The organism is Arthrobacter sp. B2I5, from assembly GCF_030816735.1.
Lineage (GTDB): Bacteria > Actinomycetota > Actinomycetes > Actinomycetales > Micrococcaceae > Arthrobacter.
Genome location: NZ_JAUSYF010000001.1, coordinates 3,416,650 through 3,473,821, shown reverse-complemented (window position 1 = coordinate 3,473,821; position 57,172 = coordinate 3,416,650). Strand labels below are relative to the sequence as shown.

Below are 57,172 nucleotides of genomic sequence, written 5' to 3'. Positions count from 1 at the left end.
CTGACGCCGTGGCCAGCGCCGCTGCCACCCTGCAGAAACTGCAGGACACCCAACATCTGCTGGCCCGCCAGCAGGCGGAACTGGGCGGCCTGGTGCTGGACATCCAGGAGCAGCTGCGCTCCCAGCAGGAGGTGGCGGCCAAGCAGGCGGCCACGGCCGCGGAGCTGGGCAGGCTGCAGCGCAAGCTGCTGAAGGAACGCAAGGTCCAGGCGGCTGCCGCGCTGTACCTTGCAGGGCGCGGCAAGCACAGTGCTGCTGCACCGTCCGCTGCCGCTTCGATTGACGGAGCACAGCCCCAGGGCGCCGGTTCGGAACAGGGCCCCGCGCAGTAGCCTCTCCCTGCCGGAGCCGCCTGGCCCCAGCGAAGGCAATACCGAAGCCGCAGCCCCCACCGGGAAAACACTCCCGGTGCGGGCTGCGGCTTTTACCGCTGCTGCCGGCCCGGGACCCATCCGCGCAGGGGTTCCGTCCGGAAAAGTAGCATCCAAAGGGACCCAATGTCGGTGGGCGTCACTAGAGTTGGGTCCATGCTCCTCACCCTGATACGGCGCTACTCCAAACCGTATTTTCCCTACATCCTTGCTGTGGTCATTTTCCAGCTCGCATCCACCATCGCCGCCCTCTACCTGCCCAGCCTGAACGCGCAGATCATCGATGAAGGGGTGGCCCGCGGGGACACCGATTTCATCTGGCGCACCGGCGCTGTGATGCTCCTCGTGGCGTTCGCCCAGGTGGCTGCGGCCATCGCCGGCGTCTACTTCGGCTCCAGGACGGCCATGGCGGTGGGCCGCGACCTGCGCCGCGCTGTCTTCCGGAAAGTAACCAGCTTCTCCGCCAAGGATGTCAACGCCTTCGGAGCCCCCACGCTGATAACCCGTGGCACCAATGATGTCCAGCAGGTGCAGATGCTCCTGCTGATGGGGCTGAACTTCATGGTTGCCACCCCCATCATGTGCATCGGCGGCATCATCATGGCGCTCCGCGAGGACATCAATCTGTCCTGGCTGGTGTGGGTGTCCGTCCCGTTGCTGGCCGTGGTGGTGGGTTACCTGGTGGTCCGGCTCATGCCGCTGTTCCGTTCCATGCAGCGGAAGATCGACCGGATCAACGCCGTCCTGCGTGAACAGATCATCGGTATCCGCGTGGTCCGGGCCTTCGTCCGCGAACCCTATGAGACGGACCGGTTCGGCGGGGCCAACAAGGAACTCACGGACGTCTCGCTGCGCATCGGCGCCCTGTTCGTCCTGATGTTCCCGGCCATCAGCATGATCCTGCACCTGTCCACTGCCGCGGTGCTCTGGTTTGGCGGTCAGCGGGTGGACGCCGGTGCCATGCAGGTGGGGTCGCTGACCGCGTTCCTGCAATACCTGCTGCAGATCCTGATGGCCGTCATGATGGGCACGTTCATGGCCATGATGATTCCGCGCGCCTCGGTCTGCGCGGACCGCATCGGCGAGGTGCTCGGCGTCGAACCTTCCATCCACGATCCCCTGCGCCCGGTGGCGCCGGCCGCCCTGGAAGGCGTGGTCGAATACCGCAACGTCACCTTCGCCTACCCGGGCGCGGAGTCACCCGTGCTCAGCAACATCAGCTTCACTGCCCGCCCGGGCCAAACCATCGCGATCATCGGGTCCACGGGCGCCGGCAAAACCTCCCTGCTGTCCCTCCTGCCGCGGCTGTACGACCCCGCAGAAGGCCAGGTGCTGCTGGATGGTGTCCCGGTGGACAGGCTGGACCGGGCGGAGATCACCAAACGCGTCGCCCTGGTGCCGCAGCGTCCCTATCTGTTCTCTGGCACCATCGAGCACAACCTCCGGTTCGGCAAGACCGAGGCAACGGACCAGGAACTGTGGGATGCGCTCCGTGTAGCACAGGGGGAATCATTTGTCCGGGAAAAGAAGAACGGACTCGATTCCCGGATCTCCCAGGGCGGCACCAACGTCTCCGGCGGCCAGCGCCAGCGTCTGTGCATCGCCCGCGCGCTGGTGACCAAACCGCGCGTCTACCTGTTCGACGACTCCTTCTCCGCCCTGGACGTTGCCACCGACGCCCGGCTTCGTGCCGCCCTCAAGCGCACCACCTCGGACGCCACCGTGATCATCGTGGCCCAGCGGATCTCCACCATTACCGAGGCCGACCAGATCCTGGTGCTGGACAACGGGCGGATCGTGGACCGCGGCACGCATGAGGAACTCCTGGAAACCTCGCCCACCTACCAGGAAATCGTCGAATCCCAGCTGAGCGTGGAGGAAGTGGCATGAGCCCGCGGAAGAAAGACTCCACCCCCGTAGAAGGGACGCCCCAGGCACCTGCAGGGGAGGCGCAACCGGGTGCCGTGCAGCCGGAGGATGAGGACTTCTTCGAGGAGGAGTTCACGCCCTCCGAAGCGGACGGGGACATGTTCGGCGGCATGCCTGCCAAGAAAGCCGAGCATTTCTGGCCTTCCGCCAAACGGCTCATGGGCCTGCTGAAGCCGGAAGCGATGGGCATCTACGCCGTGGTGGGCCTGGTGGTCATTTCCGTGGTGCTGAATGTGATCGCCCCCAGGATCCTGGGCCAGGCCATGGACGTTATCTTCGCAGGAGTCGTGGGCCGGCAGTTGCCCGCGGGAGCAAGCAAGGAACAGTTCGTATCCGGCCTGCGCCAGCAGGGGCAGGACAATTTCGCGGACATGGTGTCCCGCATGGAACTGGTGCCAGGTACCGGCATCAACTTCGACAAGCTCAGCATGCTGATCGCCATCGTGCTGCTCATGTACTTCGTTTCGAACATCTTCATGTGGCTGCAGGGGTACGTGCTGAACCGGATCGTCATGAAGGTCATCCGGCGGCTGCGCGACGACACCGAAAGCAAACTGAACCGGCTGCCGCTGAACTACTTCGACACGCGGCAGCGCGGCGACGTGCTGTCCCGGGTGACCAACGACGTCGACAACATCCAGCAGGCGCTCCAGCAGGCCTTTGCCCAGCTGGTCAACTCTGTGCTGACAGTGGTGGGCATTGTGATCATGATGTTCATCGTCTCCTGGCAGCTGGCGCTGATCGCCCTGGTCGCCCTTCCGCTGTCCGGCGTGGCCGCTGGCCTGATCGGGGTCCGGAGCCAGAAGCTCTTCGCAGCCCAGTGGAAGAACACCGGCTCACTGAACGGCCAGATCGAGGAGTCCTTTTCCGGGCATGACCTGGTCCGCGTCTTCGGCCGCGATGCGGACATGCTGGCCCGGTTCGAGGAACGCAACGAGGCCCTGTACAAAGCAAGCTTCGGAGCGCAGTTCGTGTCCGGGATCATCTTCCCCGTCATGCAGTTCGTGTCCTACCTCAGCTACGTGGGCATCGCCGTGGTGGGCGGCCTGCGCGTGGCATCCGGTGCCATGTCCCTGGGCGATGCCACCGCCTTCATCCAGTACTCCCGCGAATTCACCCAGCCACTGGGCCAGATGGCGGGCATGGCCAACATGCTCCAGTCCGGCGTTGCGTCCTCCGAGCGCGTGTTCGAGTTCCTGGACGCCGACGAACAGAATGCCGAAACAGCCACCGAACACTTGCCGGCAAAGACCGACGGTCACGTGGACTTCAAGAACGTCACGTTCAGCTACACAGAGGACAGGAAGCTCATCGAGAACTTGTCCTTCACAGCCGAACCGGGAAACACCGTGGCGATCGTGGGCCCCACCGGCGCCGGCAAGACCACGCTGGTAAACCTCGTCATGCGGTTCTACGAGCTCAACTCCGGCTCCATCATGCTCGACGGGGTGGACATCACCCACCTCAGCCGTTCGGAGCTGCGATCCAAGGTGGGCATGGTCCTGCAGGACGCGTGGCTGTTTGGCGGCTCCATTTACGACAACATCCGTTACGGCAACCTCGACGCCACCCACGAACAGGTGATGGCCGCCGCGAAGGCCACCTTCGTGGACCGCTTCGTCCGGGCGCTGCCCGAGGGCTACAACAGCGTGATCGATGAAGAAGGCAACAACGTCAGTGCCGGGGAGAAACAGCTCATCACCATTGCCCGGGCGTTCGTGGCCAATCCCTCGCTGCTGATCCTGGACGAGGCCACCAGCTCCGTGGATACCCGCACCGAACTCCTGGTGCAGAAGGCCATGGCGGCGCTCCGCTCGGACCGGACAAGCTTCGTGATCGCGCACCGGCTGTCAACCATCCGCGATGCCGATACCATCCTGGTCATGGAGAACGGACAAATCGTGGAACAGGGCAACCACCAGGTGCTGCTTGAAGCCGGAGGCGCTTACCACCGCCTCTACATGTCGCAGTTCGCGGGTGCGGACGCCGGGGAAGTACCCGTGGACGATTCGACGGCGGTGCACAGCTGAGCGCGCAACAGGCCCAGGCAGCCCAGCGGCTGCAGGGCCAGGACCACGGACAGGAAGCCGCGGAGAGTTCCGGGGAGCACGGCGGCGGCCGGATTGAAGTCCTGGTGCCCATGCGCTGGGGTGACATGGACGCCTACGGCCATATCAACAATGTCCAGATCGTGAGGATGCTGGAGGAGGCGCGGATCGCCGCCTTCGGGCCGCCCCGGGGCGCAGGTCTTCCCGGAATCGAGCCTCCCGTATCGCTCTTCAACGACGTCCCGGACGGAACGCTGGCGCTGGTGGTGGACCACAAGATCCGCTACGTCAGGACGCTGGAGTACCGCAACATTCCGGCGGTGGTGCAGGTCTGGATTGGTGCGGTCAAGGGAGCCAGCTTCGACATCCACTACCTGCTCCAGGACCCGGTCACCCGTGAGGACTGTGTAAAGGCGAGCAGTCACCTGGCGTTCGTGGATGAAGCCACCGGCCGGGTGCAACGTCTCACCCAGGAACAGAAAGACCGGATGGCCCCCTATAGGCAGTAAGCCTCTGGACAGGGCTGCACTGGACGCACTGGACTGGAACAACCACGAACTGGAACAACCACGAACTGGAACCACCACCCACTCGAAAGGAAGCCCCGATGGCCAGGAACAAGATCAGTGCCGGCAGGAAGAAGAAGACCTGGAAGGAAATGTCCCCGTCCGGCAAGGCGGGAATCATCATCACGGCGGTCGTCCAGATGTCCCTGCTGGTTGCCGCCCAGCGGGACATCTCGCGCAGGCCTGCTGAGCTGATCAACGGGCCCAAGGCTGCGTGGCGGGCAGCATCCTTCATCAATTTCATCGGCCCCATGGGGTACTTCGTCTTCGGCAGGAAGCGGTCAGGCACAGGCATGTAGCCCATGCTTGGCGGAAGGGCGGCCGGGCTGCATGGAGCGGCCGCCCAGCTAAACCCTGTAAATTTGAGGGCATGACCCCCACTGCCACTGTTGCCATGACCCGCGCCCTCGGCATCTCCAGGGAGATAGAGGATGCGGCGTGGTTCGTGCTGGGACCGGGTCTCCAGGGGAAGGCTTCACCCCTGGACGGCCGCACCAGGACATGGTCGGTTCCGGCGGCCGCGGAGTTGCTCGACCGGCTGGACCGGGGCATCGCTGACTCCAAGGCCCCCATGATGACCAACCTCCGCGAAAACCTGGAGGGCGCCACCCGCGGGGCCAAGCAGTTGGCCGTGGAACTTCTTTTCCTGCAGTCACTTCCGCTGGCCCACGAGGTGAAGTCCCTGAAGGTCAAGCGCGCCCGCGTGGCCGAGGCAGCCGGGTGGCTGGAGCCGCCGCTGGAACTTCCCGACGAGCTGTATGCGGGCATGACGGACCACGGAGTGATCCGCGACCGGACCGCCGAATTCAACTGGACCATCTGGGACCACCTCAAGTGGCTGTGCCGGTTTGTGCAGAACGTGGCGCAGCGGCCTGCAGGCGTGGTGCAGGCCGCCATCAAGGATCCCCAGCAGTTCCACCTCCTCGCGGCCTCCACCCCGGACGACCAGCCCGCCATTCGCCGCAGCATCGAGTTCCTCGCCTGGCCCAGCTACTTCGAGCCGGTGGTGGCGGACGTGGAGCGGCAGGAAATCCGGGATGCGTTCGCCTCGCTGGTGGGCGGGGCCAAGGGCGACAGCGAAGAGGACATCACCGCGGACATCCACCGCATCCGGCTGCATCTGGACGAGCAGGCCGGCCAGCGCATCGACTGGTACTCCCGCCAGCTGGTCAGCCAGTGGCGCAAAGTGGGCGACCCCGGCCGCCGGGCCTGGCTGCTGAGGACGCACAGCGACCACGCCGAGCTCCTCACGGCCTGGCACGGCGAGGAAAAAGTGACCCTCGACGTCGAACATCTCCGCCACCTGGACCCCGGCGTCACCGCCGGCCTGGTCCAGCACGCCGTGGACGAGGACTATAAGCATCTTGGCTACGTGGAGCGCGAGGACACCAAGACGGCGGTGTTTGCCTTCCTGACCGTCATGAAGCCCGGCGACCTGGTGCTCTACCAGCACGCCGGCAGCGTCCGGCTGGGCGGCGTGCTGGGGGAGCCCGAGTACAACGATGACAACCGCCGGCTCCGGCGCAAGGTGCGCTGGTTCGACGACGGGCACACCACCACCAGCCTTCCGCGGCACGTCCAGCGCCAGCTCGCCACCCCCGGCATCGTGGTGGACGTGACCCGCGTGGTCCAGGCGCTGCAGGCGCTGCTGCCGGCCGAGGCGGAAACCGAGCCTGACGGCGACACTGACGCTGCCGCCGTCGTCATCCCTGTCCAGGAGGGCTTCCGCCCGCTGACGCAGGAGTTTGCGGCGTCGCTGCATATGGAGCTGGAACCGCTCCAGGAGATCGCCGACCTGCTGGAGGAGAACCGCCAGCTGGTCCTGTACGGGCCTCCGGGGACCGGCAAGACCTACCTGGCCAAGCACCTCGCCGCGGAACTGGCGGAGGACAGCACTGACGAGCGCGTCAAGCTGGTGCAGTTCCATCCGTCCTATGCCTATGAGGACTTTTTCGAGGGCTACCGGCCGGACAAGACGGACGAGGGCCAGGTGTCCTTCAAACTGGTGGCCGGCCCGCTGCGCCGCCTGGCGGAGGAGGCCGCCAAGCCGGGCAACGAAAAGAAGCCGTACTTCCTGATCATCGACGAGATGAACCGCGCCAACCTGGCCAAGGTGTTCGGCGAGCTGTACTTCCTGCTGGAATACCGCGACGACCGGATCTACCTGCAGTACAGCCCCAACGAACCGTTCACGCTGCCGGACAACCTTTACATCATCGGCACCATGAACACCGCGGACCGCTCCATCGCCATGATGGATGCCGCCATCCGCCGGCGTTTCTCCTTCATCGAGCTGCACCCGCAGACTGAGCCCGTGAAGGGCTCCCTGCTCCGGTTCCTGCAGGCCAGGGAGCTGGACACCACTCCGGCATTGCTGCTGGACGCGTTGAACGAGGCCATTGACGAGTGGGACCGCGACTTGATGATCGGGCCGTCCTACTTCATGAAGCCGGCGGCCCAGACCCCGGCCGGGCTGCGCCGGATCTGGAAGTACGAGCTGATGCCGCTGCTGGAGGAGCACTACCACGGCCAGCTCACGCGGGCGCAGCTGGAGGAGCGCTTCGGGTTGGACCAGCTGCTGGGACGCGTTGCAGCGCGCTGACCTCCGGGCGTCCGTGCGGCATCTGGTCCTGGACGAGCTCTCCGGCGGCCTGGTGGAGCGGCTGGACGCCCCGAGCGCTTCCTTCCTGAACTCCAGCGGCCTGGCCAAGGCGTCCCCCATGGGCCTGGGGCTGTACCGGATTGAACCGGTGGGCAAGGTTGGCTCCGTGCGGACACCGACGGTGCAGCTGGACGTCCGGCCCAAGGACCGGCTGGGGCTCAGCCGGCTCCTGTTCCTGCTCAGCTACGCGGGGGAGCAGGGCTTCCGGCCGGACCTGGTGGCAGCTGACGAGGACCGGGACCTGTGGAGCGCCCTGGCCGAATCGCTGGCGCAGCTGGCCGAGCGGGCGCTGGGCCGCGGCGTCCTGCAGGGCTACCTCACCGTGGATGAGTCATTGAGGACGGTCAAGGGCAGGATCCGGATTTCGGACCAGATCTCCCGCCGTCCCGGGATGCTTGTCCCCTTGGAGGTCTCCTACGACGAGTTCACCGAGGACATCGCGGAAAACCGGATCCTGCGCGCCGCGCTGGAGCGGATGGGGCAGGTGCCGGGGGTCAGGCCCCAGGTTCTGGGCCGGCTGCGGCAACTAAAGGGAAAGCTCGACGCCGTCACGCGCCTTCCGTCGGGCGCCCCGGTGCCGCCGTGGAAGCCCACCAGGATGAACCTGCGGTATCACGCCGTGCTCCGCCTGGCAGAGCTGATCCTGCGCAATGCATCGGCCGAAGCTGGGGAGGGCAAGCATCAGACCGCCTCGTTCGTGGTGGACATGGCCCAGGTGTTTGAGGACTTCGTGGGGACGGTCCTGCGCGCGGCGATGGCCGCCTATCCGGGAGAACTGCGCCTGCGGTACAACGCCCTCCTCAGTGAGGCGGTGCGTGATTCGGACCGCCTGTCAGTGCGGCCGGACGCGGTCCACATGCTCGGTGGCCGGCCGGTGGTGGCCTACAACGCCAAGTATCGCGCCGCCTCGGATGCCGGTGCTTCCCTCACCGCCGACCACTACCAGATGCTGGCGCACTGCACCGCGCTGGCGGTACCCACCGCCTGGCTCGTCTACGCGGGCAGGGGCGACATAAAACTCCGCCGCATCCTGAATACCGACATCGACATCGTGGAGTTCCCGCTGGATCTCAGCCAGCCGCCGTCGGGCATCCTGGCCTCCGTCCGGGAGCTCGCCCGCCAGTCCTGGGGCGAAGTGGTCCGTCAAGCCCGGAACGACTGACGCATCCGGCCGCCCGTCGCCGTCGTCCTTTCAGACCGGCCTTTCACACCGGCACCCGGAACGTAAACGTCGTTCCTTCGCCCAGGGTGCTGTCGACGCCGATGGTGCCGCCGTGTGCCTCAACGATTGCCTTGCTGATGGGCAGGCCCAGTCCCACGCCGGGGATGGCGGTGCGGCGGACGCTGCTGGTGCGGAAGAATTTGGCGAACACTTCGGAGGAGTCCTCCGGGCTCATGCCCATGCCGGTGTCGCTGACGCGGCAGGCCAGGTGCCCGTCCTCCTGGGCCAGCGACACCACCACCTCACCGCCGTCCGGTGAGTACTTGATGGCGTTGGACACCAGGTTGTCCAGGACCTGGGAGATGCGTGCGCCGTCCACGTGGGCCTCCAGGCGGTTGGGCGCTTCGGCCCGCAATTCAACCCCGGCGGCGGCTGCCCGGGGCATGGCCGAGGACACACTGCTGCGCACCAGTTCGGCCACATCCACGGCATGGGGCGTGACGATCAACTGGCCGTTCCGGCTGGACAGCAGGTCCGAGACCAAGGTCAGGAGCCGCTCGGAGTTCCGGCGGATGATCTCCAGCATGTCCCTCTGCGGCCCCTCCGGGTCCTCGGCCAGCAGGATCTCCACGTAACCAAGGATGGAGGTCAACGGTGTGCGGAATTCATGGGAGACGCTCGAGACGAAGTCGTCCTTGGCGGTGAGGGCGTTCACCAGGTCCGTCACGTCGCTGAAGACGATCACGGAACCGGCGAAGTTGCCCTCGGAATCCTTCATGGCACGCGCCGTGGTCACCATGGCCCGCTGGTCCTTCGCCTCACCCAGCCAGACCAGGTAATCGGTGAAGGTTTCGCCCAGGACAGCCCGGCGCACCGGCCGCTCCTGCACGGGAACCAGGGTCTTCCGGTCCGGGCCATAAACCAGCAGCTGTGACTCGTTGGGGTCGGCTATATCCTTGGGCCGGGCCAGTTCGTGGTTGGCGCGCTGCTTCCGGTTCATCAGGATGTCATGGCCGTCCGCGTCAACAGCCAGCACGCCAAGGTGCACGGTTTCCAGCACGGTGTTCAGCAGTGACTCCTGGCGTTTGCTCACGCGCAGGTTGGCCCGCAGCTGCTCGTCCTTTTCCTCCAGTTGGCTCTGCTGGCGCATCATGCTCAGGGTCAGGACGCTCACGGAGACGCCGATCCCCAGCATCATGACCGGCAGCAGGAGCGACCGGGCAAAGTCCTGCGGCGTGTAGGTCCCCTTCAGGAGCAGCGGCACCCAGATGATGGCCAGGGGACCCAGGAAGGAGAGCCACAACGCAGCCCGCGGGTAGTAACTGGATGCGCAGAGCCATATCACCGGGAACACGGCCAGCAGGCTGATGCCCGCGAGGCTTTCCTGGCCGCCTTCCCTTCCGGCTGCGATGGAGAAGAAGTCCAGCAGCGGGATGGCCAGGAAGCTGGTGTAGGGCAGCCGCTCCCATGGGATGAGGTAGCAAAGCGCCATGATGGCCAGCTGCGAGATGAGGAAGGTGACGAACAGGGGGTTGTCCATGGTGTCCGGGAAGAAACCCCACACCAGCAGGGCAGTCAGGATGGTGGTCACGAACAACGGCATTTGGCTCAAGGCCACCCGGTCCGTCAACCGGTATTCATGAAAGGGGCGCTTGAAAAACCGCAGCCGTCCGGAGGACCAGGCTGTGGGGTTGCTCATGGCGTGGAAGACGCGGATGTCGGGGTGTGCAAGGCCATAGCAGCAGGATATCGGCAGCCAGCTATACTTCTGACGTTGGCACTGAGGGGGCTCTATGAGTGAGGCACGTGTGGGTCTGGTCATCGAGGATGACCACGACATTCGGGAACTGGTACGCACTGTGCTGACCCAGGCTGGCTTTGACGTGAGTGTCGCCAGCGGCGGCGCGGAGGGCGTCCTGATGGCCAAGAGCCTGAATCCTGATGTCATCACCCTGGACCTGGGGCTGCCGGACATCGATGGTTTCGAGGTTTCGCGGCAGATCCGCGAGTTTTCCGATGCCTACATCGTGATGCTCACGGCGCGCGCCGAGGAACTGGACACGCTGATCGGGCTTGAATCGGGTGCGGATGACTACCTCACCAAGCCGTTCCGGCCGCGGGAACTGCGCGCCCGGGTCGCGGCCATGATGCGGCGGCCGCGCTCCGTTCCCGACCCCGGGGAGGTTGCGGTGGATGCTTCCCCGGACGGCACTGCCCACCCCGAGCGCGGAAACTTCAGCCACAACGGCCTGGAGCTCAGCTACGCTTCCCGCACCGTGGCCGTGGACGGCAAAGAGATGAACCTGACGCGCACGGAGTTCGAACTCCTGTACGCGCTGCTGGAAGCGGGCCGGACGGTCCGTACCAAGTCGGATCTGGTGCGGCGGCTCCGCGACGAGGATTACGACGTCGGCAGTTACATCAGCGAGGCAGACGAACGTTCCGTGGAGGTCCACATGGGAAACCTGCGCAAAAAGCTGGGTGACTCGCCGCAGCATCCGCGGTGGCTGCAGACTGTCCGTGGGGTGGGTTACCGCTTGGCGCCGGGGCAGCACTGAGCCTGCAGCCGGTGCGTGGTTTGCCTGCTGCACTGGGTGATGGGCCGCAGGTAGGTGGCTGCCAGCCTGGGCAGTGCCACCGACATGTCAGCGTGGCGCGCGTGGGCCCGGATCTCGTTCTCCAACTCCAGGGCAAGTCCGGCAAGCCGCTCTGCTCCCACCATTTGGCTTGAGGTTTTCAAGCTGAGGACGGCGTCCATGGACCCGTCCAGGTCACCCGTGGTCAGGGCCAGCCGCAACTTTCCCAGCCGTTGTGGCAGGAACTCGATGAAGTTCCCTACGAAGACCAGGGTGTACCCTTCTTCCTCCTCGAGTTCTTCCCGCAATCGGTCCAGGACGGACTGGTCAACCAGCGGCTTGGGCGCATCATCTGAAGTGCTCATGACACTCCTTTCTGCTGGAATTGCGGACCCGGGAAGCACGGCGGCTAGGTGGAGGTGCTTCGTCTTTTCAGGTTAGGACCGTTCCCCTGAGCCTGCAGAAGACCCGGCAAGAATTGTGGTTTTCTTGATGGGGCCAGCAGTTTCTGCCCATACAGCAGTTAGTGGCTTCCTCAGGAAGCGTGCGTCATCCGGCGGCTTCGAGGAAGTCCACCAACTGGGTTTCGAGGGCAGACCGGTCCTTAAGTTCGCACTCCCAGACTGTGAGTACTTCCCAGCCGGCGTCTTGGAGCTGGCGGCGCTGGCCTTCGTCGCGCTCGCGGGTCCTGGTGCGCTTGGCGGCCCAGAAGTCGGCGTTGGCTTTCGGGGCGTGCAGGCCAACCCTGCAGTCATGGAAATGCCAGAAGCAGCCATTCACAAAGATCACCTTGTGCCGGCCAGCGAAGACGAGGTCTGGATTGCCTGGCAGTTTGCTGCTGCCGGACTTGCCGTGCAGGCGGTAGCGATAGCCCTTGGCGTGCAGGAGGCGGCGGACCAACAACTCAGGTTTGGTGTTCTTGCCGCGGATCCGGGACATGTTCCAGCTGCGCTGCTCGGGGGTGAGCTTGTCTGCAGTGGGCCGGTCCGCCATCCTTCCAGTCTAGGAGGGCTTAGATCTCCCGTTCGGGCTGTTCGCCGAACACGAAGTGCCGGCCGCTGACGGACTTGGGTTCTATCTCCACGTAGAAGTCCTTGAGTGTAGGAACCCAGGTCTTCAATCCGAGTTGCTCAATGGCTGCGAGCTCATCCGAATTGCTGAGGACCCGTGCTGTCCCCCTGAGGACCACGGACCAGGCCTCCTGCGACAGGATGCCGTCCGTCTCGAACAGCACTTGGGCGTTGATGGTGAGTTGCGCGAGTTTGTTTCCCGGAGCCGTTCGAAGATAGAGCTTCCGGTTCGACGTCACATAGTTCACGGGGAAGATGTCCGGTTCCCCTGCGACAGAAACCACCAGCCGCCCATGCTGCGTTGCGGCCAGCAGACGCCAGGACTGCTCATCATCGAGTTCCAGGACGGGATTGCCGTCCGCGTGTTCAAACATCATGCGGTCATTCTTCTACTAAGGGTAGAAATACGCCAGAGGCTTTGTACCCCACCTCCCGCCTCTTTGTGACAGGTCCGTCAAGGCTTAACACTTCGGAAACAGGCTTGTGACCGTCCTGTCTTTCCTGCTGGATAGCGTCGCACGCAGGGCCGTGACGGCATCATGCAAACGAAAGCGAGGCACCCAATGGGCAGCGACTTGGATTCAACGCAATTACTGGAACCGGAGGCACCCGCTGGTGCCACCGTCGTCGGACGTTCTCCGGCAAGCACGACGGCGGGCAACACCGCCGCACTCAACGCCACCAAGGAAAGCCTTGAGGACTACACGCTGCGGTTCGCACCGCGCTCCTACCGCAAGTGGAGCGCCGGGGTGGTGGCCACCAGCGCGCTGGGCGGCATCGCCTACCTGGCGGACTTCTCGATTGGCGCGAATATTGGCATCTCGTACGGCACGGTCAACGCGATCCTGGGAATCCTGGTGGCCGCCGTCGTCATTTTCGCCACCGGGTTTCCCCTGGCCTATTACGCCGCCCGGTACAACATCGACCTGGACCTGATCACCCGCGGCTCCGGCTTCGGCTATTACGGGTCGGTGGTCACGAACGTTATTTTCGCAACCTTTACCTTCATCTTCTTTGCGCTGGAGGGTTCCATCATGGCGCAGGGGCTGGAGCTGGGGCTCGGCATCCCGCAGTGGCTGGGGTACGTCGCCTCCACCGTTATCATCATTCCGCTGGTGATTTACGGGATGAACACCCTGGCCAAGCTGCAGGTGTGGACCACCCCTCTGTGGCTGCTGCTCATGGTGGTTCCCGTGGGCTACCTGCTGGTCTCGCACCCGGAGAGCATCGACACCTTCTTCGCGTACACGGGTGCGTCCGGTAACGGTGGACCCAACCTGGCGTCCGTCATGCTGGCCGCTGGCGTGTGCCTGTCCCTCATGGCGCAGATCGCCGAGCAAATCGACTACCTCCGGTTCATGCCGCCCCGCACGGACGCCAATAAGGGTGCATGGTGGCGCGCAGTGATCCTCGCGGGTCCGGGCTGGGTGATTTTTGGGGCGATCAAGCAGATTGTGGGCCTGTTTATCGCCATCTACCTGATCGCCACGCTGGATCCTGCCGCCTCGGCTACCGCCAACGAGCCGGTGCACCAGTTCCTGGGCGTATACCAGGAGATGATGCCCGCCTGGCTGGCCATGACGCTGGCCGTGGTGCTGGTGGTCATCTCACAGATCAAGATCAACGTGACCAACGCCTACTCGGGCTCCCTGGCGTGGACAAATTCGTTCACGCGCATCACCAAGACGTACCCGGGCCGGATGGTGTTCGTCGTGGTGAACCTGCTGATCGCGCTGGTCCTGATGGAAGCGAACATGTTCGACTTCCTCAACACCATTCTCGGGTTTTACGCCAACTGCGCCATGGCATGGGTGGTCACGGTGGCGTCCGATATTGCCATCAACAAGTACCTGCTCAAGATCTCGCCGAAGGTGCCGGAGTTCCGCCGCGGCATGTTGTACGACGTGAACCCGGTTGGGTTCGTGTCCATGCTGGTGTCTGCCGGGGTTTCGATTGCGGTGTTCTTTGGGGCGTTCGGTGCCGCCATCCAGCCGTACTCGCCCATTTTCGCAGTGGGCCTGGCACTGGTGCTGCCTCCGGTGCTTGCCGTGGTGACCCGCGGCCGGTTCTACCTGCGGCGTTTTGACGATGGGATCGACCTGCCCATGTTCGACGCCGGCGGGAACCCCAGCGACGCTAAGCTCCTGTGCCACGTGACGGGGCTGGAATTCGAGCGGCCGGACATGGTGCGTTCCGGACAGGACGCTCCCGACGGCGGGATCCAGTACGTTTCTTCGCTCGCCTTGTCCACGGACAAGACGGGGGAGTTGGTGCTGCCGGCCCAGAAGTAGTTCGGGTTGAGCGTCTGACAAAGGAAGCCGGTGCCTTGTGCGCCGGCTTCCTTCATGACTTCTTCTGTTGCATTCCGGATGGTAGAACCGGGACGGGGTTGTGCCTGTGGATAAGTTTGATCGCCATAGTGTGACGTGGGCTACCCTTAACTCACTGTTCGGAGCAAGCCGTCTTGAAACTACTGGGGGAATAGCGGCCCATGACATCACAGAACTTCTTTTCGTCCCGCGCTGTGCGGTCTGGGGCAGCAGCCCTCATCGTTGGTTTTGCAGTGGTTTTGTCCGGCTGCAATTCCGGGGACTCTCCCGGGCCCGGCGCCACTTCGTCCCCTGTGGCGGCCGAGACGCCCACGGCCAGTGCCACACCAACCCCCACGCCCACACCCAGTGCGGTCTACAAGCCCGCCGACGCGTTCGGCCCCGCCCAGAACGTGCCTGTCCCCGTGCTGCCCGAGGTGGCCAAGACGGAGACGAAGGAAGGTGCAGAAGCTTTTACGAAGTATTGGTTCTCAGTTCTCAGTTATGCGTATGAGACGGGTGACACTGTTGCGTTATCGAAGCTTTCCAAGGCTGAATGTATTTTCTGTCAAGGACTCGTTGACGATATCGAAGCTGCTTGGGCTGAAGGCAAGTGGATTTCTGGTGGCCAAATAGACATCCCGGTTGCGACCGCAAAGCCTTCCACTAACGGCTCAATGCAGGTGATTCTTCAAGTGCTGCAGAAAGAATTGGTCATTCGTAACCAGGACGGAAGTCCGTATCAAGACAAGACTCCTGCAACGAATGCGGGCAGCGTCGCGATGGTGAAGTTTTCCGAAGCAGGATGGGTGGTCGACGACCTAGGGTTGATTCGGTAGCCATGGCTTACCCAGCCAAGGCTCTCGCAATTCTCGCCTGTTGTGCGGCGCTCTTGACGACATCGCCACTGGCCGTCCATGCCGAAGAGGAGGGGAAGCCACGGATCGGTGGTGGCTTCACCGATACCGGAGTCCACGTCGGCGCCGATAATTGGGTGCCCGATCCAAATACTGGCGAATTTAGTCGTGCTGAAACGGGCACCGCAAGCAGCGACCCCAACGAGTACAAGTACGAACTCCAATGCCACCTCGGCGGAGGGGATTTCGACACGCCTTGCCTTGCCCGCCAGCTCGACTGCAAGGACCGGGAGGACGGCGCCAAGGGCATTCCGGTCATGTGGCTGTCGCGGCCAAGAGGCGTACCAGGCGCGGTTTGGGCGCATCACTCGGGACCCACCTGCCTTTACGATCCGAAGCCCGAGGATCTCCTGCCCCGGATCGCCGCCGATATCCAGCGGCAGTTCCAGAACCTCCCGGTCAGTGCGGGGAAGGTCGTGGCGCAGCCCAGCCCCAATACCCTTCGAGGCGCCGAGACCAACTTCTACGCGGAAGCGGCTGAACAGCAGTTCGACATCACTATGTTCGGCCAACAGGTCCACGTGGTGGCAACGCCGGTCCAGTACACCTGGAACTACGGGGACGGCACCGTCTTCGGCCCGCAACCGTCCATGGGTGGAGCTTTGCCGCAGGACCGGTGGGGCGAGAAGACCCGGACCAGTCACGCTTACGCCTCCACCGGAGACTTCCAAGTGGTGCTGACGGCGTCGTTCCAAGGCACCTATTCGGTGAACTCCGGGCCGCCCCTTCCGATCCCCGGCCAGGGCCAGTTCAGCGCCCCGCCGCAGGGGATCAGCGTCTGGCGGTCGCTCACCCGCAACTACGCCGACGACTGCAACGCCAATCCCCAGGGGCAGGGCTGTCCGGGGGCCGGAGCAGCGCGCTAGGCGGGGAGGGCGGGAGCAAAAGGATAGTGACGTGTGATCCGCCTCGCACCAGCGAAAGTCCGGAATAGTTGCACGCGCCCCACAGTTGGCATAGGCAGTACGTCTTCAGCCTTCGAAAGGAACTGCGCATGCTGTTTTCCCCACTCACCCTCGGCGAACTGGAACTTCCCAACCGGCTGGTGATGGCACCCCTCACCCGCCTCCGCGCAGGTGAGAAGGGCGTCCCGGGCCCGCTCGTCGTCGAGCACTACCGCCAGCGCGCCTCCCTTGGCCTCATCGTCAGCGAGGGCATCTACCCCACCCCCGCGGGCCAGGCTTACCCCGGACAGCCCGGGATCGTCACCCAGGAGCAGGTTTCCGGGTGGAAGAAGGTCACTGACGCAGTCCACGCCGAAGGCGGCCGCATGTTCGCCCAGATCATGCACGGCGGCCGGGTTTCCCACCCGGACATCACCGGTGGGCTTCCCGTCGTCGGTCCGAGCGCCGTAGCAATTGACGGCGTCGTCCGGACCCCGGCCGGAAAGCAGCAGTACCCGGTGCCGCATGCACTCACCACGGACGAACTCCCCATGGTCATCCAGGAAATCGTCAACGCCTCCCTGAATGCCATCGAGGCAGGGTTCGACGGCGTGGAGCTGCACTCGGCCAACGGCTACCTGCTGCACGAATTCCTGGCACCGAACTCCAACGTCCGGACGGACAGCTACGGCGGATCGCCCCAGAACCGTGCCCGCTTTGTCATCGAAACCATCAATGCCGTGGTCGCAGCCCTCGGCGCCAACCGGGTGGGCCTGCGCATTTCCCCAGAGCACAACGTCCAGGGCATCGCCGAGACGGATGCCGCGGATGTTCGTGCCACTTACGAGGTCCTCGTGGACAGCATCGCGGCGCTCAACCTGGCATACCTGAGCATCCTGCACCACGAACCTGCCGGTGAACTCGTCCAGGACCTTCGCGCACGCTTCGGCGGCACCTTCCTGGTCAACACCGGCTTCGGCGTGATCACCACAAGGGAAGAAGCCGTGAGCCTGGTGGCCGAGGGCCACGCGGACGCTGTGGTGGTTGGCCGCCCCGCAATCGCCAACCCGGACCTCGCCCGCCGTTGGAAGGAAAGCCTTCCGCTGAACGAGCCCGACGCCTCCACGTTCTACGCAGAGGGCGCCACCGGTTACACGGATTACCCGGTGTACCAGGGCTAAGAGGCTGATCAGCCACGTTGAACAAAACGACGACGGCGGCACCCATCATGGGTGCCGCCGTCGTTGGCTGTCTGGGGTGCTGGTCCCGGGCAGCGGCGCCGTGGGGCCATCCGACGGCCTCCCGGCTGAAGACTTATGTGGCCCGCCGGACTCCATTGGATGCCGGCGGTGATCAGATGCTACTCCATCGAATGGACTCTTACCAGAGCCATTTTTGCCGGTCGGAAATCGGGCTAAAGTACTGCTTCGCGGCCAGTGCCTTCCTTCATCACCAAGCGTCCGTCCTCGATGGACACCAGCACGCTTTTGGGCCTGCCGCTGACCTTGGTGATGGCTTTCAGGCCACGGTTGGTGACCTCGACTCCAACCTGTGCACCCTTGGCCGGCAGCTCTACGGAGACCTCTGATGCGATGCCGAGAAGCGGATTCGTCGAGACTCCCAAATCTCTCCGCACTGCCTTCCCGTTCACGGTAACGGTGATGTTCGCCTCGTCGAACCCGTCCTGGAACACAACCAGCAATTCCCGCATGGTGGCCTCTTCCTCGAGCATGGGTGCCAGTGATGGCAAGTCCACTACAGCACTTTGCACGCCCCAGGGGAATACCTTTTGTTCCCGGCGGCGCCTCCGCGGGCATGGTGGCGGTGGAGCCCCGCAGGCCGGTAGGGCAAGATGTTCTGGTGACTCAACTGCCTGCACCTTCCCCCGCGTCCGCTCGCTCCAGCGCATCAGAGCCGGACGGGATCTTTGCCCAGATCGCTGCCGAGCTGGGGGTCAAAGCCTGGCAGGTGAAGGCCGCCGTTGAATTGCTCGACGGCGGGTCCACGGTTCCATTCATCGCCCGGTACCGCAAGGAAGCCACCGGGACAATGGATGACACCCAACTCCGCGACCTCGACGAGCGGCTCCGCTACCTCCGTGAGCTGGCGGACCGCCGTCGTGCAGTCCTCGAAGCGATCGAGGCGCAGGGCCAGCTGACATCGGAACTGCGCTCGGCAATCCTGGCAGCGGACACCAAGTCGCGGCTGGAGGACATTTACCTGCCGTTCAAGTCGAAGCGGCGCACCAAGGCTCAGATTGCCCGGGAAGCAGGCCTGGAGCCGCTCGCCGACACGCTCGTGAAGCGGCCGGATCTGGATCCCGAACGGGAAGCCGCGAAGTACCTCAACAGCGGGCATGCCATCGATGATGCAGCCGCCGCGCTCGCAGGTGCCAGGGCGATCCTGGTGGAGCGGGTGGCGCAGGATCCCGACCTCGCCGCGAATCTGCGGGACCGGCTGTGGAGCCAGGGCCGGATGGTGTCCCGCGTCAAGAAGGGCAAAGAGGCGGAGGGCCAGAAATTCGCGGACTACTTCGAGTTCGCCCAGGCGCCCGACAGGATGCCGTCCCACCGGATCCTTGCGCTGTTCCGCGGGGAGAAGGACGGCATCCTTGAGCTGGACCTCGCCGAAGCCGACCCCTCGGACGACGCCGCCCTCACCGCCGCCCGCGCCCGCTACGAGTCCGCGGTGGCCAGGTTTCTCGGTGTCGCCGACCGTGGCCGGCCCGCCGACGCCTGGCTGATGCAGACCGCACAGGTGGCCTGGCGCTCCCGCGTGCTGTCGCGCCTGACCTCCGACCTTCGCGCAAGGTTGTTCTCCGCGGCGGAAGACGATGCCGTCCGGGTCTTCGCCGCCAACCTCCGCGATGTCCTGCTGGCCGCCCCCGCCGGGAACCGCGCCACGCTGGGGCTCGATCCCGGACTGCGGACCGGGGTCAAAGTCGCCGTGGTGGACGGAACCGGCAAGGTGGTGGCCACTGACACCGTCTATCCCCACGCCCCCGCGCGGAAGTGGGACGACGCCCTGGCCACCCTGGTGGGTTTGGCGCGGCAGCACGCTGTCGAACTCATCGCTATCGGCAACGGAACGGCGTCGCGTGAAACGGACAAACTGGCAGCAGAACTGATCAAGCTCCTTCCCGGCGTCGACCGCAAACCGCAGAAACTCGTGGTGTCCGAGGCCGGTGCGTCCGTCTACTCTGCCTCCGCCCTCGCCGCGGCGGAACTGCCGGGAATGGACGTCTCACTCCGGGGCGCCGTCTCCATTGCCCGCCGACTGCAGGACCCGCTCGCAGAACTCGTCAAGATCGACCCCAAATCCATCGGTGTGGGCCAGTACCAGCACGACGTGACGGCATCGAAGCTGGACCGCAGCCTCGATGCGGTGGTGGAAGACTGCGTGAACGCCGTGGGCGTCGACGTCAACACGGCGTCGCCCGCGCTGCTGAGCCGGGTTGCCGGCGTCGGGCCTTTGCTGAGTGAAAACATCGTGGCCTACCGAAACGAACACGGGCCCTTCAACAAACGGTCGGACCTCAAGAAGGTACCGCGGCTGGGTGCCAAGGCGTTTGAGCAGTGCGCCGGCTTCCTGAGGATCACCGGGGGAGCGGAGCCGCTGGACGCGTCGAGCGTGCACCCGGAGGCGTACGCCGTGGCGCGGAAGATCCTGGTGGCCGCCGGTTCCGCACCCGCGTCCTCTCTGGACCCGCAAAAGTTCGTTGACGATACCTTCGGTCTGCCGACGGTCAGGGACATCCTGGCCGAGCTGGACAAACCCGGGCGCGACCCCCGGCCCGCCTTTGCCGCCGCCACCTTCTCGGAGGGGATCGTAAAGATCGCCGACCTGGTGCCGGGCATGATTCTCGAGGGAACCGTGACCAACGTTGCGGCATTTGGTGCGTTCGTGGACGTCGGGGTCCACCAGGACGGCCTGGTCCACGTCTCCGCCCTGGCCAACCGCTTTGTATCTGATCCGCGTGAAGTGGTGAAGTCCGGCCAGGTGGTCCGGGTGAAGGTCCTGGAGGCTGATCCGGAGCGGAAGCGGATTTCGCTGACGCTAAGGCTCGACGACGAACCGACCGGCGGCGGTGCAGGTTCCGGGCGGCGCGATTCAGCGCAGCCGCGGCCCGGGAAGCCGGGCGGGAAGGACAACCGCGGGGGAGCAGGCGGAGGAAAAGACGAGCGCAGAGGGCGCCCGGAACGGCAACAGCCGGGGAAGCAGCCATCGGGCAGGACCGGCGGCAGTGGCCGTCCCAAGCCGCCATCCGACCCTGTCAACACGGCTATGGCGGAGCCGCTCAGGAAGGCAGGGCTGGGCAAGTAGCCCTCCGGGTCCTTTGGCAGCGGCCGATTTTCTGCAAGGGTGGAGTATGACCTACTTCCTGGAATACACCGTTCCTACTGCCCCCGGTGATACCGAATTCGAGTTCCCGCATGACGAGATCAACTCAGGCACCACGGTCCCGCTGACCCAGACAGGCGCCGACGTGGTGCACACTCCCGACCTCCCGGCCCGCACCGGAATTATTGGGGCCACCGTTCCGGAGGCCAAGCTTGAGGCTGAGCAGCTGATTACCCACAGCCGCGCCTCGGAAGCATCCCTGTACTTTGACCCGTCGAACTCCCTGCAGGCGGGTGTGGGCACGCTGGTGAGCACTTTCAGTGAAGGCCGCGGCTGGCAGGACGTCTAGCCTCAGGCGTTCAGCCTGGATTTTGGCGTTCAGGCAGTGCCGCTGATCAGGCGTGGCCGCCCGAATCGCGTGCGTACTCCCGGCGAATAGAGGACTGATTCTGGCGGACCGCTAACGGTGACGCCTGCCGCCTTGATCAACCCGTCCTTGAGCTCGTGGACCTCCGCTCCGAAGAGCGGCCATGCCTGATGGCTGTTTGGTATGTAGGCGCTCCTGCCACAGAAGCGGCCGTGCATGCCGAACCTGGCAGTCAGAAAGACGGACAGGGGATCACTTGCGGCCGTACGAAGCCTGGGAACTACCGTGAAGTCGCTTCGTGCCCCCGCGGAACCAAACCGGCGCACGGAATAGCCCACAGGGAATTCGTCCGTGATGGAAGCAGCTTCCGCCCCGCCGTTCTCATGCTGCCGGCCGCTACCGCCGGGAAAGGGCGGCCATTGCCGGATGTGCGACCATACGTAGGGGATTCCCACCGCCCGCGTAGCCAGAACGACCGGCAGCCGGTCCGCATCCAGGCTCAGGAACACCACGCCGCGGGTGCCGTTTGGTTCCCGTGAGTAAAGCCGAACGTTGACCTCATTGAAGCTTCCCAGGTAGGGAATGCCCGGGCCACGTCCAATTCCGGCCTGCTCCATGCGAAAGCCGATCAGGCCCACCCATGAACTGCCGTCAAACACATCCGGCTGTACCCCGCCAGGCATGAAAGCGGCGGCCTCTTCCGCCGGGATGCGCCAGTGGAGGAAAACGGCGTCAAGCCACCGCTGGTCCGAGAACACCGGCGCGGGAAGTTCCGGCGGCCGCGGCCACGCTGCTGCGGCACTCAAATGTTCGGTCAAGGTCCCTCCGCTCCTTCGCTCGGCCCACCAAGCCTAGCGGGCGTTGCCACCATCAAAGACGGGGGAGCGGCACCTCCTCCTTCGACGCGGCCTTCTGTCCCTGTCCGGGGCCCATCTGGCGCTCTGGAAGTCCGCCTGCGTTGCATGGGTTCATTCGTTTCCGGGGGTGGTGGGGGTGGTTTGAAGTAGTGGTTTTGTTGTGGTGTTTGGGTGGGGTCGATGTGGGGTGGGGGTATGAACGTGGGTGTGCCGCGGGTGGTGGTGATTTTCCATTGTTCTTTGTGGATGAGGTGGTGGTGGTGGCTGCAGAGCAGGACGCCGTTTCCGGTGGTGGTGGGTCCGCGGTGTGACCAGTAGGTGATGTGGTGGGCTTCGCACCAGGGGGCGGGGATGGTGCAGTTGGGGAAGGCGCAGCCTTGGTCGCGGGCGGTGAGGGCGGTTCGTTGGGCTGGGGTGAAGAGGCGGGTTTTGCGGCCGAGGTCGAGGATTTCGCCGTGGGTGCCCAGGAGTGCGGGGATGATGTCGGCGTCGCAGGCGATTTTGCGCAGGGTGGCTGCGGCGACGGGGCCGGTGAACGCGAAGGTCCCGGTCCCTGCTGGTGTTCCTGTCCCGGTTCTCCGGTGTGCCCCTGTCCCAGTGTCTGCGTTGGTGCCGGTCCGGATGCCTGGGTGCGTGCGGGGTGTTCCCAGCCCCGGTCCCGGTGTTCTCGCTGTTCGCGGTGTTGTGCCGTTGGATGGAGTGGGGTGGGGGAAGAGGTCCTGGTAGTGGATGGTGGCGATGATCTGGGGGCGGTTGCCGCCGGTGGTGGGCAGGGTGTTGGTGGCGAGGGCGGTTTTGGCGGCGGTGATGATGCCGTCGAGTTGTTTTTGGGCGCGGGTGGGCCGGTCCAGGTCAATCGAGGCGCTGGGTTCGGTTGCGTTGTTCGCCGTGGGGCTGTCCCCGGCACCTGTACCTGCGCCTGTGCCTGTGGTGTTGTCGTTTCCGGTGCTGGTGTCGGGGGTGGTGGTGCGGGGGTTGGTGGCGGTGTTCATGACGGTGAGGAGGTGTTCGTATTGGTCGGTGGTGGCGAAGATTTCGACGTGGTGCAGGCCGTGGCGGGGTTTGCGGATGAAGGCGCCTTGGGTGTGGCGGAGGGCTTCTTCGGTGGGTTCGGTGCCGTCGGCGTCGATGGTGTCGGTCCAGCGTTGGGCCAGGCGGGTGAGGAAGTCGGGGTCGGTGGTGGTGGCGGCGTGGGTGAGGTGGTGTTCGATCCGGTCCAGGGTTTCTTCGGTGGTGTGGTGCTGGAGCCGGTCCAGGGTGGCGGTGATGATGGTCGCGGCGTGCGAGGACACTGCCGGTGCCTGGGGGTTGGGGTCCGATCGCGGGCCCGGGGTGAGGGCGGCGGCGAGGTGTGGCCGGGCTGGCGGGAGTGGTTCGCCGGTGAGGGTGGTGCCGGGGAGGACCTGCCGGGCGAGGGTGAGGCGGCGGCGGGCTTCGCGGATGGGGATCCGCAGGCGCAGGCGGAGGAACTCTGCGGTGTTCCGGCACCCGTCATCAGCCGGAGACGCCGCGGGGTGGCCGGGTGCAGCGGCTGCCCCGGGCTGGGAGGGCAAACCGGGCCAGGCGGTGTCGGTTTCGCGCACGGCTGTTGGGCTGGTGTCCAGGGTTTCGGCACCGTTGGCGTCCCACCCGGTGATCCAGCCCCGGGCCCGGCTGATGCGGGTCCTGGCCGCGGCGGTGTCGTTGATGGCCTGCGTGCGGGTCCGGTCCACAGCGCCGGCCGAGAGGATCTGCAGGTACTCCGCGGTGCGGACCAGTTCCTCAACCGCGTCGGCGAAGTCTGCGGCCTCGACATAGGAGACGGTTGCCAGCAGGTCCGGGGCGGCCAGGGCAGCGGCCGCAAGCTGCGCACCCAGTCCGTCCAATAAATTACGTCCAACAGGTGCCACGTCCCGTCCAACAGGTGCCGCGGAACTCGGGAGACCATGGGATGGCCGTGCGGGCTCTTCGTCGGTGGCTGCACCCTGCCGGGGGACTGCCTGAAGGTGGGCCGGGCGCGGCAGCCAACTGCCGGCGTCGTCCGCCTGCCCAAGATCTTCCCCAATGGCCTCCATAACCCAACTCTGCCAGCCACCACTGACAAAGAGGACACCCCAAAACCCCTATGTGGAAAACCCGGACAGCTGCGCTTATGCCTCTGGAACGGTGGCACCGGAACGGGCCGGCGCGGCTTCCTTTTGCCAGGGCCAGCGCCCCGTGATTTCCAGTTCCAGCGAGAAGCTGAGGAACGTCCTGATGAGCACGATGATGGCCAGCACCCCCACACTGGTGAACGTGGGCGTTACGGCAACGGTGCGGATAATGTCGGCGGCGACGAGCAGTTCGAGGCCCAGCAGGATGGACCGGCCCAGCAACTGCCGGTAGGACCGGTAAAAGCTTAGCTTTTCGGCGCCTTGTGGGAGCTGCCGCGGCTGATGTCCACGGATGGCCAGCGGGAGGGAAACCACGGCTCCAATCACCATCACTGCTACTCCAGCGAAGTCGACCAGTTGCCCAACCGTCTCAATGACCTGCCGAAAATCCATGCCCCGCCTTACCTCGGGCCAGGCGTCCCGCCGCCAACCTGGCTGTGACCATTTGGACGGCGGCACCCGTTATGGATGGCGGATGCCGTTCCCCGCCATGACGTCCTTGTACCCTTCCCTGAACGTGGGAAACGTGAAGGTAAACCCCGTGCTTCGCAGCAGGTCGTTGCGGCAGCGCTTGTTGCCTCCGCGGGCGGGACCAGCATCACCCACCGGGGGTTCGGGCTGGCGAAGGTCGGCGGCAAGGAAGCGCAATACGGATCCCAGATCGGCGGGCTCATTGTCCACTCCGACATAAGCAGGCGCGGGTGAATCTGCCATTGTGGCGAGGTGCACGATGGCGGCCGCGGCATCGTCACGATGGATCCGGTTGGTGTAGTGCACGTCTTCAGGGACGACTGCAGTGCCTGTTTTCACCTGATCGATCAACCGCGTCCGGCCCGGCCCGTAAATTCCGCCGAGCCTGAGTGCGGTGGCGGCAGTGCCCGTTCCTGCAAGCCTGGCATGGAGCAAGTCCTCGGCTTCCACCAGCACCCTCCCCGAGAAGCCGCCCGGATCCGGCTGCGTCGATTCATCCACCCAGCCTCCACCCGCGTCGCCGTAGATGGCCGTCGAGGAAACAAAGATGACCCGGTCGGGCCGCACGCCGTCACGCTCAAGCGCGTCCAGGACGTTTTCCACTCCGCGTACATACGCTGCGCGGTATGCCTCCTCGGAGGGGGAATCGGCAGCGACGGCAATGACGACGGCGGTGGTGTCCGCAGGAACCGGCGGCAGGTCAGGCGAGCCCAAGTCCGCCGCGGCACCTTCGATCGCTGCCGGCAGTTTTGCGGGGGACCGGCGCCATCCCACCACCCGGTGCCCCAACCCGGCGAACCTGAGCCCCGCCTCCGTGCCCAGGTCCCCGCAGCCCGCCATAAGAATCGTCATGGCCTACGGTGCCTCCACCGGGAAGAAGACGCGGGGGTCCTGCAAGAGTGCGGGGTAGGCGAATGCGGAACGGTCGATGATCTCCGTGACCTCGAAATTCCTGCCGAAGCGGCCGTCGTCGAGGGTAATGGGACGCCCCACCACCTGCCCCACCGCGAACCTGGCCCCGTTCTCGAACGGAACCGCAACCGGCGTCTTCCCCGGGAGGGTCCGGAAGGCCTCCTCCTGCGCCTGGCGCTTGCGCGTGGGCTTCTTCTGCTGCGGCTTGGGCGGCGCCTTCTTCGGCGCCCGGGACGGCCGGCGGGAGCCGTCGTCCACATAGACGGGGGAGTAGCCGTCATCTCCGGCGGACATGGCGGCCGCGGCAGCAGCGCTCCTGTTCACCGGCGGAAGCGCCACTGTGCTGAGCCGCTGCGGGTCGACGTCGTCATGCGGGTCCCTAAGGATCCACAGAATGTCTCCTTCCGGCTCCTGCGGCAGGAATTCGTGCCGGGGCTCGGGCCAGACGTAGTCCATCTCCGGAACGGCGTCGGGGAAGAGGGAGGCGTAGAACTTCGGTTCCTTGTGCACCAGCTTGGAACGGTGGCTCAGGTGGAAGTCGGGGTCCCCGAGCCATGGCGGCAGGATTATCCTGTCCGCGTAGTCCGGATGGGCCGCCTGGGGTGCGAACTCGGCGATGTTGGCGCGGGTGTTGTCAGGGTGGCCACGCTCGATCCACTCGTCCGCCATGGCCAGTCCATACATGGTGAGGGCCGGCACGTGGCCCATCCACATGCGGATCGCGGGGTGGCTCTGCCAGCCGTAGTCCGGAATCACCAGCGCCCGGAGTGTTTGCAGTGCTTCGACCCGCTGCTTACCCAGCCGTGCGGTGTCAAGGGCTTTGGCGCTTTGGCGGAAGTCGGGGTAAGGGAGGAAGGTTTGCATTCATTCAGTCTGACGGTCCCCGGCGGAAGTGCCAATTGCTGTGCCGGCTGCCACAGCATTGGGTGCTTTCTGTCCAAATAGTGGACACATGCATACGGCGTCCAGGTTGAGCCACTAAGATCACCGCAACCCCAACCGCGTTTCGGAAGCTCTCTCATGACATCTACACCTGACAAAGCCGTCACCCACGCCCGCACCGCCCTGCCCCGTTACGGGCAGTTGCTGGGCCCGGAAGCCCAGGGAATCCTGGTCCTCGACGAGTTCACCATCGATCCCGCCGCCGCGCGCAAGGACCAGCACCGGTTCCGCGACGGCATGGCCGCCGTCGCCAGGACGGTCCGGCGGATTGCCGCGCTTCGAGTGGTTATTGCGCTCGTGGCCATCGGCAACCTGCCGCTGTTCCTGCTGTCCAGTGGCTGGTGGATCTATGGAGTTTCGCTCACCCTTGTTGTTGCGGTCCACGCGGCCGTGACGCTGCTCAACCGGCACGAGCCGCGTCTCAAGCAGCGTTCTGCCCTGGAACTGCACATGCACCGCGAACGCAGCGCCAACTACCGCAAGGTGCGCGACGCCGTGAAGTACATGATCGACACCCCCACCCGCATGAACGAACACCTCTACCTGGAGTTGCTCGCCGTCAAACGGGTCGCCCTGAACCTGGCGCACGGCACGGTTGCCCTGCTGGATACCAGCGACGACTCCGCCTGGAAGGTGCGGATCGTCCGGGAACTGCCGGCCAGCTGAGCGCCTCTTCACTGCTGCTGCGGCAGCGGGCTGAGCATTAAAGAACGACGCCGGCACATCCCTTGTGGGGTGTGCCGGCGTCGTTTTTGGTCAACGGAATTTGTCTATCGCCGACCTGTCTGTGTTGCCTTCAAAGAGGCGGGGCGGCCAGGGCCGCCGGTGATGCTGCCGAGGCTGTTACGCGGGAAGCTGGATGACCTGTCCCTCGAACACGAGGTTCGGGTCCGCGATGGTGTCCAGGTTGGCGTCGGCAAGGTGCTGCCAGCCGCCCTGGATGCCCAGCTTCTGGGCAACAATGCTCAAGGTGTCCCCGGCCTGCAGGGTGTAGGTCTCACCGCTCAGGGCAACGGAGGTTGCGTGCCGCGGTGCCTGCTGGACCGGAGCGCTTTGGACGGGTGCGCTCTGAACCTGGACGCTTTGCACCGGAGCAGCCTGGACCGGGGCGGCCTGGACTGGCGCACTCTGGACCGGAGCGCCGCCGCCGCCGCTCAGGCCGAGCTGTGAGGAGCAGGACGGCCAGGCGCCCCAGCCCTGGGAGGCCTGCACCCGCTCGGCCACCGCGATCTGCTGTTCACGGCTGGCGTTCTCCGGCGAACCGGTTCCGCCGTAGGCGGCCCAGGTGCTGGGGGTGAACTGCAGGCCGCCGGAGAAGCCGTTGCCGGTGTTGATCGACCAGTTGCCGCCGCTCTCGCACTGCGCGAGTGCGTCCCAGGTGGACGTGGGGGTGGCTGCGTTGGCCGCCGTGGCTGAAAGTGCCAAACCTGCCGCGGAGACGGCGGCCAGGGTGACTCCGCGGCGTGCGGCAGTACGGAATTTGGTGTTTTTCATGATGGTGATGCTCCTGAAGGCCACCAGCGCTGGTTCCGTCCCCGGAGATCGTCGCGCCACTGCCCGCCCCTGACGAATAGAGGTCACTGTCGGTGGCTGCCGCTGGGCAGTTCTGGTGGAGGCAGCACCGGGCAATCAAAGAGCCCGCTGAACGGGCATACATTTCACGCTAGGACATCGCTGGGGCGTTATCAAATCGAGATTCCAGCGGGTGTGTCGGGTTGTGGTCCTGGCATCCGCCGGGCCAAGCGCTGCTAAGGCCCTGAAATGCCGGGAAGGCGCGAAACCGGGCGGGGCACTATTCTGACCGAATGGACAACTTTGCCGGCGGCAGCATCATGCCCGAAACCGAAACGGACCTTGCGGAACCCGTAGCCCCTGCCAAGCCCCTCCCGGTGGCAGAACTGCACCTCCACATCGAAGGCACGCTGCAGCCCGAGCTCATCTTCGCCTTGGCCGAACGCAACGGCATTGAGCTGCCGTACTCGGGACTGGACGAACTCCGCGAAAAGTATGAGTTCACGGACCTGCAGTCCTTCCTGGACCTCTACTACGCCAATATGGCGGTGCTGCGTACCCAGCAGGACTTCGCTGACATGACCCGGGCCTACCTGGAGCGGGCTGCCGCCGCCGGGGTCCGGCACGCGGAAATCATGATGGACCCGCAGGCGCACCTCTCCCGCGGCATTCCCCTGGAAGCGTGCGTCAACGGTGTCGCTTCGGTGCTGGCAACGTCGGAGGAGGAGTACGGCATCTCCACCCTCCTGATTGCAGCCTTCCTGCGCGATCTGCCGGAAGACTCGGCGCTGGAAGTACTGGACCGGCTGCTGGCCATGGAAGCACCCATCGGTGCCATCGGCCTGGACTCGGCCGAAGTGGGGAACCCTCCATCCAAGTTCGAGCGGCTGTATGCGAAGGCGCGTGAAGCAGGCCTGCGGTTGACGGCGCACGCGGGGGAGGAGGGCCCGGCGTCGTACATCGTCGAAGCCCTGGACCTGCTGGGCGTGGAGCGGATTGACCATGGAATCCGCTGCATGGACGATCCCGACCTTGTGGAGCGCCTCGTGGACGCCCGCATTCCCCTGACGGTCTGCCCCCTGTCCAACGTTCGGCTCCGCGCGGTGGACACCCTGGCCGACCACCCGTTGCCGGCGATGCTGGCTGCGGGGCTGAATGTTTCGGTCAACTCGGACGATCCTGCCTACTTTGGCGGTTATGTGGACGACAACTTCGCGCAGCTTACGTCGGTGTTTGACCTCTCCGATTTCGACAAGGCCCGCCTGGCAGCGAACTCCATCCATTCCTCCTTCGCATCCGAGGAGCGGAAGGCGGAACTGCTGGCGGAATTGAACGGCAGGGAAGTGTCCGACTAGCCGCCGCTGTGTCGGGGGCAACAGCCGGGCTTTCGGCCCGGTAAACTAAGTGCCGCAGGCGTGTCTGGGGAGTGCAAGGCAGCACCCATGTCAGCGCTTGAGGGTTATGCAGACGGCCCTTACCCGAGACCTCCGCCTCACTTGCGGCGCTATCCGCTTCATAGTCGGTCACGACACGCAGAGTTAACCAATTAAAGTCGCGCGATTTAATGGGCTGTTGGCAAGATGCCTAAGACCGATCGCTTTTATATAAGGGGAATCATGGCCAAGTCCACCGCAGAAAACACCTACCTTCGACTCAAGACCGTGCTGGATGTCCTGACCGAAGGCGTGTGGTCCGGCGATGCACTGAACGCAGGCCAGGTCCTGGCGGAAGCAACGGCCCGCGTGCCGTTCAACGAGCACGAGTCCGAACTCCTCAGCGGCGGCATCCCGCGCGGGCACAAGACCCTCACCTCGGCCACTGCCAAGCTGGTCAAGGCAGGCTGGCTGGTCAAGGGCCGGTCCGGCTGGACCATCACCGAGGATGGCATGCGCGCCACGGGGGCCTTCCCGGACGTTGATTCCTTCGCAGCAGCGCTCGACGCCGGCACGCCCGTTCCTGCCGACACTCCCGTTCCCACGGCTCCCGAAGGTTTTGTCCGCCCGGTCTCTGCCGCAGCGGCAACCCTGGAGGTCCCGTCCAAGGAGGAGGCTCCGAAGAAGACCGCCAAGAAGGCGCCTGCGAAGAAGGCAGCGTCGGCTGTGGGCAAGGCAGCCAAGGCTATCGAAGACGCCGTCGAGCCTGTAGTGAAGGCGGTCCGCAAGGGCAAGGCCTCGGCCAAGGACAAGACTGAAGCGGTGCCCGCTGCGGCTGCCGCCGAAACCTCCGGTGCCACCGAGCCGTTCGAAGGCCCCGACGTCGAAACCCTTCCGCAGCCCGAAGCTGTGGCCGTGGCCGGTGACTTCAACACCATCCTGGGTGCGCCCGAGAACTGGGCACCGCAGTACGACGAAGCGCAGATGGAGTTCGACTTCCTGGACCAGCTGTGGAAGAAGAGTGCTGAGCTTCCCGCCGGCTTCTACACCTTCAAGATCGCCCTGAACCGGTCCTGGACGGAGAACTACGGCGCTTTCGGTGTGTTCGATGGCCCCAACCACGAACTCCACCACGGCGGTGGCACTGTGACCATCCGCTACAACCACGCCACCCGCGACATCACCATCAACTAACGGATTGCCCTCCCGCCCAACTGGGTAGCAGTAAATGTCGTTTTGGAGACTCATAACGACACTTACTGCTACCCAGTTGGGAGGGGGCGTCAGGTCCGGGAGGAGCATTATGGGCAGGCATGAACGCCCGGCGCGCGATGAGTCGGGTCAGGAAGCGGTGCGGCTGGACGCCCGCGTGTCCGGGATGGTGCAGGCTGTGGGCTTCCGCTATTGGACGATGGGCCAGGCTGAGGAACTTGGGTTGTCGGGGGAGGTGAGGAACCTCGACGACGGTTCGGTTTCGGTAGTGGCCGAGGGGCCGGAGCCGAAGGTGCGCCAACTCCTGGAGTGGCTCAACTCCGGCCGCACGCCGGGCCGTGTAGACGACGTGGAGGCCTCGATGTCCGAGGCCTCAGGAACATTCCGCGGCTTCCGGGCGCACTGAAACTCTGCCGGCCGTCCTGAGGCTTGTTTCCCCCTCTATTCCCGCGGGCTCAATCCGATAAAGGCCCCCAACTCTTCCAGGGCTGCAGGCTTGTGCGGCATGTAGCTGGTGAGTTCGGGGGAGCGGATGATGACAGCCCGCCACTGGCCGCGGGATACCGCCACGTTGATGCGGTTCCGGTTCAGCAGGAACTCCGCGCCGCGCGGTGCCTCTGACACCGCCGAACATGCCATGGAAACCAGCACCACCGCCGCTTCCTGGCCTTGGAACTTGTCCACCGTGCCCACCCTGACATCAGACAGTCCCGCCTCTGCCAGGTTCCTGCGGATCAGGTGGACCTGGGCGTTGTAAGCGGCCACCACCAGCAGGTCCTGTTGCTCCAAGGGACGGGCCTCGCGGTCCGGGCCACAAATCCATTTCAAGCCGAGGTGGCGCCGGACTTGGTGAACCACTTCCCCGGCTTCTTCCTTGGATGCAGTGGTGTTGCCGCTGTGGTTGACGAACACCGTCTCCACCCCGGGGGGAAGGACCTCCAGTTCGCGGAGGGACGCGGCAGGAGCTGACTTGAGCTTTCCTTCGTAACTGAGGTCCGACACGGCCCGGCATAGCTCCGGATGCATCCGCCACGTGTCTGCCAGGAAGTAGCCCAGGTTCGCGGGCAGGGTGGCGTGCCCTGCCGCGAGCCAGCCGAGGGCGGACTCATCCACTGGTTCCGGGTGCGCACCCTGGGTGACTTGCGGGAGCTGCTGGGGGTCACCCAGCAGGAGCAGCCGGCCGCTGGCACGGCTGACCGCCAGGGTGTTGGCCAGGCAGAACTGGCCCGCCTCGTCAATGACCAGGAGATCAAGGGACCCGGCGGGGACTTCCTTGCCGGTCATGGTCCACGCTGTGCCGCCCACCAGGCATCCGCCGGGTGATGCCAGCAGGCGGGAAACGTCGCCTTCGGAAGTGAGGCTCCAGGGAACCGGATGAGGAGCGGCCAGTTTCTTGCCCACCACCTGCGGATCCACTCCGCCGGTCTCGATGGCCCGGCAAAGCAGGTTTTCCACCACGTTGTGGGACTGGGCCACCACTCCGATCTTCCAGCCCTCAGCCACCAGCCTGCCAATGACATGGGCCCCCACGTAGGTCTTGCCCGTTCCTGGCGGGCCTTGGACGGCGAGGTAGGAATGGTACAAGTCCCGCAAGGACTCGGTAATGGCCCCGGCGTAATCGGCGGCGCCATCGTCCCCATGCTGGACCTCTGCCGGCCCTGGCAGCGAGCGGAACCGCGGCGGCAGCTTGCGCAGGATGTCCAGGCCCGGCTGCGCCGGGAGGGACGGCACGGAGGAACCGACCGCGGAGGCTATTTCCGCAATGGCCACTTCAATGCTGGTGGTGCCCAGGGGCTGGTCCTCCGTGAGTGCTACAGGCAGGTGCGGGTAGGCACGGACCTTTCCGGACTCCCGCTCCGCAATCGTGACGAAGTGCTCAGGTCCGTCCGGCGCCGCCTCCAGGTCACTGATCCTGGTACCGAACGAGTAGGCCCTTGTCCCGGGCGCAGCCTCCGGAGCGGTCATGCCATCAGGTCCCGGGGCGTCGTACAGCCGGCACCAGCTGGAGTCGGCCCGGAAATCGGAGCCCTCTGTCATGGTGCCCCGCAGCCTCAGGACGCGGGTCTGCATCCGTTCCCGGGGCTTGGCCAACGCCCAATCGGACACCACTTCGGCTGACGACACAACGAACACGTTCCGCTGGTCGGACCAGTTGTCCAGCGGTGCCTCGACCCGGTCGAAGTGCTGCCACCAGAACTGCTTGCGCTCACGCCGGTGATATCCGGTGGCGGCCACCACCATGGCGATGGCGCGCTCGTCGTCAGTCCAGGGGCGGTCGTCCGGCAGGCCGGCAAGATACCCCCGGAGCCTGTCTTCCTCCGGCGCCTCCTCGGCAGGGTCTGCATCATCCGAGTCGGTTGCTGCCGGAGCCGGAACGTGGGCTGGCTGCGGAGCAGCATCACGGGGATCTGCAGCCTCGGCTCCGCCACCCTGCCTGCCACCGGCTCCTGCTCCCAACTGGAGCAACCAGTCCCGCAGCCGCAGGGTGGAGAGGCAGTCGTACTGGTTGTAGTCGGAAATCGAGTTAAGGATCGTATCGGCTTCGTCCTGACGCCCCTCGTCGCGTGCGGCGCAGTAGGCGGCATAGGCCACCACGGAGGCACCGGCGTCCTTGACGTCACCGGAGCGGAGGTTGTCTCCCATGTACAGCGGTTCCAGCTTCTTGATGGAGTACGACGCTTCCGAGATCCGGAGGGAATGCCGCACCGTTGCATACAGGTCCACCAGCAACCCCTGCCGGAGCCAGTCGTCCACCGTGTCCTCGCCGGCCTGGTGCGCGAGGGAGAGATTCCGCAGCGCCGTCTTTTCGTACGGGGCGTAGTGGTAGACGTGCATGTCCGGATACCGGGCACGCCGCTTCTCCACGTACTCCAGGAAGTCCAGGAAAGCGCGGCGTTCCCCGGAGCGGGAGTGCGCCCAGAACGGACGGAACACCGGCTCGCTTTCCGGTCCCGCAACCGGTGCCTCGATCACTCCGAAGAGGTACTCAATGCCCCAGGCACCTGTGGCGGGGTCCTGCCACAGCGGATCGCCCTCGAAGTCGAAGAAGATGTCCCCGGCGCTGGGTGCAGGCAGGGACCCGATGGTGTGGTGAGGCAGGACGGTGTAGGAGACCGTGTGAGGCTGGCCATCCTTGGTGAACGTCCGCGAGCCGGCCGGCTGGTCCAGGCCCAGCTGCATCCGTGCCTGCGCCCGGAGCCGGACCACTGCGCTCCTGGCCTCGCCGGCCGGCATGGCCGCCAGTTCATCGATGGTGGTGATGTTTTCGTCGAGGAGTTTCCGCCGCTGGACCACGGACATGCCGGCCACCATCAGCAGGTCCCGGTGGACCTGCACCTGCTCCGCGCAGTAGTCGCAGCGCCCGCAATGCACAATGCCGTCCTGCTGCCACTGCACAGGGGCGTCAGCGGCCCGGTGTGCGGCTGTGAGTTGGCGGAAGCGCCGCCGTCGCTCGCGGAAGACGGGCAGCAGGTCCGGCAGGGAATGGCTGCTCCGCAGCCAGTCGTCGCCGATGCGGGTGCCGAGCACGAGCGTGACGACGGGCGAGGGATCCAGCCCCATCCGGAGGAGCTGGTCGCCGTAGGCTGCGAGCTGCAGCAATGCGCCTACCTTTGCGTGCCGGGCGAGCTTGGTGTCCCAGACCTCGTAACGGCCCGGCCTCCCGGTGCCTGCAGCCTCGTTGACCAGGAAATCGGCATAGCCCAGGAACTCGCCGTCGAAAAAGGTGGCCTGGAAAACGACGTCCGCTCCGGAGCGAAGAGCGAGTTCGGTCTCTGCATGTTTGGCCTGCAGGTCGCCACGCAGGTTCTCGCCGCGCTCCAGGGAGTAGACGCCCGACCCGCGGCTGGCGTCCCATTCGCCGTAAGTGGCCACCAGGCTTGCGAGCACGGTCTGCTCATGCCGGTCGCCCAGCTCGCCGGCACGCTTCTGCATCTCGTCAGCGGGGAATTCCGCCTTGGGAGCGCGTCCCAGCTTTTCGTCCAGGATGCGGAGCGTGCGGTATTCACACTCGGATGCAGCAACAAGGTCGCTGGCTGAGAAGACCAGGTCCGGCTGGGCAGCGGATCCGTCGTGACCAACGGCAGCGTCAAGCAGAAACACGGGGCCTCCCCAACTGTGTGCGGGCCCGGAGACGCTTCCCCTGGCCTGGAATCAAACCTAGCAAGAGGGACTGACAAACAGGCGGGCCAGCCGGTCAGCCCTCGGCGGCAGCAGCCCGGACCTGGGCCTTGTCATGTTCGGCATGGGCGTTGCGCAGCAGCTCCATGAACTCGGTTTCGTTGCGGACCAGCCGCTTGTACTTCTCGGGAAGCTTGCGGATCTGAGCCTCTTCGCGGCACATCCTGGCGAAGATCTTGTCGCGTTCGGCCATGTCCGTTTCGTAGTTGAGGTCCAGGTATTCGATGGCGTGGCGCCGCGCCCCGGACACCGCGTTTTTGGCCTTGCCCTTGGGGCTGAAAATGGACGCCAAGATGGTCACCACCAGGACACCCAGGATGACGCCCAGCGAGACGCCGGTGCTGACCTCCACCACGTTGACGTGCTTGCCGTCATTGATGAAGGGAAGGGTGTTCTCGTGCAGGGCGTGCAGGATGAGCTTCACGCCGATGAAGCCCAGGATGACCGCCAAACCGTAGGAGAGGAAGATCAGCCGGTCCAGCAGGCCGTCGATCAGGAAGAACAGCTGGCGCAGGCCCATCAGCGAGAACGCGGTGGCGGTGAACACGATGAACACGTTCTGGGTGAGGCCGAAGATCGCCGGGATGGAGTCCAGGGCGAACAGGATGTCCGTGCCGCCGATGGCCACCATCACCAGCAGCATTGGGGTCAGGACCCGTTTGCCGTTCTCCACCGTGAAGAGCTTGTCGCCGTCGTAGTGTTCCGACGCCGGCAGGAACTTCTTGGCGAGCCGGACCACCAGGCCTTCGGAGTCGTCGTCGTGGTTGTCCGGCTTGAGCAGGTTGCCCGCGGTGACCAGCAGGATGAGCCCGAAGATGTAGAACACCCAGGCGAAACTGTTGATCAGTGCCGCGCCCAGGAAGATGAACGCCGTGCGGGCGATCAGCGAGAAGACGATGCCGAACAGCAGCACCTTTTGCTGGTCCGCGCGGGGCACTTTGAAGCTGGCCATGATGATGAGGAAGACGAAGAGGTTGTCCACCGACAACGCCTTCTCCGTCACGTAGCCTGCGAAGTATTCGGTGCCCATCTCGGGTCCGCCGAACAGCAGTACCGCCAGCCCGAACAGCACCGCAATGCCCACGTAGATGGCGGACCAGGTGGCGGATTCCTTCAGGGAAGGGGTGTGGGCCTTCCGGACGTGGAAGAAGAAATCGAAGGCCAGCAGCCCCACGATTCCCGCGATGGTCAGGGTCCAGACATAAGCAGGTACTTCCACGCGGCGGGCCTTTCGTCGGAGGGTCCCTCCAGCGTACCTAAGCGGGCTTCAGGAGTTCATTCTCCACAACGGCGGACCGGGACAGCGTCTTGTACCCCTCCTGTTCAAAGAGCACTGTGATGACATCGTCCTCGTGCCGCATCACCAGGCCGGGGCCCCACTCCTTGTGGACCACCGCGGACTGCAGCGGGAATGGTTCGTCGGCGGCGGAAGCCGGCCGGCCGCCGTCGGACGCCTTGCCTGGCTGCTCCACGTCCCCTGCAGCGGCCGCAGCAGCGCACCCGTCGCAGTTTCCGCAGGGCTCCGGCAGGTCCTCGCCGAAGTAACCCAGCAGGAACTGCCGCCGGCAGCCGTCCGTCTCCGCGTAGGCGCGCATCATGGTGAGCCGGGACTGGTCCACGCGCTGCCGGGCCTCGGCGAGTTCGACGGCGTCGCCCACCAGTGTGGGCAGCTTGGCTTTGGAGGTCAGCCGGATTCCGCGCTTGCCCGTGGTGACGGCGCCAATTTCCTCCAACTGGTTGATGAGTCCGGTGACGCGGCGGGCGGGTAACCCGGTCAGCTCTGCCAACGACGCCTTGGGTGCGGGAGCCTTGGCGGTCTTGAGGATCTTCAGCACAGCCATCAGCGAATCCGGATCGGGGGAGTGGGTGCTGAAGAACTTCCGCAGGCCCAGGTCCTCGGAGCGGTAATGCAGCACGGCGGATGCGGGTTCGCCGTCCCTGCCTGCCCGCCCGATCTCCTGGTAGTAGGAGTCCAGGGATTCCGGGATGTCCGCATGCACCACAAACCGGACGTTCGGCTTGTCGATGCCCATGCCGAATGCGGTGGTGGCGACCACGACGTCCAGCTTGTCGGCCAGGAACAGCTCGTGGATGTGTTCCCGGTCCTTGGCGGAACGGCCTGCATGGTAGGCCTCCGCGCGCAGCCCCTCCTTTTCCAGCTTGGCCGCGTACTTCTCCGTGTCCTTGCGGGTGGCCGCATAGAGCAGGCCCTGCCCCTCCCTGGCCAGGTCCGCCACCTGGGCAAGCACCGCCTTGCGCTTGCCCTTGTCCTCGTGGTGCCGGACCACGTCCAGGCTGATGTTGGGCCGGTCGAAGCCGTGGACCAGGACCAGGGGGGCCTCCATGCCCAGCCGCTCCACGATCTCGTCCCTCACCGGCGGGGAGGCAGTGGCGGTCAAGGCAGCCACGGGAGGGTTCCCCAGCTGCTCCCGGACATTGCCCAGGGCCAGGTAGTCCGGGCGGAAGTCGTGGCCCCAGGACGAAACGCAATGCGCCTCGTCCACCACGAACAGCGAGATGTCCAGGGCTTTGATCCGGTCCACGGTGGCCTGCTTGGCCAGCTGCTCCGGCGCGAGGAAGAGAAACACGGTCCTGCCGTCCTCAACGGCCTGCCATGAAGCCTCGACGTCGGTGTCGCTGTGCGAGGAATTGATGGCCACCGCCGCATCCGGCCCCAGGACCTGGACCAGCCCGTCAAGCTGGTCCTCCTGCAAGGCTATAAGCGGTGAAACAACGACGGCGGGACGTCCCGTGGTCCTGTGCAGGTGCAGGGCGGCGATTTGATAGATGGCGGACTTGCCGTATCCGGTGGGCATGACGGCCAGGACATCGCGGCCGTCCGAAAGGGCCGCCATACCGGCTAGTTGGCCGTCCCGCAGGTGGGGCAGCGAGAAGGGAGATTCAGCAAGGGCACGAAGGGCTGGTTCGTCGGACATGAAAAGTGGCTCCGCACAGACGCAATCTGGGGCCGCTTGCTTCAGCCGTAGGAACCACCCTACGCCAGCCCTGCCCCGCCGTCGCAACCTCCTGCGTTGGCAACTCCCTGCCGTGTGGACTTTTCCCCTCGGCATGCGACGGGGATTTGTCCATAAGGCGGGGATAGGCCGGCTATTGCCCGCTGTCGGTGCCAGCCAGTCCAGCATTTCCCCTATGGAATGCTCCCCTAAACAAGGGGCTTCCTACCCCTAGACCACTGTCAGGGCCCCTCCCTAGACTGGGCGGATCCCCACCCGGGAACCGGTACCTGACCGCGCTAAATCTCCAAAACCCATGGGCCAGCACTGTTCCCACGCGGGATGTCTCACCTACCCAGATCACGGCCGTCCCACCGGACGCCTGACTACAGGAGCTATAGATGACAGGGAACAAAGCCGTTGCCTACAAAGAAGCCGGCAAGGTGGAAGTAATCGATATTGACTATCCGACGTTTGAGCTCAAGGACGGGCCAGGCGTCAACCCCGCGAATGTGGGACGCCCGGTCAACCATGGAGTGATCCTCAAAACGGTGGCCACCAACATCTGCGGCTCGGACCAGCACATGGTCCGCGGACGCACCACGGCCCCGCCCAACCTGGTGCTGGGCCACGAAATCACCGGCGAAGTGGTGGAAGTGGGCCGGGACGTCGAGTTCATCAAGGTGGGCGACCTCTGCTCGGTGCCGTTTAACATCGCCTGCGGCCGCTGCCGGAACTGCAAGGAGCGCAAGACCGGCATTTGCCTGAATGTCAATCCCGCCCGGCCCGGCGCCGCCTACGGCTACGTGGACATGGGCGGCTGGGTTGGCGGCCAGGCCAACTACGTCCTGGTTCCGTACGCCGACTGGAATTTGTTGAAGTTTCCGGACAAGGACCGGGCCATGGAGAAGATCCTGGACCTGGCCATGCTCTCGGACATTTTCCCCACCGGGTTCCATGGTGCAGTATCGGCAGGTGTGGGCGTGGGCTCCACCGTGTACATTGCCGGGGCCGGTCCGGTGGGCCTCGCAGCGGCCACCAGCGCGCATTTGCTGGGCGCCGCCGTCGTGATTGTGGGGGACCTCAACGAGGAACGGCTGGCGAGGGCGCGCAGCTTTGGCTGCGAAACCGTGGATCTTACCAAGGGAGGCCCGGCGGAGCAGATCGAGCAGATCCTCGGCGTCCCGGAGGTGGACTGCGGTGTGGACGCGGTGGGCTTTGAGGCACGGGGACACGGGCATGGCAAGAACGCCGAAGAGGCACCCGCCACCGTGCTGAACTCGCTGATGGACATCACCGCGGCAGGCGGCGCACTCGGCATCCCCGGACTCTACGTGACGGGTGATCCGGGCGGTATCGACGAAGCCGCCAAGAAGGGTGCTCTGTCACTGAGCCTGGGCACCGGCTGGGCAAAGTCGCTGAGCTTCACCACGGGCCAGTGCCCGGTCATGAAGTACAACCGGCAGCTGATGATGGCCATCCTCAATGACAAGGTCAGCATCGCGAAGAACGTCAACGCCAAGGCGATTCCGCTGGAGGAGGCACCGAAGGGCTACGCGGAGTTCGACGCCGGCGCAGCCACCAAGTACGTCCTGAACCCGAACGGCTACTTGAGCTGACGGGTCGGCGGGCGGGGATGCCACCAGGACCCCCTTGCTTGCGGAAATAAGTGCTGCCCGGGCCGGGTTAGGCTTTGCACGGGCAGCACAAACCCGCAAACGAAGGAGTTTCCCTTGAGTGACATCACCGTCCGCCACAACCCGGGACGCGAACGTTTCGAGATCCTCGACGCCGGCAACGTCATTGGGAAGGCGGCGTACAAGGAGTACGACGGCGGGGAGTCGCCTCAGCGGATCTTCTACCACACGGTGATCAACGAGGAATACGGCGGGCAGGGCCTGGCCGGCGTACTGGCCACGGCTGCGCTGGACAGTACGGTGGCTGCCGGGAGCGGCATCATTCCGGTGTGCCCATTCATCAAGAAGTTCCTGGCCAAACACCCCGAATATTCGGCCAGCGCAGTGCCCGTGGCACCGGCCCACCTGGAATTCCTGGACACCGCACTGGCCGCCCGTACCCGCGGCTAGGCGAACCCTAAAACACGGTCGCGGAACACTCCGCAAGTCTTCAGGAAGCTCCCAACATCCGGTGATTTAATCAGCATCTGTCAGCGCGGTTCATTGCCGCGCTGACGGTGTTTTTGATAGCCGAGGCGGGACAGGAGCCCTTGTATGTCCGTGCACCCCGTGGTGCCCAAGCCAGGCCCCGGTGCTCCCTTGCCGCCGCCGGGCAGGCCGTCTTCAGGCACGCCATCGTCCAGCAGGAAGCGGGGCCACAGAAGGCTGCTGATCCTGGCCCTTGTGGTGGTGCTGGTCATCGTCGGCACCATCACCTTGGCCGTGTTCCGGTCCGTACCGCTGACGGGCTCAGTGGTCCCCACCCAGCCGGCCATCCCTGCATCACCGGTGGCGGCAGCTCCGCCGTCGTTGCAGGACACTGTGGAGGACATCCTCAGTGAGGCGGACGAATACCGGATCGGGCTGGCGCTCGCCGACGTGTCCGGCGGCGCGCAACGGACCTTTGGCGACGGGGACACCTTCACGGCTGCCAGCACGGCCAAGATCCTCACCGCCGCCGCCTACTACCACCTCGTGGAAAACGGGCAGGCGAGCCTGGATGACGCGATGGGTGACTACGACGCCGCGTTCCAGCTCAAGGCCATGGTCAATGACAGCAACAATGACTCATGGCTGCTGCTGATGGATGCCGTGGGCTACCCGGAGTTGATAGCCTACGCGGACTCCATCGGCGTCACTTATGACCCTGAACAAAACCTCCTGACCGCCGCCGATATGGCCCTGATCCTGAAGGAGCTCTATGCGGGAGAGCTCCTGGACAAGGACAACACGGCGGAGCTGCTCAGCTACATGCGGGACACGAACAACGAAGACCTCATTCCGGCCGGCTCAAGATCCGGCGTGGACGTTCACCACAAGTACGGGGAAGTGTCCGGCGAACTGCACGACGCCGCACTCCTGAGCTACCGCGGCTCGACGTTCGCGCTGGTCATCTACACGGAGAACCCTGACGGCGCGCCGGATGACGGCCAGGCCCAGGTGATCCGGGACCTGACCCGCGCCGTGGAGGACGCGCTGTTCCCGGTGGTGCCGGCGGGCAAGTAGCGCCCGCCACACCAAAGCAGGAAGCCCGCCAAGTCGCCCCGGGCGGAAGCTTTAGGCCAGACTGTTACCGTGAGCAACAACCCCCGGACTGCCCTGGCCGTCGCCGGCCTCAGCCTGGGCACGGCACTGAACCCGCTGAACTCCTCCATGATCGCCGTGGCCCTGGTAGTACTGCGGGCCGACTTCGGGCTCGACGTCGCCGCCGTCACCTGGGTGGTGACCTCCTTCTACCTTGCCTCCGCAGCCGGGCAGCCGGTAATGGGCAGGCTGGCCGACCGGTTCGGGCCGCGGCGGATGTTCATGCTGGGGATGGGGCTGGTGGCCGTCACCTGTGCCCTGGCTCCGCTGGCCCCGAACTTCGCGCTGCTCTGCGTGGCGCGGGCGGTGATGGCGCTGGGAACAGCCACCGCATATCCCAGCGCCGTGGTGATGGTGGGCGCCCTCGCGCATCAGGCCAAGGTGGATTCGGCCCGGCCGCTGGGCCGACTGCAGATGGCCAACACGTCCGCAGCCGCCGTGGGCCCGGTGGTCGGCGGCCTGCTGGTGGGATTCGTGGGCTGGGAGTCGCTGTTCCTGATCAACGTCCCGCTGTCACTCGCGGCATTGCTGATCGTGCGCAAGGCCGCGCCGCCGGACAAGGTCCGGGAACGGGGCAGCGTCGCGGAACTGGTGCGGGACTCCGACGTCCCGGGCATCGCCGGGTTCATCGGCGCGCTCCTGCTGGTCATGATGGCGGCCCTGAACGTGGCCCCTGACTACCGCTGGTTGATGCTGGCCGGCGGGACCGTCATCGGGGCACTGTTTGCCTGGCGGGAACTGCGGTTCGCCAAACCCTTCCTGGACCTGCGGCTGCTGGGCCGGAACAGGCCGCTGATGCTGGTATACCTGGCCTTCGCGGTGTTCAGCAGCGTCTACTACTTCGTCTTCTTCGGCCTCCCGCAGCTGCTGCAGGAAGCCGGCGGCTACGATCCCGGCGTAGTGGGCCTGCTGATGCTGCCCTTGGCGGGCATGTCCGTGGTGGCCACCCCGTGGGCAGTCTCCGCCATGGGAAGGTTCGGCGTCAGGCGGGTGCTGCTTGCCGGCGTCGTCCTCTTGACCGTGGTGGCTGCGCTCATGTGGCTGCTGACCGGCACACTGGCCATCCCGTTCGTGGTGGTCCTGACAGCCCTCATGGGCATCCCGTACGGCACGGTCAGCATCGCTTCCAACCAGGGCATGTTCGTGTCCACCCGGCCGCAGGACCGCGGGGTGGCTGCCGGGATCTACCAGACCTGCCGATACGTGGGCGCGATTACCGCCACCGTGATGATCGGCGTGTTCGCGTCCGGCGGGGTGCACCAGGACAGCTGGATGCGGATGGTCCTGGCCATGCTGGTCCTCTGCGCCGTGACGTTCGGAATCTCTGTGTTCTGGCGGCCGCAGAAAGTGTAGGCGTGCTCCCCGCGAAGCGTCGGGGAAACCCCTATAAAGCGTGCGGTGGGCGTGCCATGCTGGCCGAATGGGAAACATGATGGCTCTGGGTAACGCCGAAATGTCCGTCCAGGCGTACGTCAGTGAACCGGCCGGCACTCCCAAGGGCGGGCTGGTGGTGGTCCATGAAGTGTGGGGCCTGGTCCGGCACACCAAGGATGTGGCGGACCGTTTCGCAGCTGAAGGCTATGTGGCAGTAGCCCCGGACCTGCTCTCCGGGGCCGGAGGCGTGCCCGATCTCAGCGGGGAACTGCAGGAGGCCGCCTTCGATCCCCAGCAACGCAGCAATGCGCAGCCGCGCCTGCGGAAGCACATGGCACCGATGCGCTCGCCGGAGTACGCCAAGCACGCCGTGGCCGCCCTCCGTGTGTGTTTCGACCATCTGGAAGGGGTGCCGGGACTGGCTGGGCGGGTGGCCGCCATGGGCTTCTGCCTGGGCGGCACCTACACCTTTTCGCTGGCCGTCGCCGAACCCAGGCTGCGGGCCGCCGTTCCGTTCTACGGCCACGCAGAGTTCAAGGATGCCGAGCTGCGTGCCATCAACTGCCCGGTCCTGTCCTTCTACGGGGAGCAGGACAGTGCGCTCATGGAGGAACTGCCCGGGCTCAAGCATCGGATGCGGGCCGCCGGCGTGGATTTCGAAGCGGTGGTGTATCCCGGAACCGGCCACGCCTTTTTCAACGACACCAACAGGTACACCTACAACGCTGAGGCCGCCGAAGACTCCTGGCGGCGTACCCTCGCATTCCTCGAGCGGAGCCTCAGCGCATAGGTTACCGCCGCGTGCCGTAGGGCCGTTGGTCCCCCAGGCGCGGCGTCAGCGCCGGAGCCACACGGCGTTGTCCGGCTGCAGCCAGCCGTCCTGTTCCAGCGGGGACGCGCTGAAAAGGACGACGCCGGCTGGCAGCTTCACCGGTTCACTTCCCATGGCAAGCGCCACAAGGAAGCCGGGGCTGCGTTCGCAGGTCAGCAGGTTCCCTGCCTCCACCCGCCAGGTGCCGCCGTCGTCCGCGGTGAAGGTACCGTCCGCCCAAAGCTGCCGGCGCAGGGCGATGGCCCGGGTGGCCAGTGCCAGCGGGGACCTGGGGTCCCGCTGCTGGCGCTTAACCGCGTGGCTGCCCCACCCGTCTGGGATGGGCAGCCAGGGTGCTTGGGCACCCCCGGTAGGCGAGAAGCCGTGGCTGCCTGCGGAGTCTTCTGTCCACGGCAGGGGGACGCGGGCGCCGTCGCGGGTGACTCCGCCCCGGGCCCACATCGGGTCCACGCGCGCCTGCTCCGGAACATCCACCTCGGGAAGCCCCAGTTCCTGGCCCTGGTAGATATAGGCGGCGCCGGGCAGGCCGAGCAGTGCGACAAGCGCCGCACGGGCCCGCCGCGCGCCGGTATCGCCCCCGCCGAAACGTGTCACGGTCCGGACGATGTCGTGGTTTTCCAGCGCCCAGGTGGGTGCTGCGCCGTGGAGCTTCCGCGCCTCCTCCAGCTCGGTGCCAACCTGCGCCCAAGCCGCGGCGTCCCAACCGAGCTTCACGAAAGCAAAGGCAAATGCCTGGTGCATCTCATCGCCGCGCGTATAGCGGGCCGCGCGGGCCGGCTCGAGATTAACCTCGCCCACCAAAAGCCGGTGCGGCTGGTACTTTTCGGCGAGCCGGCGCCAGCGGCGGTAAACCTCGTGCACCTCCTCCTGGTCCGAGACCAGGGGGTTGGAGCGCAGGCCGTCAACCACCGGACTTGCGGACGCAGCATCCGGCATCCCGTCCGCTTTGAACAATGCATGGGCCACATCGATCCGGAGCCCGTCCACGCCTTTGTCGAACCAGAAGCGGAGCACGCCTTCGAAGTAGTCGCCCACGGCGGGGTTGCGCCAGTTCCAGTCCGGCTGCCCGGCAGAGAACAGGTGCAGGTACCACTCAGTGTCGGTATCCGATCCCGGGTTGGCGCGGGACCAGGCCCGGCCGCCGAAGACGCTCTGCCAATTGTTGGGTGGCAGATCGCTGAGGGACCCAGGCGCCGAAGAGCGGCCCTGCACGAAATGGAACAGCCCGCGCTCCGGTGAACTCGGCCCGGCCGCAAGGGCCTGCTGGAACAGCGGGTGGGCCGACGAACAGTGGTTGGGGACCACATCCAGCAGGACCCGCAGTCCCAGGGCATGGGCCTTCTCCAAAAGCTGGTCAAAGTCCCCCATGGTGCCGAAGAGCGGATCCACGCCGCAGTAATCGCTGACGTCGTAGCCCTGGTCCACCTGCGGCGACGGCTGGAACGGGGTCATCCAGATCCCGTCCACTCCCAGCGACGCGATATAGGGCAGCCGTTCAATGAGGCCGGAAAGGTCGCCCACGCCGTCGCCGTTTCCGTCGCCAAAGGACCGCGGATAGACCTCGTAAATTACCGCGGACTGCCACCAGTCGCTCACTTGCCTGCTCCTGCCGTAAGGCCTTCCACGATCCTGCGCTGGAACACCAGGACCATGATCACCAGCGGAATGGTGACAATGACTCCGGCCGCCATCTGCTCCCCGAACGGCGCCTGGAACTCGGTGGCCCCTGTGAACTTTGAGATGGCCACGGTGGCGGTCTGGATTTTGGGGTCGTTGATCATGGACAGCGCGATGATGAACTCGTTCCAGCTGTGGATGAACGTCAGGATCGCGGTGGTGAACACGCCCGGCGCCGCCAGCGGGAGCAGGACCTTGCGGAAAGCCTGCCACTTGGTGCAGCCGTCGATCATGGCGGCCTCTTCAAGGTCGAACGGCAGCTGCTTCATGAACGTGGTCAGGTTCCAGACGGCGAGCGGGATGGCGAAGGACAGGTTGGGGATGATCATGGCCTGGTAGGTGTTGATCCAGCCCAGGTCCGTGAAGAACCGCAGCAGGGGCACCACTACGGAGATGCCCGGGAACATCGACGTCGCAATGATCACCCCGAGGATCACGGACTTGAACCGGAAGTTCAACCGGGAGATGGCGTAGGCGGCGAAGATACCCAGGACCAGTGCTGCCACGGTGGTTACGCCTGCCACGATCAGGCTGTTCAGCAGCGCCTGGCCGAACATGGTGGATCCGTCGAACACCTTGGCGTAGTTCTCCAGCGAAAAAGGGTCCGGCAGGAGGGTGTTGTCGAAAATGTCGGCGGTGCGGCGGAGGCTGGAGACGATCATCCAGTAGAACGGCGCCAGGCAGTAGACGATGATCAACGCCAGGCCTGCATAAACGGAGTAGGAGCGCCAGGTGCGTTTCTGCCGGGTGGTCCTGGGAGGAGCGCCCGACGCCGGGTTCCCGGCTTTGGAGAGCGCCCGGAGGTCTGTGATGGTCATTGCGCGGCCTCGGCTTTCTGGATGCGGTCTGCCTTACGGGCACGGCGTTTGGCGCCCAGCTGTCTTGCCCCGGTGATGTCGGCACCCAGTACCTTGACGAACACGATGGCCACCGCGGCGACGTAGAGGAACAGGATTACGGCAAAGGCAGACGCCGAGCCGTACCGGAGCTGGTTGGACTCGTCCCAGGCAAGCATGGACAGCGTTTCCACCGACTGCTTGCCCGGTCCGATGAGCACGAACGGCAGATCGAACATGCGCAGGGCGTCGAGCATGCGGAACAGCACGGCCACCAGGAGCGTTGGCTTCACCAGCGGGAGGGTGATGGAGCCGAGCTGCCGCCACCAGCCGGCGCCGTCGATCTTGGCGGCCTCGTACACCTCGTCCGGGATGATCTGCATGCCCGCCAGCACCAGCAGGCCGATGAACGGCGCCGTCTTCCAGACCTCCGCCACGATGACCGCAACCTTGGACGCCGCACCCTCCGCGGTCCAAAGGATCTCGCTGCCCAGCAGGGTGTTGGCGATGCCGTCGGACTGGAAGATCCACCGCCAAAGCAGGCCTGACACGGCAGTGGGGACCGCCCATGGCACCAGGATGCTGGCCCGGAGGAAGGACCGGCCCTTGAAGGCGCGGTTCATGGCCAGTGCCAGGGCCAATCCCAGGATGGTCTCCAGCAGAACAGTGGTAACGGTGAAGAAGGTGGTGTTGCCGAAGGCGTTGAGGAACCTCTGGCCGGCTTCACCCGAGAAGAGGTCCGCATAGTTGGCAAGGCCAACGAATGCTTCCCCTTCGGTGACGAAGCCGTCAGCGTCCAGACCGGACTGGGCCCGGTACAGGGACTGGTGGATGGCCGAAATGAGTGGGTAGGCGATTACCAGCGCCAGGACCAGGAGCGTGGGGGAGAGCAGCAGGGCCGCCATCCGTCCCTCACCGGGAGTCCGCCCGGCACCCGACGTCCGCTGCGTGCCCGGAGGTCCGCCCGGCTTCCGGTTGAGGGTTGTGGTGCTTGTCATTTGGCTGCGATCTCTTTGAGCTTGGACTGCATGTCAGTGAGTGCGGCGTCAGTGGTCTTCTGGCCGGTAATCGCGGCGTAGGCCTCTTCCTGAATGGCCTTGGTGGTTGCGCCGTACTGGACCACCTTGGGGCGGGGCTGGGCATTCTGCAGTGATTCGAGCAGGGTGGGGAAGAAGGGGCGCTTGGCGACGACGGCCTGGTCCTGGTAGAGGTCGGCGTAGGCGGGTGCGCGGGAGCTGAGTTCCAGGCGCTTCCGGGCCTGCTCCTCACTGGTGAAGAACTTGATGAACTCCAGGGCTGTGGCCTTGTTGGGGGTGAAGGGGGAGACGGCCAGGTTGCGGCCGCCCAGGGTGGACACACCCGGGCCGTCGGTTCCGGGGATGGAGGTGATGCCGAACTTGCCGGCCACCTTGCTTGAGCCGTCCGTCGCGCTCAGGGACGCGTAGACGAAGGGCCAGTTGCGCAGGAACACCACTTTGCCGTCCTGGAACGCGCGGCGGCCCTGTTCCTCAAGGTAGGTGACCGCGTCCGAGGGGAAGAGTCCTTCCTTGAACCCGTCCACCAGCAGGGACAGGCCCTTCCTGGCTTCGGCGGTGTCAACTGTGGGCTTGCCGTCGGCGTCAACCACGCTGCCGCCGGCGGAGGCCACTGCCTCGGAGAAGTTCACGGTGAGGGCCTCGTTCTTGTCGAACTGGCCGGTGTAGCAGGACATCCCCGCGGCATCGGGCAGGGCAAGGATCTTCTTGCAGGCGTCCTTCATCTCGTCCCATGTCTTGGGCGGGGCGGCAACGCCGGCGGCGGTGAGCAGGTCCTGGCGGAAGTAGAAGAGCGCACCGTCGGTGTAGTACGGCGCACCCACCAGGTTGTCCCGGTACTTGGCGGCGTTGACGGTGGCGGGAATCATCTTGTCAGTGGGCACGGCGTCCTGCGGCAGCGGCAGAACCCACTTGTTGGCCGCAAACTCCGAGTTCCACACCACGTCAAGGTTCAGCACGCTGAACGTGTCCGATTTAATCTGGGCATTCTGGATGAGCTGCTGGCGCTGCTGGTCGGCCGAATCCGGCAGTTCGATGAACGTGACCTTTTCGTCAGGGTGGGCCGTGTTCCATTCCTCGATGCTCTTGTTGGCAGCGCCGGAGGCGTCGCGGGAGGAAACGTAGTTGATGGGGCCCTTGCCTTCGAAGGCGGCGGCCGGGCTGCTGCTGGCCTTCGGCTCGGATGATGAACCGCCGCAGGCCGTGAGCCCGGTGGCGGCTGCCGTGGCGAGTGCGGTGGTGGTGAGAAGTGTCTGCCAGGTGTGGCGGCGCTGCCTCATGTGATGCTCCTTTTGGGGATTTTATTGGCGAAAATTTGGGTTTACGGGCATGGAAAACGACGACGACGGCGGCACGGGGATGTGCCGGGCGTTGCCTTGGGTGAGGGGTACGGCTTCTAGCTGGCCGGTGGTGGTGCCGTCGAGCCGCGCTCGATGAGCCGGTGGGGCATGATCTTGGGTCCCAGGTCCCGGGCCCGCATGAGTTTGGTGACGGCCATCCGCCCCATTTCTTCCAGCGGCTGGGCCATGGTGCTCAGCGGCGGGTGGACATGCAGTGATGTTGAGGTGTTGTCGAAGCCCAGGACGGAGACGTCTTCAGGGACTCTCCGGCCGCGCTTCTGGAGTTCATTGACCACCGCCGCACCCATTTCGTCGCTGACGGCGAAGATGGCCGTGAGTCCCGGGTCCTGGGCCAGCAATTCATCCAGGCCGGCGGCGCCACTCTCGTAGAAGAAGCTGCCAGTGGCCGTGACCGGGGTGCATTTCGCCTCCTGCATGGCGCGGAGGTAGCCGCGCTTCCGGGGCTGGGCTACGAACACTGATGCGGGATCTCCCGCGAGCAGGCCGATACGGCGGTGGCCAATGCGCAGCAGGTGCCGGGTTGCGTCGTAGGCTGCCTGTTCGTCGTCGATGGCCACGCTGGGTGATCCGGATTTGTCACTGATGGCCACGGAGATGATGGGGATGTTTGGCCCCAGCAGCTGCCGGGTCTCCTGGGTGATGACGGCGGAAATGAGGATGACGCCTGCGGCCCGGTAGGTTCGCAGGGTCCGCAGGTAGCCGGCGATGAAGGCGGATTTTGCCCCGGTGCGGCCCAGCATCACGGCGTACCCGCGTTCCTGGGCCTCTTCCTCCACGCCTTGCATCACCTTGGAGGCGAGGGCATCCGAGACCATGGGGGCGAGGAGGCCGATGACCGAAGTCTGGCGGGTCTTGAGTCCGCGGGCCAGGTAATCCGTTTCGTAGCTGAGCTTCCGGACCGCGGCCTCGACGCGTTCCCGGGTCTCGTCCGAATACCCCACGAGGCCATTGACGACGCGGGAAACGGTGGCAGGGGAGACTCCGGCGTGCTGCGCCACATCCCTGATGGTTACCACTGTTTCCTCTTTCCTGCTGAAGCCCTAAGGCAGGTACGCAAACGGTTTACGTAAACGGTTGCGTGACTTGCCTCAACAACAGTAAAGGGACAGGGAATGGAACCGGATGCGTTTCGTAAACGGGACCCGGCCATAGAAGGGGCGTGCCGCCGTCGTGCCTTTCATCCAGGCAGCCCCCTCAGCCTGCCAACAAGTCAGCCGGGCGGGCCGGCAACCGGTGTGACCCTGACCCGGGCGATCCGCAACCGGTCCATGCTGAGGACGGTCAGGACGTATCCGGGGATCTGCACCCTGTCACCTGCCTTCGGCAGCCGGCCCAGGTGGTCCAACATGAATCCCGCCACGGTTTCGTAGTGGCCCTCGGGGAGAGCGATTCCGGCGGCGGCCTTGAACTCCTGCAGGATCAGGCCGCCGTCCACATCGATCGTTCCGTTGGCCACATTGACGCGGTCCTCGTGCTCGGCGCCCGTGTCGTATTCGTCGTAGATCTCCCCCACCAGTTCCTCCACCAGGTCCTCGAGCGTGACCACGCCATCGGTGCCGCCGTATTCATCCACCACCAGGGCGATGTGCTGGTTGGTCTTGCGCATCCGGGAAAGCGACGGAAGCACGCGGTTGGTCCCGGGCAGCGGCAGGATCTCCCGGGCGATGTCCCTTACAGGTGCCTGGTCCTGTGCTTCGTCCCGGGGCATCAGGTCGCGTATGTGGACGAAGCCCAGGACGTCATCAGGGCTCCGCCCGATGACCGGGAAGCGCGAATACGGTCCATCCCGGACCATCCTGCGGGCCTCGGCAATGGTCAGCGCGCCGTCGATGAACGTCACCTCCGTGCGGGGCCGCATCACCTCCTGCAGCGTCCGGTCCCCGGCGCCGAACACATCGGCCAGGATGGTGCGGCTGTTCTCTTCGAGGAGTTCGTTCTCCGCCACCAGGTCCCAAAGCTCTTCGGAACTGATGCCTTCCCGCTTGATGCGCGGGTCGCCGCCAAGGAGCCTGACCACCGCGTCTGTGGATACGGACAGGAGCCAGATGACCGGCCGCATGGCACCCGAGAGGGCAATCAGCGGCGGGGCAAGGATCCTGGTGAAGGCAACAGGTCTCTGCAGCGCCAGCCTCTTGGGGGCGAGCTCGCCCAGAACCAGGGAAAGATAAGCAACCAGCAGGGTCATGCCGACGACGGACACGGGCCCGGCCGCCGCGCCCAACCCGATGGCTTCGAGGAGGGGCACGACGGCGGGCGCGATCGCCGAGGCGCCATAGGCTGCCGAGAAAAAACCGGACAGGGTCACGCCGATCTGCACGGTGGAGAGGAAGCGGTTGGGGTTGCGGGCAAGGGCGGCCGTCCGGGCGCCGGTGTCGCCGGATCTCTCGATGCGGCGCACCTGGCTCTCGCGCAGGGATACCAGTGCCATCTCCGCCGCCGCGAACACCCCGCCCAGCAGCACGAAACCGAGAACCAAAGCGATATTAACCAGGGTGCCGCTTTCCATGAGACGACCTTACCCAGCCGCGGAACCGCTGGCGCGTTCTGGGCCTCGGCGTCAGGAGGCTACGGAGCGGGGCCGGAGCCTGAGCGCCTGCATGCCGCCGTCCACAGCCAGGTCCACGCCCGTGGTTGACCCGGCGAGCGGGCTGGCCAGGTAGGTGATGGCTGCAGCGACCTCCTCCGGGCATACCAGCCGGCCGTGCGGTTGGCGGGCCTCGAGCGCGGCACGCTCAGCCTTGGGGTCTGCCGCCGTGGACAGCAGCCGGCCGATCCACGGAGTGTCAGCGGTGCCGGGGTTTACGCAGTTGACCCTGATCCCTTCCTGGAGGTGGTCGGCAGCCATGGCCAGGGTGAGTGACAGCACCGCGCCCTTGGTGGCGCTATAAAGGGCCCGCTGCGGGATCCCTGCGGTGGCCGCCACGGAGCAGGTGTTGACGATGGCAGCATGCGCCGACTGCCGCAGGTACGGCAGGGCGGCCCGTGAGACGCGGACCATTCCCAGCACATTGATATCGAACACCCGGTGCCACTCGTCGTCGTCGTTGGATTCAATGGTGCCCTGCGCACCCACGCCGGCGTTGTTGGCCAGGATGTCGATCCCGCCCAGTTGCCCCGCAGCCTCTGCCACAGCCTGCCGGACCGAGGCGTCGTCGGAGACGTCGCAGTGGAGTGCCGTGAGCCCTTCCGGTGCCTGTTCGGGGCGGAGGTCCAGAACGGCGACGGCGGCGCCGCGCTCCTGCAGCAGCTGGGCCGTTGCGGCCCCTATTCCGGAGGCTCCTCCGGTGACGATTGCCTTGAGTCCCGCAAACTCCATTGTTTGGTCCTTTCGTGGTTGGGCTGGCTAGCCCTGGAAGAATTCCTGGCGCTGGCGGCCGAGTCCGGCTACTTCAATTTCGACGATGTCCCCGACCTTCAGGTAGGGGAAGCGCCCGGACAGGGCCACACCCTCCGGGGTCCCGGTGCAAATCAGGTCTCCCGGCTCAAGGACCAGGAACTGGCTGAGGTCGCAGATCACCTGGTCCACCCCGAAGATCAGGTCGCGGGTGGAGGAGTCCTGGCGGATATCGCCGTTGACCCAGCTCCGCAGCTGCAGGTCGCCGGCATCCACTTCGTCCGGGGTGACCAGGTACGGGCCGGTGGGGCAGAACCCGGCGCAGCTCTTTCCCTTGGACCACTGGCCGCCGGATACCTCCAGCTGGAAGGTGCGTTCGGAGAGGTCGTTGACGGTGACATAGCCGGCGATGTGGTCGCGGGCCTGTTCGGGGGATTCCAGGTAGGAAGTCCGCCGTCCAATGACCACGCCGAGCTCCACCTCCCAGTCCGTCTTGGTGGAACCGCGGGGGATCGCCACTGCATCGAACGGGCCGGCCACGGTGTTGGGGGCCTTGTGGAAGATGATGGGTACTGATGGGGGAGCGGACCCTGACTCGGCGGCGTGTGCCGCGTAGTTCATGCCCACGCAGATGACCGATGACGGCCTGGCGATCGGGGCGCCGATCCGGGCACCCTCAACGTCAATCTCTGCCAGTTCCCCCGCCGCAAGGGCCGCCGCTGCGCGCCCCGGCCCGCCGGACTCCCAGAAACCGGCGTCGATGTCCGCCGCCACCTGTTCCAGGGAGTAGTACTTCTTTTCGTGCAGCAGGACTGGTATTTCCTTGCCCGGGCTCCGATGCGTGCAAATTCCATGATTCTTCTTTCGTGAATTGGGGGTGTTGGCCTTCGGAAGTTATGTGATGAGGCCGCGGTGGCGCAGGTCATCCCAGAGCTGGTCCGGGACGGCCTTCGATGCCAAATCGAGGTTTTGCTTGACCTGTTCCGGCGTCCGCATGCCCAGGACCACGCTTGTCACGGCGGGGTGTAGGTACGGGAACTGGAGGGCGGCCGCGGGGAGTGTGGTTCCGTGTGATTCGCAGATGTCCGCGAGCAGGTTGGCGCGGTCCAGAAGCTCCTGCGGGGCGGGCTGGTAGTTGTAGGTGGCATCGCGGGCCGGTCGGTCCTTGGAGAGCAGGCCGGAGTTGAAGACCCCGACGTTTACCACTCCCACTTCCCGCTCAAGGCACGCCGGCAGCAGTTCCTGCGCTGCTCCCTGTTCCAGCAGCGTGTACCGGCCGGCCAGCATGATCACATCGATGTCTGTTTCCGTGACGAAACGGGCCAGCATTTCGGATTGGTTCATGCCCGCGCCCCACGCGCCGATGACGCCCTCGTCGCGCAGCGCGGACAGTGTTGGCGCCGCACCCTCCACCGCTTCGGTCCAGTAGTCGTCCGGGTCGTGGATGTACACCACGTCGATCCGGTCAGTCCCCAGCCGCTGGAGGCTCTCCTCTATGGAGCGCAGCACTCCGTCCCGGGAATAGTCGCGGACCCGGGCCAGGTCGTCGGGAACGTCGAACCCCTCACTGTCCTTTCCCTTCGGGGAGGGATTGGGCCGGAGCAGGCGCCCCACTTTGGTGCTGAGCACGTAACTGTCCCGGTCCAGGCCCGCAAGGGCTTTTCCCAGGCGGTGTTCGGAAAGTCCCAGCCCGTAGTGCGGTGCTGTGTCGAAGTACCGGACGCCACCTTCCCAGGCTGTGTTGACGGCGTCGACCGCCTCCTGTTCCGGCACTGGCCGGTACAGGTTGCCGATGGGGGCGCCACCGAACCCGAGGACGGGCAGGCGCACTGCGGTGCCGGGGATGGTGCGGGTTTCTGTTTGCATGGTTAGTCCTTCTCCTCTTCCGTTTTTTCCGGACCTCGGACAGCGTTCAGCCGGTAGAAGCGAACTGCGGTTCCATGTGCCAGGCCCTCGCGCTCGCTGGCTGATGCCCCGGCCATCGCCTGCTCCACGGTGGTGATCCAGTCCTGGTACCCGGCCGGGTCCATGAGCGAGACAGGCCAGTCGCTGCCGATCATGCACCGCCCGCCCCCAAAGAGGGCCAGGGTTTCCCGGATGAAAGGCAGGGCCTGCGGCGCAAGTGGACGAGTCGGGTCGGCTTCCGCGCCCGCCCCCGAGATTTTCACGACGACGTTGGGCTGCCTGGCCAGTGCACGCATCGCGCTGCTCCAGTCGCTGAGTTCACCGGCAGCAATGGGTGGCTTGCCCATATGGTCCAGCACGATGCCCAGCTCCGGTACCCGGGCAGCAAACTCTGCAAGCTCCAAAAGTTGGGACGAGCGGACGCAGGCGTCAAAGGTAAATCCAACCCTTCCTGCCCGGCGGGCTCCAGCGAGAGTTTCCGGTGCCAGCATAAAACCGGCCTCCCTGTCCTGGAGCAGCTGGCGTACCCCGCGGACCAGGGGCCGCTGACGCAGCTCGTCAAGGTCACGGGACACACTGTCCCCGCGGCTGATGGAAGCGAAAGCCACAACCGCCGCCAACTCGGGCCAGTCGGCCGCCAAGCCGGACACCCAGTCAACTTCCTTCAGAGCCTGGTCATCACGGCAATCGGCCTGCACAAAGACGGACCGTGTCCCGGGCGGGTGCGGAAGTGCCTGTGGAAGGAATGGCCGGTTCAGCGCGGGAACGCCGTTCAACCAGTCGTAACGGTGCAAGGCCGGGTCCCAGACATGGACGTGTGAGTCAACTAACTGAAGCAACTGCCGGCCCTCATGCTGTTTCGTCTGGCCGGACCCCGATGGTCAGCAACAGGTTGGCGTAGTGCCGGGTGTCCCCGCTGGCGATGACGACGGCGACATTCGGCGACCGCGCGGCCTCGTAAAAGTCGAAGCGCTGGTGGGAAGTGATGGGAACCTGTGTGCCCAGTGCGCTTTCGTAGCCTTTGACTGCCTCTGTCCAGTTTCCGTCCGGGGGTGCCATGACCGCGGCGGCTTCGAGCGGAACGGCATCGATCAGTACTTCCAGGATCTGGTCGATGGTCAGCAGGCCGGGCCTCAGGTTCAGGGATATCCGCTTGGCAGCCGCCGGGGCGCCGGTATTGTGCGGGTAGTTGGCGTCCGCCAGGAGGATCTGCGAGCCGTGGCCGGATTCGGCGAGGGCCGCCAGCAGGCCCGGGTGGGTGAGGGTGTAGTTGATCATGCTTGTTCCCCTACCCTTTCCATGGGGTGTGCCAGCGGTCATCTGATGTATTTTGGAGTATTGGATGAGATTATAGGCAGAAGCAGGTTCTTCCAAGTGATACATCTGATGAAAGTCAATTATGCTCGTCGGAGTACTAGGAAAGGCGGCTGCCGTGAGCAACGGCAATTCCATCGGGTCGATGTCCCAGACAGACGTCGTGATTTCAGGCGTGAAACAAATGCTGTCCTCCCGGCGGCTGCGGCCGGGCGACCGGTTGCCCATTGAGAAGGACCTGGCAGCGGAATTGCAGGTTTCCCGGGGCTCCCTTCGGGAAGGCGTGCGCGCACTGTCCACCATGGGCATCCTGGAAACCAGACAGGGTGCCGGCACCTTCGTAACGCGGCTGGAGCCGTCGGCCCTGCTGTCCGCTATGGAATTCTGGGTAGGCCTGCAGGATGGAGAGCGGGCGAATCAGGTGCATACAGTCCGCCGGGCCCTTGAAACGGAAGCGGCAGCGGCGGCGGCGGTGTGTATCGACAGCTCCCAGCTTGATCAGGCCGAAAATATCTTGGGGCGGGCGAACGCTGCCATTCAGGCCTCACCCATCGACCATGCCGGCGCCATGCAGTGTGACATCGAATTCCACCGGCTCATCGCGGAGGCTTCAAGGAACCACGTGCTGTCAGCGCTGATCGAGACCGTATCCACGAACACGATTCGCGGCCGGATGTGGCGGTCCATCCATGACGATGAAGGCCTGGCGGCCACGCATCGGGAGCATCTGGGAATCCTGGAAGCGCTGCGGCAGCATGACGCCGACAGGGCCAGGACCCGCATGGCAAACCACCTCTATGCGGTGGAGGACTACATCTCGGCCCTCCCTGATCACACATCATCCTTCAGTGGTACTTCCACCGTGCCGAACGTTTCGAACCAAGAATTGGAGTGATCTAATGACCGAGCCGTTGGCCACCCGCGAAGACTGGAGCAAGTTGTCCCGGCCCGTTCCGGAATGGTTCCAGAACGCGCCGTTCGGCATCTTCATCCACTGGGGCGCCTACTCCGTTCCCGCCTGGGCCGAACCCATCGGCGCCCTCGGCACCATCGAGGACCGCGAATGGTTCACCCACAACCCCTACGCAGAGTGGTACTACAACACCATCCGCATCGACGGCAGCCCGGCCCAGCAACACCACGGGGACGTGTTCGGCGGCGAGGACTACGATGCCTTCCTGGACCAGTGGAAAGCAGAACAGTTCGCTCCGGCGGAGTGGGTAGAGCTGTTCAAATTCGCCGGGGCCGATTACGTGGTGCCCACTACCAAGCACCATGACGGCATCGCGCTCTGGGATGCTCCGGGAACAGGGGAGCGGAACACAGTCCACCCCGGACCCCGCAGGGACCTGATCGGCGAGATTGCCCGGGCCGTGGATGACAAGGGCCTGAAGCTGGGCCTGTACTATTCCGGTGGTCTGGACTGGCATGTGCGCCCCTTCCCGCCGCACGTCACCAGCGAAAGCGTCCACGACACTTCCCGCCCCAAGGACGCCGGCTACGCCGAATACGCCTACAACCACGTGGCCGACCTGGTGGATAAATACCGGCCCCATGTCCTGTGGAACGACATTGAATGGCCCGACGCCGGCAAGCATTTCGGCGAGAACGGACTCGGAACCCTCTTTGAACAGTTCTACGCAGCGGTTCCGGACGGCGTGGTGAACGACCGTTGGGGCGCCACCCATAAGGACTACGCCACCAGCGAGTACGAAGCGGCCAGGGAGTCCGAGTCTGAGTCCGAGTGGGAGAACTGCCGGGGCATCGGATTCTCCTTCGGCTACAACCAGGTGGAAGGTCCTGAGCAGTCGCTCACCGGCCAGGAGTTGGCCCGGCACCTGACGGACGTCGTTTCCCGTGGCGGCCACTTCCTGCTGAATGTCGGGCCGCGGGCGGACGGAACCATCCCCGAGATCCAGCGCCAGGCCCTGACCGACCTTGGCCACTGGATGGCAACCGCCAAGCAGTACCTCGTGGGTGCACACCCGCTGGAGAACGCTCCAGTGAATGACCGGGGGGACGTCTGGGTCCGCTGGGTTGAGCGTGGTTCTGAGGTGGTTGCCTTTGTTGATTCGCTCAACGAGGGGCATGAAGCCGTGCTGAGGCTCAGCGGGGACGGGCGGTCAGCAGCCGAAGCGTCTGTCGAGGGTCCCGGGGGCAGCCTGAGCATTAATGGCCAGGAACTGAAGGTGACCCTGGATGCGGCCCGCCCGGGGCCGGTCATCGTGCGCATTCCGCGCCGATAGCCACACCAAAGGTTCGACGGCGGCGGGCAGTACGCGCCGCCGTCGAACCTTTGGTGGGGGAGCCTCAGGTGTACAGCAGCGAGCCGGGCGTGGTGAGCTTTTCTCCGGTTTCCAGCCACGTTTTCAGGCCGGAAAGGATCATCGGCCAGCCGCCGTAGAGCTGTTCGTTGGCGCCCTCGCGCAGGTCGCTGTGGGTGACGGTGAGGTGGCAGGAATCGCCGACCGGTTCGATCTCCCAGGTGATCGTGGAGGT

At 65.3% G+C, this 57,172-nt stretch carries 50 protein-coding genes and 1 pseudogene (2 of these 51 running past the window's edge); 25 read left to right on the top strand and 26 right to left on the bottom strand.

Features of this window, described 5'->3' with window-relative positions:
- The 7 genes from QFZ60_RS16130 to QFZ60_RS16100 form a co-directional block, all read left to right on the top strand.
- On the top strand, positions 1–332 hold the end of the coding sequence (locus QFZ60_RS16130) for an MDR family MFS transporter (RefSeq protein ID WP_307091775.1). 1,945 nt of this gene lie to the left of the window's left edge; only the last 332 of its 2,277 coding nucleotides appear in the window; the start codon falls outside the window, past its left edge; its stop codon occupies positions 330–332.
- Between the two features lie 195 nt (positions 333–527).
- Positions 528–2,261: an ABC transporter ATP-binding protein gene (locus tag QFZ60_RS16125; RefSeq protein ID WP_142120127.1), complete on the top strand. Its 1,734-nt coding sequence runs from the start codon at positions 528–530 to the stop codon at positions 2,259–2,261.
- On the top strand, positions 2,258–4,330 hold the full coding sequence (locus QFZ60_RS16120) for an ABC transporter ATP-binding protein (RefSeq protein ID WP_307091773.1): 2,073 nt from the start codon (positions 2,258–2,260) through the stop codon (positions 4,328–4,330). Before QFZ60_RS16125 ends, QFZ60_RS16120 begins: the two co-directional genes overlap by 4 nt.
- A 110-nt stretch (positions 4,331–4,440) precedes the next feature.
- Positions 4,441–4,857 (top strand): thioesterase family protein, encoded by a 417-nt coding sequence (locus tag QFZ60_RS16115; protein ID WP_307093349.1) that lies wholly within the window; start codon positions 4,441–4,443, stop codon positions 4,855–4,857.
- 98 nt (positions 4,858–4,955) lie between these two features.
- Positions 4,956–5,213: a hypothetical protein gene (locus QFZ60_RS16110; protein WP_307091772.1), complete on the top strand. Its 258-nt coding sequence runs from the start codon at positions 4,956–4,958 to the stop codon at positions 5,211–5,213.
- Between the two features lie 71 nt (positions 5,214–5,284).
- Positions 5,285–7,516, top strand: coding sequence for an McrB family protein (locus QFZ60_RS16105; protein ID WP_307091770.1), 2,232 nt, complete (start codon positions 5,285–5,287; stop codon positions 7,514–7,516).
- Positions 7,503–8,738: a restriction endonuclease gene (locus QFZ60_RS16100; RefSeq protein WP_307091768.1), complete on the top strand. Its 1,236-nt coding sequence runs from the start codon at positions 7,503–7,505 to the stop codon at positions 8,736–8,738. The genes QFZ60_RS16105 and QFZ60_RS16100 overlap by 14 nt, the downstream gene beginning before the upstream one ends.
- A gap of 43 nt (positions 8,739–8,781) precedes the next feature.
- Here QFZ60_RS16100 and QFZ60_RS16095 read toward each other — a convergent pair whose 3' ends face one another.
- Positions 8,782–10,437 carry a cell wall metabolism sensor histidine kinase WalK gene (locus QFZ60_RS16095; RefSeq protein WP_307091765.1) on the bottom strand — a complete coding sequence of 552 codons (1,656 nt, stop codon included), beginning with the start codon at positions 10,435–10,437 and terminating at the stop codon, positions 8,782–8,784.
- A gap of 94 nt (positions 10,438–10,531) precedes the next feature.
- On the opposite strand from QFZ60_RS16095, the gene QFZ60_RS16090 reads away from it, so the two are divergent.
- Positions 10,532–11,296, top strand: a complete 765-nt coding sequence (locus QFZ60_RS16090; protein ID WP_307091763.1) for a response regulator transcription factor — start codon at positions 10,532–10,534, stop codon at positions 11,294–11,296.
- Here QFZ60_RS16090 and QFZ60_RS16085 read toward each other — a convergent pair.
- From QFZ60_RS16085 to QFZ60_RS16075, 3 genes are all read right to left on the bottom strand, one after another.
- Entirely contained in the window at positions 11,269–11,679 is a 411-nt protein-coding gene (locus QFZ60_RS16085) for an Hpt domain-containing protein (RefSeq protein ID WP_307091762.1), read from the bottom strand. The two genes, QFZ60_RS16090 and QFZ60_RS16085, sit on opposite strands and share 28 nt — an antisense overlap.
- 184 nt (positions 11,680–11,863) lie before the next feature.
- Entirely contained in the window at positions 11,864–12,307 is a 444-nt protein-coding gene (locus QFZ60_RS16080; RefSeq protein ID WP_307091760.1) for a very short patch repair endonuclease, read from the bottom strand.
- A 19-nt stretch (positions 12,308–12,326) separates the two neighbouring features.
- Positions 12,327–12,761: a pyridoxamine 5'-phosphate oxidase family protein gene (locus tag QFZ60_RS16075; RefSeq protein WP_142120143.1), complete on the bottom strand. Its 435-nt coding sequence runs from the start codon at positions 12,759–12,761 to the stop codon at positions 12,327–12,329.
- 186 nt (positions 12,762–12,947) lie between these two features.
- Here QFZ60_RS16075 and QFZ60_RS16070 point away from each other — a divergent pair, with 186 nt between their 5' ends.
- The 4 genes from QFZ60_RS16070 to QFZ60_RS16055 all read left to right on the top strand — a co-directional run bounded on the left by QFZ60_RS16070 (position 12,948) and on the right by QFZ60_RS16055 (position 17,675).
- A complete protein-coding gene (locus QFZ60_RS16070; protein ID WP_307091759.1) occupies positions 12,948–14,675 on the top strand; it encodes a cytosine permease in 1,728 nt (575 codons plus the stop codon).
- A 200-nt stretch (positions 14,676–14,875) separates the two neighbouring features.
- Positions 14,876–15,532, top strand: a complete 657-nt coding sequence (locus QFZ60_RS16065; protein WP_307091757.1) for a DUF6318 family protein — start codon at positions 14,876–14,878, stop codon at positions 15,530–15,532.
- A gap of 53 nt (positions 15,533–15,585) precedes the next feature.
- Positions 15,586–16,476 carry a PKD domain-containing protein gene (locus tag QFZ60_RS16060; RefSeq protein WP_307091755.1) on the top strand — a complete coding sequence of 297 codons (891 nt, stop codon included), beginning with the start codon at positions 15,586–15,588 and terminating at the stop codon, positions 16,474–16,476.
- Between the two features lie 128 nt (positions 16,477–16,604).
- Positions 16,605–17,675, top strand: coding sequence for an alkene reductase (locus QFZ60_RS16055; RefSeq protein WP_307091754.1), 1,071 nt, complete (start codon positions 16,605–16,607; stop codon positions 17,673–17,675).
- 233 nt (positions 17,676–17,908) lie between these two features.
- On the opposite strand, the gene QFZ60_RS16050 is transcribed toward QFZ60_RS16055, so the two are convergent.
- Complete coding sequence (locus tag QFZ60_RS16050; protein ID WP_307093347.1) at positions 17,909–18,226, bottom strand: hypothetical protein; 318 nt, start codon at positions 18,224–18,226, stop codon at positions 17,909–17,911.
- 137 nt (positions 18,227–18,363) lie between these two features.
- Between QFZ60_RS16050 and QFZ60_RS16045 the strand changes: the two genes are divergently transcribed.
- The gene (locus QFZ60_RS16045) at positions 18,364–20,817 is read left to right on the top strand and encodes a Tex-like N-terminal domain-containing protein (RefSeq protein WP_373427724.1); all 2,454 of its coding nucleotides are present in this window, start codon (positions 18,364–18,366) and stop codon (positions 20,815–20,817) included.
- Positions 20,818–20,863: 46 nt separating this feature from the next.
- Positions 20,864–21,184 (top strand): hypothetical protein, encoded by a 321-nt coding sequence (locus QFZ60_RS16040; protein ID WP_142120153.1) that lies wholly within the window; start codon positions 20,864–20,866, stop codon positions 21,182–21,184.
- Between the two features lie 29 nt (positions 21,185–21,213).
- Here QFZ60_RS16040 and QFZ60_RS16035 read toward each other — a convergent pair whose 3' ends face one another.
- The 5 genes from QFZ60_RS16035 to QFZ60_RS16015 form a co-directional block, all read right to left on the bottom strand.
- A complete protein-coding gene (locus QFZ60_RS16035; RefSeq protein ID WP_307091750.1) occupies positions 21,214–22,020 on the bottom strand; it encodes a YqjF family protein in 807 nt (268 codons plus the stop codon).
- On the bottom strand, positions 22,017–24,113 hold the full coding sequence (locus QFZ60_RS16030) for an HNH endonuclease signature motif containing protein (protein WP_307091748.1): 2,097 nt from the start codon (positions 24,111–24,113) through the stop codon (positions 22,017–22,019). Before QFZ60_RS16030 ends, QFZ60_RS16035 begins: the two co-directional genes overlap by 4 nt.
- A 75-nt stretch (positions 24,114–24,188) precedes the next feature.
- Positions 24,189–24,584 carry a DUF1622 domain-containing protein gene (locus QFZ60_RS16025; protein ID WP_307091746.1) on the bottom strand — a complete coding sequence of 132 codons (396 nt, stop codon included), beginning with the start codon at positions 24,582–24,584 and terminating at the stop codon, positions 24,189–24,191.
- Between the two features lie 69 nt (positions 24,585–24,653).
- Complete coding sequence (locus QFZ60_RS16020; RefSeq protein ID WP_307091744.1) at positions 24,654–25,514, bottom strand: NAD-dependent epimerase/dehydratase family protein; 861 nt, start codon at positions 25,512–25,514, stop codon at positions 24,654–24,656.
- 3 nt (positions 25,515–25,517) lie between these two features.
- Positions 25,518–26,438: an MSMEG_6728 family protein gene (locus tag QFZ60_RS16015; protein ID WP_307091742.1), complete on the bottom strand. Its 921-nt coding sequence runs from the start codon at positions 26,436–26,438 to the stop codon at positions 25,518–25,520.
- A 156-nt stretch (positions 26,439–26,594) separates the two neighbouring features.
- Here QFZ60_RS16015 and QFZ60_RS16010 point away from each other — a divergent pair, with 156 nt between their 5' ends.
- The gene (locus QFZ60_RS16010) at positions 26,595–27,182 is read left to right on the top strand and encodes a hypothetical protein (RefSeq protein WP_307091740.1); all 588 of its coding nucleotides are present in this window, start codon (positions 26,595–26,597) and stop codon (positions 27,180–27,182) included.
- A 177-nt stretch (positions 27,183–27,359) separates the two neighbouring features.
- Here QFZ60_RS16010 and QFZ60_RS16005 read toward each other — a convergent pair whose 3' ends face one another.
- Entirely contained in the window at positions 27,360–28,010 is a 651-nt protein-coding gene (locus QFZ60_RS16005) for a transglycosylase family protein (protein ID WP_307091739.1), read from the bottom strand.
- Between the two features lie 311 nt (positions 28,011–28,321).
- Between QFZ60_RS16005 and QFZ60_RS16000 the strand changes: the two genes are divergently transcribed.
- The 3 genes from QFZ60_RS16000 to QFZ60_RS15990 all read left to right on the top strand — a co-directional run bounded on the left by QFZ60_RS16000 (position 28,322) and on the right by QFZ60_RS15990 (position 31,019).
- Positions 28,322–29,383 carry an adenosine deaminase gene (locus QFZ60_RS16000; protein ID WP_307091737.1) on the top strand — a complete coding sequence of 354 codons (1,062 nt, stop codon included), beginning with the start codon at positions 28,322–28,324 and terminating at the stop codon, positions 29,381–29,383.
- 261 nt (positions 29,384–29,644) lie between these two features.
- Positions 29,645–30,595 carry a glycosidase gene (locus QFZ60_RS15995; RefSeq protein WP_307091736.1) on the top strand — a complete coding sequence of 317 codons (951 nt, stop codon included), beginning with the start codon at positions 29,645–29,647 and terminating at the stop codon, positions 30,593–30,595.
- Positions 30,596–30,704: 109 nt separating this feature from the next.
- Positions 30,705–31,019 carry an acylphosphatase gene (locus QFZ60_RS15990; protein ID WP_307091735.1) on the top strand — a complete coding sequence of 105 codons (315 nt, stop codon included), beginning with the start codon at positions 30,705–30,707 and terminating at the stop codon, positions 31,017–31,019.
- Positions 31,020–31,054: 35 nt separating this feature from the next.
- Here QFZ60_RS15990 and QFZ60_RS15985 read toward each other — a convergent pair whose 3' ends face one another.
- The 3 genes from QFZ60_RS15985 to QFZ60_RS15975 all read right to left on the bottom strand — a co-directional run bounded on the left by QFZ60_RS15985 (position 31,055) and on the right by QFZ60_RS15975 (position 37,728).
- A complete protein-coding gene (locus tag QFZ60_RS15985; RefSeq protein WP_307091734.1) occupies positions 31,055–34,714 on the bottom strand; it encodes a TM0106 family RecB-like putative nuclease in 3,660 nt (1,219 codons plus the stop codon).
- A 94-nt stretch (positions 34,715–34,808) separates the two neighbouring features.
- Entirely contained in the window at positions 34,809–36,011 is a 1,203-nt protein-coding gene (locus QFZ60_RS15980) for a TerC family protein (RefSeq protein ID WP_307091732.1), read from the bottom strand.
- A gap of 37 nt (positions 36,012–36,048) precedes the next feature.
- Positions 36,049–37,728 (bottom strand): ATP-dependent DNA helicase RecQ, encoded by a 1,680-nt coding sequence (locus QFZ60_RS15975; protein WP_307091730.1) that lies wholly within the window; start codon positions 37,726–37,728, stop codon positions 36,049–36,051.
- Between the two features lie 419 nt (positions 37,729–38,147).
- On the opposite strand from QFZ60_RS15975, the gene fdhA reads away from it, so the two are divergent.
- The 5 genes from fdhA to QFZ60_RS15950 all read left to right on the top strand — a co-directional run bounded on the left by fdhA (position 38,148) and on the right by QFZ60_RS15950 (position 43,170).
- Positions 38,148–39,365, top strand: coding sequence for a formaldehyde dehydrogenase, glutathione-independent (gene fdhA, locus QFZ60_RS15970; RefSeq protein ID WP_307091728.1), 1,218 nt, complete (start codon positions 38,148–38,150; stop codon positions 39,363–39,365).
- Between the two features lie 114 nt (positions 39,366–39,479).
- Positions 39,480–39,833: a GNAT family N-acetyltransferase gene (locus tag QFZ60_RS15965; protein ID WP_307091727.1), complete on the top strand. Its 354-nt coding sequence runs from the start codon at positions 39,480–39,482 to the stop codon at positions 39,831–39,833.
- Between the two features lie 144 nt (positions 39,834–39,977).
- A complete protein-coding gene (locus QFZ60_RS15960; protein ID WP_307091725.1) occupies positions 39,978–40,928 on the top strand; it encodes a serine hydrolase in 951 nt (316 codons plus the stop codon).
- A gap of 69 nt (positions 40,929–40,997) precedes the next feature.
- A complete protein-coding gene (locus tag QFZ60_RS15955; RefSeq protein WP_307091723.1) occupies positions 40,998–42,359 on the top strand; it encodes an MFS transporter in 1,362 nt (453 codons plus the stop codon).
- A 76-nt stretch (positions 42,360–42,435) separates the two neighbouring features.
- Positions 42,436–43,170, top strand: a complete 735-nt coding sequence (locus tag QFZ60_RS15950; RefSeq protein ID WP_307091721.1) for a dienelactone hydrolase family protein — start codon at positions 42,436–42,438, stop codon at positions 43,168–43,170.
- 45 nt (positions 43,171–43,215) lie between these two features.
- Here QFZ60_RS15950 and QFZ60_RS15945 read toward each other — a convergent pair whose 3' ends face one another.
- The 11 genes and pseudogenes from QFZ60_RS15945 to QFZ60_RS15895 form a co-directional block, all read right to left on the bottom strand.
- Positions 43,216–44,808 (bottom strand): alpha-amylase family glycosyl hydrolase, encoded by a 1,593-nt coding sequence (locus tag QFZ60_RS15945; protein ID WP_307091720.1) that lies wholly within the window; start codon positions 44,806–44,808, stop codon positions 43,216–43,218.
- Entirely contained in the window at positions 44,805–45,707 is a 903-nt protein-coding gene (locus QFZ60_RS15940) for a carbohydrate ABC transporter permease (protein ID WP_307091718.1), read from the bottom strand. Before QFZ60_RS15940 ends, QFZ60_RS15945 begins: the two co-directional genes overlap by 4 nt.
- On the bottom strand, positions 45,704–46,723 hold the full coding sequence (locus QFZ60_RS15935) for a carbohydrate ABC transporter permease (RefSeq protein WP_307091717.1): 1,020 nt from the start codon (positions 46,721–46,723) through the stop codon (positions 45,704–45,706). Before QFZ60_RS15935 ends, QFZ60_RS15940 begins: the two co-directional genes overlap by 4 nt.
- Positions 46,720–48,039, bottom strand: a complete 1,320-nt coding sequence (locus QFZ60_RS15930; protein WP_307091716.1) for an ABC transporter substrate-binding protein — start codon at positions 48,037–48,039, stop codon at positions 46,720–46,722. Before QFZ60_RS15930 ends, QFZ60_RS15935 begins: the two co-directional genes overlap by 4 nt.
- Before the next feature lie 116 nt (positions 48,040–48,155).
- The gene (locus QFZ60_RS15925) at positions 48,156–49,136 is read right to left on the bottom strand and encodes a LacI family DNA-binding transcriptional regulator (RefSeq protein ID WP_307091714.1); all 981 of its coding nucleotides are present in this window, start codon (positions 49,134–49,136) and stop codon (positions 48,156–48,158) included.
- Positions 49,137–49,330: 194 nt separating this feature from the next.
- Complete coding sequence (locus QFZ60_RS15920; protein ID WP_307091713.1) at positions 49,331–50,626, bottom strand: hemolysin family protein; 1,296 nt, start codon at positions 50,624–50,626, stop codon at positions 49,331–49,333.
- A gap of 51 nt (positions 50,627–50,677) precedes the next feature.
- Complete coding sequence (locus QFZ60_RS15915) at positions 50,678–51,436, bottom strand: SDR family NAD(P)-dependent oxidoreductase (protein ID WP_307091711.1); 759 nt, start codon at positions 51,434–51,436, stop codon at positions 50,678–50,680.
- Between the two features lie 27 nt (positions 51,437–51,463).
- Positions 51,464–52,308, bottom strand: a pseudogene (locus tag QFZ60_RS15910) (fumarylacetoacetate hydrolase family protein).
- A gap of 40 nt (positions 52,309–52,348) precedes the next feature.
- Positions 52,349–53,320: an aldo/keto reductase gene (locus QFZ60_RS15905; RefSeq protein ID WP_307091709.1), complete on the bottom strand. Its 972-nt coding sequence runs from the start codon at positions 53,318–53,320 to the stop codon at positions 52,349–52,351.
- A 2-nt stretch (positions 53,321–53,322) separates the two neighbouring features.
- Entirely contained in the window at positions 53,323–54,198 is an 876-nt protein-coding gene (locus QFZ60_RS15900; RefSeq protein ID WP_307091707.1) for an amidohydrolase, read from the bottom strand.
- 10 nt (positions 54,199–54,208) lie between these two features.
- Positions 54,209–54,637 carry an RbsD/FucU family protein gene (locus QFZ60_RS15895; RefSeq protein ID WP_307091705.1) on the bottom strand — a complete coding sequence of 143 codons (429 nt, stop codon included), beginning with the start codon at positions 54,635–54,637 and terminating at the stop codon, positions 54,209–54,211.
- Between the two features lie 154 nt (positions 54,638–54,791).
- Here QFZ60_RS15895 and QFZ60_RS15890 point away from each other — a divergent pair, with 154 nt between their 5' ends.
- The gene (locus QFZ60_RS15890; protein ID WP_307091703.1) at positions 54,792–55,568 is read left to right on the top strand and encodes a FadR/GntR family transcriptional regulator; all 777 of its coding nucleotides are present in this window, start codon (positions 54,792–54,794) and stop codon (positions 55,566–55,568) included.
- Between the two features lie 4 nt (positions 55,569–55,572).
- Positions 55,573–56,919: an alpha-L-fucosidase gene (locus tag QFZ60_RS15885; RefSeq protein ID WP_307091701.1), complete on the top strand. Its 1,347-nt coding sequence runs from the start codon at positions 55,573–55,575 to the stop codon at positions 56,917–56,919.
- A gap of 64 nt (positions 56,920–56,983) precedes the next feature.
- Here QFZ60_RS15885 and QFZ60_RS15880 read toward each other — a convergent pair whose 3' ends face one another.
- Positions 56,984–57,172, bottom strand: the end of a protein-coding gene (locus tag QFZ60_RS15880) for a metalloregulator ArsR/SmtB family transcription factor (RefSeq protein ID WP_307091699.1). It continues 564 nt past the right edge of the window; only the last 189 of its 753 coding nucleotides appear in the window; its start codon lies off the right edge, out of view; it ends in the stop codon at positions 56,984–56,986.

Bases quoted from the DNA above. Each gene is read 5' to 3' on its own strand.
- QFZ60_RS16125 (WP_142120127.1), top strand. From the start codon at position 528: ATGCTCCTCACCCTGATACGGCGCTACTCCAAACCGTATTTTCCCTAC.
- QFZ60_RS16120 (WP_307091773.1), top strand. From the start codon at position 2,258: ATGAGCCCGCGGAAGAAAGACTCCACCCCCGTAGAAGGGACGCCCCAG.
- QFZ60_RS16115 (WP_307093349.1), top strand. From the start codon at position 4,441: ATGCGCTGGGGTGACATGGACGCCTACGGCCATATCAACAATGTCCAG.
- QFZ60_RS16110 (WP_307091772.1), top strand. From the start codon at position 4,956: ATGGCCAGGAACAAGATCAGTGCCGGCAGGAAGAAGAAGACCTGGAAG.
- QFZ60_RS16105 (WP_307091770.1), top strand. From the start codon at position 5,285: ATGACCCCCACTGCCACTGTTGCCATGACCCGCGCCCTCGGCATCTCC.
- QFZ60_RS16095 (WP_307091765.1), bottom strand. From the start codon at position 10,437: ATGAGCAACCCCACAGCCTGGTCCTCCGGACGGCTGCGGTTTTTCAAG.
- QFZ60_RS16090 (WP_307091763.1), top strand. From the start codon at position 10,532: ATGAGTGAGGCACGTGTGGGTCTGGTCATCGAGGATGACCACGACATT.
- QFZ60_RS16085 (WP_307091762.1), bottom strand. From the start codon at position 11,679: ATGAGCACTTCAGATGATGCGCCCAAGCCGCTGGTTGACCAGTCCGTC.
- QFZ60_RS16080 (WP_307091760.1), bottom strand. From the start codon at position 12,307: ATGGCGGACCGGCCCACTGCAGACAAGCTCACCCCCGAGCAGCGCAGC.
- QFZ60_RS16075 (WP_142120143.1), bottom strand. From the start codon at position 12,761: ATGATGTTTGAACACGCGGACGGCAATCCCGTCCTGGAACTCGATGAT.
- QFZ60_RS16070 (WP_307091759.1), top strand. From the start codon at position 12,948: ATGGGCAGCGACTTGGATTCAACGCAATTACTGGAACCGGAGGCACCC.
- QFZ60_RS16065 (WP_307091757.1), top strand. From the start codon at position 14,876: ATGACATCACAGAACTTCTTTTCGTCCCGCGCTGTGCGGTCTGGGGCA.
- QFZ60_RS16055 (WP_307091754.1), top strand. From the start codon at position 16,605: ATGCTGTTTTCCCCACTCACCCTCGGCGAACTGGAACTTCCCAACCGG.
- QFZ60_RS16050 (WP_307093347.1), bottom strand. From the start codon at position 18,226: ATGCTCGAGGAAGAGGCCACCATGCGGGAATTGCTGGTTGTGTTCCAG.
- QFZ60_RS16040 (WP_142120153.1), top strand. From the start codon at position 20,864: ATGACCTACTTCCTGGAATACACCGTTCCTACTGCCCCCGGTGATACC.
- QFZ60_RS16030 (WP_307091748.1), bottom strand. From the start codon at position 24,113: ATGGAGGCCATTGGGGAAGATCTTGGGCAGGCGGACGACGCCGGCAGT.
- QFZ60_RS16025 (WP_307091746.1), bottom strand. From the start codon at position 24,584: ATGGATTTTCGGCAGGTCATTGAGACGGTTGGGCAACTGGTCGACTTC.
- QFZ60_RS16020 (WP_307091744.1), bottom strand. From the start codon at position 25,514: ATGACGATTCTTATGGCGGGCTGCGGGGACCTGGGCACGGAGGCGGGG.
- QFZ60_RS16015 (WP_307091742.1), bottom strand. From the start codon at position 26,438: ATGCAAACCTTCCTCCCTTACCCCGACTTCCGCCAAAGCGCCAAAGCC.
- QFZ60_RS16010 (WP_307091740.1), top strand. From the start codon at position 26,595: ATGACATCTACACCTGACAAAGCCGTCACCCACGCCCGCACCGCCCTG.
- QFZ60_RS16005 (WP_307091739.1), bottom strand. From the start codon at position 28,010: ATGAAAAACACCAAATTCCGTACTGCCGCACGCCGCGGAGTCACCCTG.
- QFZ60_RS16000 (WP_307091737.1), top strand. From the start codon at position 28,322: ATGGACAACTTTGCCGGCGGCAGCATCATGCCCGAAACCGAAACGGAC.
- QFZ60_RS15995 (WP_307091736.1), top strand. From the start codon at position 29,645: ATGGCCAAGTCCACCGCAGAAAACACCTACCTTCGACTCAAGACCGTG.
- QFZ60_RS15990 (WP_307091735.1), top strand. From the start codon at position 30,705: ATGGGCAGGCATGAACGCCCGGCGCGCGATGAGTCGGGTCAGGAAGCG.
- QFZ60_RS15975 (WP_307091730.1), bottom strand. From the start codon at position 37,728: ATGTCCGACGAACCAGCCCTTCGTGCCCTTGCTGAATCTCCCTTCTCG.
- fdhA (WP_307091728.1), top strand. From the start codon at position 38,148: ATGACAGGGAACAAAGCCGTTGCCTACAAAGAAGCCGGCAAGGTGGAA.
- QFZ60_RS15960 (WP_307091725.1), top strand. From the start codon at position 39,978: ATGTCCGTGCACCCCGTGGTGCCCAAGCCAGGCCCCGGTGCTCCCTTG.
- QFZ60_RS15950 (WP_307091721.1), top strand. From the start codon at position 42,436: ATGATGGCTCTGGGTAACGCCGAAATGTCCGTCCAGGCGTACGTCAGT.
- QFZ60_RS15940 (WP_307091718.1), bottom strand. From the start codon at position 45,707: ATGACCATCACAGACCTCCGGGCGCTCTCCAAAGCCGGGAACCCGGCG.
- QFZ60_RS15935 (WP_307091717.1), bottom strand. From the start codon at position 46,723: ATGACAAGCACCACAACCCTCAACCGGAAGCCGGGCGGACCTCCGGGC.
- QFZ60_RS15930 (WP_307091716.1), bottom strand. From the start codon at position 48,039: ATGAGGCAGCGCCGCCACACCTGGCAGACACTTCTCACCACCACCGCA.
- QFZ60_RS15920 (WP_307091713.1), bottom strand. From the start codon at position 50,626: ATGGAAAGCGGCACCCTGGTTAATATCGCTTTGGTTCTCGGTTTCGTG.
- QFZ60_RS15915 (WP_307091711.1), bottom strand. From the start codon at position 51,436: ATGGAGTTTGCGGGACTCAAGGCAATCGTCACCGGAGGAGCCTCCGGA.
- QFZ60_RS15905 (WP_307091709.1), bottom strand. From the start codon at position 53,320: ATGCAAACAGAAACCCGCACCATCCCCGGCACCGCAGTGCGCCTGCCC.
- QFZ60_RS15895 (WP_307091705.1), bottom strand. From the start codon at position 54,637: ATGATCAACTACACCCTCACCCACCCGGGCCTGCTGGCGGCCCTCGCC.
- QFZ60_RS15885 (WP_307091701.1), top strand. From the start codon at position 55,573: ATGACCGAGCCGTTGGCCACCCGCGAAGACTGGAGCAAGTTGTCCCGG.